The organism is Streptomyces sp. NPDC001904 (assembly GCF_040297005.1).
Taxonomy (GTDB): domain Bacteria; phylum Actinomycetota; class Actinomycetes; order Streptomycetales; family Streptomycetaceae; genus Streptomyces.
The window spans coordinates 1-55577 of record NZ_JBEOYI010000009.1 but is presented as its reverse complement, the minus strand read 5'-3'; the positions used below and the strand labels follow the sequence as shown (position 1 = coordinate 55577).

At 69.3% G+C, this 55577-nt stretch carries 53 protein-coding genes and 1 pseudogene; 31 read left to right on the top strand and 23 right to left on the bottom strand.

The window, feature by feature from the left end; translation table 11 throughout:
• Positions 1-1541, top strand: a 1541-nt coding sequence (locus ABT127_RS16975; protein WP_351450060.1) for a MinD/ParA family ATP-binding protein, incomplete at its 5' end; no start/stop codon positions are given.
• 91 nt (positions 1542-1632) lie between these two features.
• Here ABT127_RS16975 and ABT127_RS16970 read toward each other — a convergent pair.
• The 3 genes from ABT127_RS16970 to ABT127_RS16960 all read right to left on the bottom strand — a co-directional run bounded on the left by ABT127_RS16970 (position 1633) and on the right by ABT127_RS16960 (position 4117).
• A complete protein-coding gene (locus tag ABT127_RS16970) occupies positions 1633-2376 on the bottom strand; it encodes a sporulation protein (protein WP_351450057.1) in 744 nt (247 codons plus the stop codon).
• Positions 2377-2529: 153 nt separating this feature from the next.
• Complete coding sequence (locus ABT127_RS16965) at positions 2530-3237, bottom strand: hypothetical protein (RefSeq protein WP_351450054.1); 708 nt, start codon at positions 3235-3237, stop codon at positions 2530-2532.
• 148 nt (positions 3238-3385) lie between these two features.
• Complete coding sequence (locus ABT127_RS16960; RefSeq protein ID WP_351450052.1) at positions 3386-4117, bottom strand: hypothetical protein; 732 nt, start codon at positions 4115-4117, stop codon at positions 3386-3388.
• Positions 4118-4314: 197 nt separating this feature from the next.
• Here ABT127_RS16960 and ABT127_RS16955 point away from each other — a divergent pair, with 197 nt between their 5' ends.
• Genes ABT127_RS16955 through ABT127_RS16940 form a run of 4 tightly spaced genes read left to right on the top strand, consistent with a single transcriptional unit; the run spans position 4315 to position 6768 of the window.
• Positions 4315-4653: a hypothetical protein gene (locus ABT127_RS16955; protein ID WP_351450049.1), complete on the top strand. Its 339-nt coding sequence runs from the start codon at positions 4315-4317 to the stop codon at positions 4651-4653.
• 28 nt (positions 4654-4681) lie between these two features.
• Positions 4682-5722: a WXG100-like domain-containing protein gene (locus ABT127_RS16950; protein WP_351450046.1), complete on the top strand. Its 1041-nt coding sequence runs from the start codon at positions 4682-4684 to the stop codon at positions 5720-5722.
• 46 nt (positions 5723-5768) lie between these two features.
• Positions 5769-6134, top strand: coding sequence for a hypothetical protein (locus ABT127_RS16945; protein ID WP_351450043.1), 366 nt, complete (start codon positions 5769-5771; stop codon positions 6132-6134).
• A gap of 7 nt (positions 6135-6141) precedes the next feature.
• The gene (locus tag ABT127_RS16940) at positions 6142-6768 is read left to right on the top strand and encodes a hypothetical protein (protein ID WP_351450040.1); all 627 of its coding nucleotides are present in this window, start codon (positions 6142-6144) and stop codon (positions 6766-6768) included.
• Positions 6769-6796: 28 nt separating this feature from the next.
• Here the strand turns inward: ABT127_RS16940 and ABT127_RS16935 are convergent, their stop codons facing one another.
• Positions 6797-7507 (bottom strand): hypothetical protein, encoded by a 711-nt coding sequence (locus ABT127_RS16935; protein WP_351450038.1) that lies wholly within the window; start codon positions 7505-7507, stop codon positions 6797-6799.
• Between the two features lie 168 nt (positions 7508-7675).
• Between ABT127_RS16935 and ABT127_RS16930 the strand changes: the two genes are divergently transcribed.
• From ABT127_RS16930 to ABT127_RS16915, 4 genes are all read left to right on the top strand, one after another.
• Entirely contained in the window at positions 7676-8014 is a 339-nt protein-coding gene (locus ABT127_RS16930; RefSeq protein WP_351450036.1) for a WXG100 family type VII secretion target, read from the top strand.
• A gap of 133 nt (positions 8015-8147) precedes the next feature.
• Entirely contained in the window at positions 8148-9212 is a 1065-nt protein-coding gene (locus ABT127_RS16925) for a WXG100-like domain-containing protein (RefSeq protein WP_351450033.1), read from the top strand.
• Between the two features lie 192 nt (positions 9213-9404).
• Positions 9405-9731, top strand: a complete 327-nt coding sequence (locus ABT127_RS16920; RefSeq protein WP_351450030.1) for a WXG100 family type VII secretion target — start codon at positions 9405-9407, stop codon at positions 9729-9731.
• A gap of 79 nt (positions 9732-9810) precedes the next feature.
• Positions 9811-10101 (top strand): WXG100 family type VII secretion target, encoded by a 291-nt coding sequence (locus tag ABT127_RS16915; protein ID WP_351450027.1) that lies wholly within the window; start codon positions 9811-9813, stop codon positions 10099-10101.
• Between the two features lie 108 nt (positions 10102-10209).
• On the opposite strand, the gene ABT127_RS16910 is transcribed toward ABT127_RS16915, so the two are convergent.
• The 3 genes from ABT127_RS16910 to ABT127_RS16900 are packed head-to-tail and all read right to left on the bottom strand — an operon-like array spanning position 10210 to position 12082.
• Positions 10210-10503: a hypothetical protein gene (locus ABT127_RS16910; RefSeq protein ID WP_351450024.1), complete on the bottom strand. Its 294-nt coding sequence runs from the start codon at positions 10501-10503 to the stop codon at positions 10210-10212.
• 3 nt (positions 10504-10506) lie between these two features.
• Complete coding sequence (locus tag ABT127_RS16905) at positions 10507-11640, bottom strand: hypothetical protein (protein ID WP_351450021.1); 1134 nt, start codon at positions 11638-11640, stop codon at positions 10507-10509.
• A gap of 46 nt (positions 11641-11686) precedes the next feature.
• Positions 11687-12082, bottom strand: coding sequence for a hypothetical protein (locus ABT127_RS16900; RefSeq protein WP_351450018.1), 396 nt, complete (start codon positions 12080-12082; stop codon positions 11687-11689).
• A gap of 584 nt (positions 12083-12666) precedes the next feature.
• Between ABT127_RS16900 and ABT127_RS16895 the strand changes: the two genes are divergently transcribed.
• The 3 genes from ABT127_RS16895 to ABT127_RS16885 all read left to right on the top strand — a co-directional run bounded on the left by ABT127_RS16895 (position 12667) and on the right by ABT127_RS16885 (position 15389).
• Entirely contained in the window at positions 12667-14301 is a 1635-nt protein-coding gene (locus ABT127_RS16895; protein ID WP_351450016.1) for an alpha/beta hydrolase, read from the top strand.
• A gap of 61 nt (positions 14302-14362) precedes the next feature.
• On the top strand, positions 14363-14836 hold the full coding sequence (locus ABT127_RS16890) for a hypothetical protein (protein WP_351450013.1): 474 nt from the start codon (positions 14363-14365) through the stop codon (positions 14834-14836).
• Between the two features lie 55 nt (positions 14837-14891).
• The gene (locus ABT127_RS16885) at positions 14892-15389 is read left to right on the top strand and encodes a type VII secretion target (protein WP_351450011.1); all 498 of its coding nucleotides are present in this window, start codon (positions 14892-14894) and stop codon (positions 15387-15389) included.
• A gap of 105 nt (positions 15390-15494) precedes the next feature.
• Here ABT127_RS16885 and ABT127_RS16880 read toward each other — a convergent pair whose 3' ends face one another.
• From ABT127_RS16880 to ABT127_RS16870, 3 genes are all read right to left on the bottom strand, one after another.
• Positions 15495-15737: a hypothetical protein gene (locus tag ABT127_RS16880; RefSeq protein ID WP_351450010.1), complete on the bottom strand. Its 243-nt coding sequence runs from the start codon at positions 15735-15737 to the stop codon at positions 15495-15497.
• Positions 15738-15890: 153 nt separating this feature from the next.
• Entirely contained in the window at positions 15891-16322 is a 432-nt protein-coding gene (locus tag ABT127_RS16875) for a hypothetical protein (RefSeq protein WP_351450008.1), read from the bottom strand.
• A 51-nt stretch (positions 16323-16373) separates the two neighbouring features.
• Positions 16374-17114: a hypothetical protein gene (locus tag ABT127_RS16870; RefSeq protein ID WP_351450006.1), complete on the bottom strand. Its 741-nt coding sequence runs from the start codon at positions 17112-17114 to the stop codon at positions 16374-16376.
• A gap of 894 nt (positions 17115-18008) precedes the next feature.
• On the opposite strand from ABT127_RS16870, the gene ABT127_RS16865 reads away from it, so the two are divergent.
• The 3 genes from ABT127_RS16865 to ABT127_RS16855 all read left to right on the top strand — a co-directional run bounded on the left by ABT127_RS16865 (position 18009) and on the right by ABT127_RS16855 (position 21295).
• Complete coding sequence (locus ABT127_RS16865) at positions 18009-18389, top strand: hypothetical protein (RefSeq protein ID WP_351450004.1); 381 nt, start codon at positions 18009-18011, stop codon at positions 18387-18389.
• A gap of 43 nt (positions 18390-18432) precedes the next feature.
• On the top strand, positions 18433-19851 hold the full coding sequence (locus tag ABT127_RS16860; RefSeq protein ID WP_351450001.1) for a WXG100 family type VII secretion target: 1419 nt from the start codon (positions 18433-18435) through the stop codon (positions 19849-19851).
• A gap of 94 nt (positions 19852-19945) precedes the next feature.
• Entirely contained in the window at positions 19946-21295 is a 1350-nt protein-coding gene (locus ABT127_RS16855) for a S8 family serine peptidase (protein WP_351449998.1), read from the top strand.
• A gap of 123 nt (positions 21296-21418) precedes the next feature.
• On the opposite strand, the gene ABT127_RS16850 is transcribed toward ABT127_RS16855, so the two are convergent.
• The 4 genes from ABT127_RS16850 to ABT127_RS16835 all read right to left on the bottom strand — a co-directional run bounded on the left by ABT127_RS16850 (position 21419) and on the right by ABT127_RS16835 (position 24922).
• Positions 21419-22456, bottom strand: coding sequence for a hypothetical protein (locus ABT127_RS16850; RefSeq protein ID WP_351449996.1), 1038 nt, complete (start codon positions 22454-22456; stop codon positions 21419-21421).
• Positions 22457-22859: 403 nt separating this feature from the next.
• Positions 22860-23975 (bottom strand): WXG100 family type VII secretion target, encoded by a 1116-nt coding sequence (locus ABT127_RS16845; RefSeq protein WP_351449993.1) that lies wholly within the window; start codon positions 23973-23975, stop codon positions 22860-22862.
• Complete coding sequence (locus ABT127_RS16840; protein WP_351449990.1) at positions 23975-24304, bottom strand: hypothetical protein; 330 nt, start codon at positions 24302-24304, stop codon at positions 23975-23977. Before ABT127_RS16840 ends, ABT127_RS16845 begins: the two co-directional genes overlap by 1 nt.
• Positions 24305-24508: 204 nt before the next feature.
• Entirely contained in the window at positions 24509-24922 is a 414-nt protein-coding gene (locus ABT127_RS16835; RefSeq protein WP_351449987.1) for a hypothetical protein, read from the bottom strand.
• Positions 24923-24929: 7 nt separating this feature from the next.
• On the opposite strand from ABT127_RS16835, the gene ABT127_RS16830 reads away from it, so the two are divergent.
• The gene (locus ABT127_RS16830) at positions 24930-25352 is read left to right on the top strand and encodes a hypothetical protein (protein ID WP_351449984.1); all 423 of its coding nucleotides are present in this window, start codon (positions 24930-24932) and stop codon (positions 25350-25352) included.
• 108 nt (positions 25353-25460) lie between these two features.
• Positions 25461-25817, top strand: a pseudogene (locus tag ABT127_RS39325) (WXG100-like domain-containing protein); the annotation flags it as partial.
• Here the strand turns inward: ABT127_RS39325 and ABT127_RS16820 are convergent.
• On the bottom strand, positions 25790-26092 hold the full coding sequence (locus ABT127_RS16820) for a hypothetical protein (RefSeq protein WP_351449978.1): 303 nt from the start codon (positions 26090-26092) through the stop codon (positions 25790-25792). The pseudogene ABT127_RS39325 and the gene ABT127_RS16820 sit on opposite strands and share 28 nt — an antisense overlap.
• A gap of 465 nt (positions 26093-26557) precedes the next feature.
• The gene (locus ABT127_RS16815) at positions 26558-27424 is read right to left on the bottom strand and encodes a hypothetical protein (protein ID WP_351449976.1); all 867 of its coding nucleotides are present in this window, start codon (positions 27422-27424) and stop codon (positions 26558-26560) included.
• 448 nt (positions 27425-27872) lie between these two features.
• Between ABT127_RS16815 and ABT127_RS16810 the strand changes: the two genes are divergently transcribed.
• From ABT127_RS16810 to ABT127_RS16790, 5 genes are all read left to right on the top strand, one after another.
• Positions 27873-30491, top strand: coding sequence for a toxin glutamine deamidase domain-containing protein (locus ABT127_RS16810; RefSeq protein ID WP_351449973.1), 2619 nt, complete (start codon positions 27873-27875; stop codon positions 30489-30491).
• Between the two features lie 136 nt (positions 30492-30627).
• Positions 30628-32931 carry an SUKH-4 family immunity protein gene (locus tag ABT127_RS16805; RefSeq protein ID WP_351449970.1) on the top strand — a complete coding sequence of 768 codons (2304 nt, stop codon included), beginning with the start codon at positions 30628-30630 and terminating at the stop codon, positions 32929-32931.
• A gap of 47 nt (positions 32932-32978) precedes the next feature.
• Positions 32979-34184, top strand: coding sequence for a hypothetical protein (locus ABT127_RS16800; RefSeq protein WP_351449968.1), 1206 nt, complete (start codon positions 32979-32981; stop codon positions 34182-34184).
• Complete coding sequence (locus tag ABT127_RS16795; protein WP_351449966.1) at positions 34181-34819, top strand: hypothetical protein; 639 nt, start codon at positions 34181-34183, stop codon at positions 34817-34819. Before ABT127_RS16800 ends, ABT127_RS16795 begins: the two co-directional genes overlap by 4 nt.
• A gap of 66 nt (positions 34820-34885) precedes the next feature.
• Positions 34886-35257 carry a hypothetical protein gene (locus ABT127_RS16790; protein ID WP_351449963.1) on the top strand — a complete coding sequence of 124 codons (372 nt, stop codon included), beginning with the start codon at positions 34886-34888 and terminating at the stop codon, positions 35255-35257.
• A 19-nt stretch (positions 35258-35276) separates the two neighbouring features.
• Here the strand turns inward: ABT127_RS16790 and ABT127_RS16785 are convergent, their stop codons facing one another.
• From ABT127_RS16785 to eccCa, 5 genes are all read right to left on the bottom strand, one after another.
• Positions 35277-35753, bottom strand: coding sequence for a hypothetical protein (locus ABT127_RS16785; RefSeq protein ID WP_351449961.1), 477 nt, complete (start codon positions 35751-35753; stop codon positions 35277-35279).
• A gap of 104 nt (positions 35754-35857) precedes the next feature.
• Positions 35858-36889 (bottom strand): SUKH-4 family immunity protein, encoded by a 1032-nt coding sequence (locus ABT127_RS16780; RefSeq protein WP_351449959.1) that lies wholly within the window; start codon positions 36887-36889, stop codon positions 35858-35860.
• On the bottom strand, positions 36886-38541 hold the full coding sequence (locus ABT127_RS16775) for an ATP-binding protein (protein ID WP_351449957.1): 1656 nt from the start codon (positions 38539-38541) through the stop codon (positions 36886-36888). The genes ABT127_RS16780 and ABT127_RS16775 overlap by 4 nt, the downstream gene beginning before the upstream one ends.
• Positions 38542-38678: 137 nt before the next feature.
• Positions 38679-38951, bottom strand: a complete 273-nt coding sequence (locus ABT127_RS16770) for an SUKH-4 family immunity protein (protein ID WP_351449954.1) — start codon at positions 38949-38951, stop codon at positions 38679-38681.
• A gap of 94 nt (positions 38952-39045) precedes the next feature.
• Positions 39046-42984, bottom strand: a complete 3939-nt coding sequence (eccCa, locus tag ABT127_RS16765) for a type VII secretion protein EccCa (protein WP_351449951.1) — start codon at positions 42982-42984, stop codon at positions 39046-39048.
• A 351-nt stretch (positions 42985-43335) separates the two neighbouring features.
• On the opposite strand from eccCa, the gene eccD reads away from it, so the two are divergent.
• The 6 genes from eccD (at position 43336) to ABT127_RS16735 (ending at position 50437) form a co-directional block, all read left to right on the top strand.
• Positions 43336-44805 carry a type VII secretion integral membrane protein EccD gene (gene eccD, locus ABT127_RS16760; RefSeq protein WP_351449948.1) on the top strand — a complete coding sequence of 490 codons (1470 nt, stop codon included), beginning with the start codon at positions 43336-43338 and terminating at the stop codon, positions 44803-44805.
• Between the two features lie 205 nt (positions 44806-45010).
• Positions 45011-45298 (top strand): 30S ribosomal protein S15, encoded by a 288-nt coding sequence (rpsO, locus tag ABT127_RS16755; RefSeq protein WP_351449945.1) that lies wholly within the window; start codon positions 45011-45013, stop codon positions 45296-45298.
• Positions 45299-45589: 291 nt separating this feature from the next.
• Entirely contained in the window at positions 45590-47806 is a 2217-nt protein-coding gene (locus ABT127_RS16750) for a polyribonucleotide nucleotidyltransferase (protein ID WP_351449943.1), read from the top strand.
• Entirely contained in the window at positions 47803-49179 is a 1377-nt protein-coding gene (locus tag ABT127_RS16745) for a M16 family metallopeptidase (protein ID WP_351449941.1), read from the top strand. Before ABT127_RS16750 ends, ABT127_RS16745 begins: the two co-directional genes overlap by 4 nt.
• A gap of 40 nt (positions 49180-49219) precedes the next feature.
• Complete coding sequence (dapB, locus tag ABT127_RS16740) at positions 49220-49975, top strand: 4-hydroxy-tetrahydrodipicolinate reductase (protein WP_351449938.1); 756 nt, start codon at positions 49220-49222, stop codon at positions 49973-49975.
• 9 nt (positions 49976-49984) lie between these two features.
• On the top strand, positions 49985-50437 hold the full coding sequence (locus ABT127_RS16735; RefSeq protein WP_351449936.1) for a hypothetical protein: 453 nt from the start codon (positions 49985-49987) through the stop codon (positions 50435-50437).
• A gap of 86 nt (positions 50438-50523) precedes the next feature.
• Here the strand turns inward: ABT127_RS16735 and ABT127_RS16730 are convergent, their stop codons facing one another.
• Both ABT127_RS16730 and ABT127_RS16725 read right to left on the bottom strand, forming a co-directional pair.
• The gene (locus ABT127_RS16730) at positions 50524-51078 is read right to left on the bottom strand and encodes an SCO5741 family PH domain-containing membrane protein (RefSeq protein WP_351449933.1); all 555 of its coding nucleotides are present in this window, start codon (positions 51076-51078) and stop codon (positions 50524-50526) included.
• A gap of 118 nt (positions 51079-51196) precedes the next feature.
• Positions 51197-51436, bottom strand: coding sequence for a hypothetical protein (locus tag ABT127_RS16725; protein WP_351449930.1), 240 nt, complete (start codon positions 51434-51436; stop codon positions 51197-51199).
• Between the two features lie 212 nt (positions 51437-51648).
• Between ABT127_RS16725 and thyX the strand changes: the two genes are divergently transcribed.
• From thyX to ABT127_RS16710, 3 genes are all read left to right on the top strand, one after another.
• Positions 51649-52389, top strand: a complete 741-nt coding sequence (gene thyX, locus ABT127_RS16720; RefSeq protein ID WP_351449928.1) for an FAD-dependent thymidylate synthase — start codon at positions 51649-51651, stop codon at positions 52387-52389.
• A gap of 220 nt (positions 52390-52609) precedes the next feature.
• Positions 52610-53509, top strand: coding sequence for a 4-hydroxy-tetrahydrodipicolinate synthase (dapA, locus tag ABT127_RS16715; protein ID WP_351449926.1), 900 nt, complete (start codon positions 52610-52612; stop codon positions 53507-53509).
• Positions 53510-53657: 148 nt separating this feature from the next.
• Complete coding sequence (locus tag ABT127_RS16710) at positions 53658-55343, top strand: ribonuclease J (RefSeq protein WP_351449923.1); 1686 nt, start codon at positions 53658-53660, stop codon at positions 55341-55343.
• Positions 55344-55577 lie beyond the last annotated feature (234 nt).

Sequence of the window (55577 nt, the reverse complement as noted above, 5' to 3'; positions counted from 1 at the left end):
CCCAGCAGCAGGTTCCCGGCCAGCCGACCCAGGGTCAGCAGCCTCCGGCCTACCCGCAGCCCCAGCCCGCCCCCGGCCAGCCGATGCCCCAGCAGGCGCCGGGCCCGTACGGACAGCAGCCCGTGCCGCAGCCGCCGCCCGCCGGTTACGGCTACCCGCAGCAGCCCGGTCAGCCGCAGCAGCCTGGCCAGCAGCAGCCCCCGCAGCACCCCCAACCGCAGCCGGGCCAGGCCCCGTTCGCCCCGTACGGACAGCCGCAGCAGCCGCAGCCTCCGCAGCAGCCGTACCAGCAGGCCGCGCCGCAGGCCGCCGCTCCGGCGCCCGCCCCGACCCCGTACCCCCAGCCCTCCACAGATCCGCGCGCGGGCTGGGATCCGGGCGCGGGCCAGCAGCGTTCGGCGCCGGGTGCGCCGCTCGGGTACAACGCGCAGGTCGAGCTGAGCTCCGACCGCCTCCTGCGCCAGCAGCCGAAGCGCAAGAACAACAACAAGGGCCCCAGTAAGTTCAAGCTGGGCGCCAAGGCGGCCGAGGCGGAGCGGCAGCGCAAGCTGGAACTGATCCGGACGCCGGTCATGTCCTGCTACCGCATCGCCGTGATCAGCCTCAAGGGCGGCGTCGGCAAGACGACCACGACGATGTCGATCGGCGCCTCGCTGGCCTCCGAGCGGCAGGACAAGATCCTCGCGATCGACGCCAACCCGGACGCCGGCACGCTCGGCCGCCGCGTGCGCCGCGAGACCGGCGCGACCATCCGCGACCTGGTGCAGAACATCCCGCACCTGCACTCGTACATGGACATCCGCCGCTTCACCTCGCAGGCGCCCTCCGGCCTGGAGATCATCGCCAACGACGTGGACCCGGCCGTCTCGACGTCCTTCAACGACGCGGACTACCGCGCCGCGCTCGACGTGCTCGGCAAGCAGTACCCGATCATCCTGACCGACTCCGGTACGGGTCTCCTGTACTCCGCGATGCGTGGAGTCCTGGACCTCGCCGACCAGTTGGTCATCATCTCGACCCCGTCGGTCGACGGCGCGTCCAGCGCCAGCACCACCCTCGACTGGCTGTCGGCGCACGGCTACGCGGACCTCGTCCAGCGTTCCCTCACCGTCATCTCCGGGGTCCGCGAGACCGGCAAGATGATCAAGGTGGACGACATCGTCAGCCACTTCGAGACGCGTTGCCGCGGCGTGGTCGTCGTCCCGTTCGACGAGCACCTGGCGGCCGGCGCCGAGGTCGACCTCGACATGATGCGCCCGAAGACCCGGGAGGCGTACTTCGAGATCGCGGCGCTGATCGCCGAGGACTTCGCCCAGCGCAGCCAGCAGCAGATGCAGGCGGGCGGCATGTACGGCGCCCAGCCCGGCATGCCCCCGGCGGGCTACCCGCAGCAGCAGGGCTACGCGCCGCAGCCTCCGGCCCCGCAGCAGCAGGGCTACGGCTACCCGCAGCAGCAGCCCCAGGCCCCCCAGCCGCAGCAGCCTCCGCAGCAGGGCGGCGGGCTCCCCTCGGGCTGGACGCAGCAGCAGCCGCCGCAGTAGACGCGAGCAAGACAGTACGAGAGTGGGGCCCCGTCCGTTGCAACGGACGGGGCCCCACTCTCGTCTCCAACTGCGCCTGGCAGCCTGCTCGTTACCGCTGGAAGGACGACCGCAGATGCTGGTCGAGCCAGGCGGTCCACCCGGCCACGTCGATGTTGTCGTAGGGAAAGGTGAACGGCCCGAGCGACCCGGTCACCAGGTCGAGCGAATCGTGGCGCGCGAAGAAGACCGACTCCACCTGCCCGCCGGGCCGCCGGTACTCCGGCGGGAACCACATCTCGATCTCCTGCCAGAAGTCGACCTGCGAGTTCTGACCACCCTTGGGCGTCCCCTTCTTCACCTCGGCCTCGTCGAACCGGAACCCGAGGTTCGCGTACGCCTGCAGCAGCGCGTCCTGCGCCGGCAGGGCATGCACCTGGATCTCGTCGAAGTCACCGGGGTCGACGGAGTTCTCGATGGACAGCTCCGTACGCACGGCCACCCGCGCCCCCTTGAGCGGACGCCCGCCGAGCACATGGGTCAGCGGTGTCTCCCACGGCACGTCGATGGTGACCTGCCCGTTGACCGAGTCCCCGGCACGCAGCGCGACGTGCTCACCGAGCACCAGCGACTTGAGAACACCGGGGTTGCCCCACAGCGACTCGGTCTCCTCCCGGTCCTCGAACCGGGCGACGAGCTGGATCCGGATCTGCTGGAGCTCGATGTCCACGGACCCGCCCCGCAACTCCACATTGCAGTGCAACTGGTCGCCCGGCCGCACGGCACTGGTATTGAGCGTGGTCTCGACATCGGGCGCACCGACCCCGAGCGAACTGAGGAACTTGCGGAATGCCATGAAATCTCCCCCGAGCCGCTGGCCCCACCCCCGCCTGGACCGTCCAGACCGGCCGTGACTCACTGCGCGAAAACACTAACCGACCCGTCTGCGGGGTGCGGTTGAGCCCCAACGGCGCCCTGCTTCGCACCCCGCCGCGTCACGGCAGGGGTGTCATTGGAAGGGCAATGTGGCCAGCCCGAAGATGCCGATGCCGATGCGGAACAGGATGGCGAGGACGAGTCCGATACCGCCGATGACCCACAGCCATTCGTCCGTGGCCTTCAGCGCCTTGGGCAGCATCTTGTCCGCCTGCGACGCGGAAGGGCCGATGCCCTTTTTCGGGAAGGACCCGGTGAGTGCGCACTTGGACCCGTATGCGAACACGAGCATGAAGAAGAATCCGCCGCACAGGTAATTGCCCACGGATTCCACACTGGTGATCGCCAGCGCGCCGTTGCTGGAGCGGTTCACCGCGAGCTTGTCGGCCTTCTCCTCGGTGACCTTGTCGGCGGCGTCGCTCTCGGCACTGGAGCCCCCGAAGCCCAAAGTGATCGCGGCCGACTCGTCCACGACGGACCCGTCGGACGAGCGAAACACTCCATGGCAGGTGACCCTGTGCTGCACCCGGTGGGTACCCATCTTCGATGAGCGCGTCGTGTACTCCACTGCGCACTTGCCGATGGAGAGGTCTCCGTGCGAGCCGACATATCCGCTGGACAGGACGGCGGTGGAGAAGGTCCAGTACATTCCGCCGAGCGTCAGTACCACCAGCACGATGCCGAAGATCCGCCCGATCAGGGCAGGTGGCGGAACGGGTGCGGTCTCGTCGGCCGGCGGCGGTTCGACGGGCGGCTGAGGTGAGGCGGCAGGAGTCTGCACCAGTTCTCCAGACGGCATCGGTGGGCTGGGACGTTCTGATGTGCTGGCCGGTCAGCCGAGGATCAGCGATACCGATATGTCCGGGCGGAGGGAACTTCCACGAGGCGGGCGACGAACTGGATCCGGTTCCGCTGGAATCGAGCGGCACTCACATCAGCAGGCTCGCGAAGCCCGCGAACATCAGCAGGATCCGGAAGATGATGGCCAGGACCAGTCCGACGCCGCCGATGAACCACAGCCAGCTCTCCGTGTCCCTGGCCCACTTGGGCAGCATCGCGGTTCCCTCGCTGTGCGTCGGGCCGACGCCCTTCATGGGGAAGTGGCCGGCGCCGACGCAGGTGATGCTGTAGCCGAGGAAGATCACCGCGAAGAAGCCGAGGCACAGGCAGTTGGCGATCGACAGCCAGCTCGTGACGTAGAGACCGCCGTCGGACGAGCGGTTGACGTCGATCTTGTAGCCCGGCGTGTAGCCCCGGTCGTCGGCCTGGTCGCGGATCTCGTCGATGGCGTCGCCGTCGCCGCCGCCCTGGGTCCCGTCCAGGACGAGCCGGGCGGACTTGTCCACGACCTCGCCGTCGGAGGAGCGGAACGTCCCCTCGCAGGAGAGTTCCCCCACCCGCTTGCTCGGGTGCGAGCCGCCGGAGCGGGAACCGCCGCTGGTGTACTGCGTGTCGCACGTACTGATGGTCAGCTCGCCCCGCGTCCCCACGAGGCCCGAGGACATCGCGGCGGTGGAGAAGCCGTACCAGATGACCGCGAGAGCGGCTAGGGCCACCGCGACCCCGAACCAGCGTCCGATCGGCGCGGGCGGCTCGGGCGTGGCCGCGGAATCCGGGGCGGAGGGAGGAACGGGGGAGGCGGACGGGGCGGAAGAGGTCATGTCGAAGATTCCGTGAGAGGCCCGGTGGTGGGGGGAATGCCAGGTCGTCGGCACTTTAATGGGCACCCGTGGCGGTCCTACGTCCAGGGCGTGAAGAGAGAGTGCCTGCTGCGCCGCCTGAGGATGTGGTCGACTACAGTACGACATTCGGCTCCGCGGGGCCGGTACTGGCAGGAGATCGGCAGGGGGAACGGGCCATGGCGGGCTCTGGATACGACATCGACGCGGACGTTCTGAAGACCCAGGGACGGGTGTTCACTCGTCTCGGTGAGGATTTCGGTTCCGCGGCGAAGAAGTCGGGCGACGCGATCGAGGAACACGAAGAGGGATTCGGCGACGACGACGCCGGAATCGCCACCACGATCCTCGACTTCTACAAGCCGATCAGCGCCGGGATCCGCGACTCGCTCGAGCACCTCACCGAGGCCCTCAAAGGGGTCGGCGAGAAGCTGGACTCCATGGCCGAGCAGTACGACACGACGGAGCAGGACCACTACCGGGCGCTGATGCAGGCGTCCCAGAACCGCGGGGCCTGACCCCTCCCGATCGCTGAGGAGCAGGCACGTGGCCTGGGACGAGATCACCGTACTGCCGCCGGAACTCGACTGGATCCTCGATCTTCTCGGGTTCGACTGGCCGAATCTCAATGAAGTCAAGATGATCGAGGCCGCCAACGAGTGGCTTCAGCTCGGCCAGGCCGCGGCCGACGCGCAGACGCAGGGCAACTCCGCGGCCCAGCCGATCACCGGCTTCTCCGGCGAGGCCGTCGAGAAGTTCACCGAGGAGTGGGGCAAGTTCGCGGGCGCCGCCCTGGGCGTCGGCTACCTCGACGTGATCGCCGTGGCGTCGGGCGCGCTGGCCGGTGCGCTCACGGCGTGCGCGGCCGTCGTGGCCGAGATGAAGCTGGCCATCATCATCCAGCTCATCGACCTGGCCATCGAGTTCGCGGCGGCGCAGGCCAGCGCCGTCGTCACGCTCGGCGCGTCCGAGGCCGCCTTCGCCGCCCGGGTCGTGATGGTCAGGCAGCTCGTGGGGCGCCTGCTCAAGGAGGCCGCGCAGAAGGTCTGGCAGGCCGTCCAGGAGGCTCTCAAGGAGCGGGTCGTCAAGGAGGCGAAGACCATCCTCGAGGACCTGGCCAAGGACACCCTGAAGGGCGTCGCCAGCGAGGCCGCGACGCAGAGCATCAAGGTGAGCCTCGGCGCCGGGGGCAGTGTCCAGGAGTCCCTGCTGGGATTCGGCGCCGCCGTCGTCAACCCCGCGATGGGGAAGGTGGCCGGCGAGATCTCGGTGAACGACGACGGCAACGGCTACGACTTCGAGGCCAAGGCCGGCGGAAAGGTCGTACAGGGCCTCGCGGCCGCCGACGCGGGCGACCCGGGCGGCCTGCGGACGGCTGTGCAGGGTGCGGGCGAGCTCTTCAACAACGCGACGGAGAAGCCGCACGCGGAGTCGGGGTCGGGAACGTCGACGCCCTCCACGCCGACCGAGCCGGCGTCCAGCCCGTCCACCCCGGCACCAGCCGCCGCACCTGCCCCGGCCACCGCCACTGCCACCGCATCCGCAGGGGCATCGGAGTCCGATCAGGTCCGCGCCACCTTCGGCTGACGCACCGACGAACCACGTACGCATCCACAAGGGGGAGTCCCACACCATGAGCAACGGACCCGGAAACCGCGATCGCCTCGACGCGCTCGGCGAGCGCGACTATCCCATCGAGGACAAGAACCTCACCGACGAGCAGAACGAGCACCTCACGGCCTCCCTGCGCAAGGTCCGCGACATGCCGAACGCCCCGGCGCCGCTCCAGGACCTGGCCCGCCAACTTCTCTCCGGACGCATGGACTTGAAGGACGTGCTCGACAGCCCGGCCGGTCACCGCGCGCTCGGCGAGGGACTCGCACCGTTGCGCGAGCAGTGGAAGAACATGTCGCCGCAGGAGCGCCAGAAGGTGCGCGAGTACGACCCGGACGAGGACCCGAGGGACGGCGGCGCGACGCGCGACAGCCGGATCCGGTAGCGACACCGTGGGGAACGCGACGGACTCCGCGGCCTGGGAGCGGCATCGAGTCCGCCGCAATCATGTGAACCGGCGGTTGCGGGGCTGGCTCGTCGGCGCGGCCGTCGTCGCCGTGGGCTGCAAGCTGGCGCTCTCCGGCATCGGCTGCTTCGACGGCCACCTCACCGTCACGGCCCGCACCGGCTACGTCGCCGTGGAGTCCTGCCGGAGTACGGGCGACAGCTACACCTGCACGGGAACCTTCAAGGACGACAAGACCGGCGAGAAGACCGAAGGCGCCGTCCTGAAGCGCGACACCGGCGCGGTGCGGGGAGCCTGGCTCCCCGCCTTCCGGACGGACGACGACAGGTACACGGACTCGTCCGCCGGAGAACTCACCGTCGGAAAGCTCGCCCGCGCCCTGGCCTGGCTCGGCGGCGCGGCCCTGCTCTTCGCCGTGGGCGGCTTCTTCCTGCTGACCGGCTACATGCCGCGCGGGCGCCGGTACGAGCCGAGGTACCGCTTCGGCCGCATCACCTTCGGCGAGGCCTGGCAGCTGCTGCGCGCGCGCCGCCCCGCCCTGCCGGTGCTCGGCGTGCTCCTCGCGCTGTGCCCGGTGCTGATCGGCGCGGGATTCGTGGTGGCGGCCTCCTAGCCGCACGCGCCGGGGCCCAGTCCCGGCGCTAGAGCACGTACCCCAGAAGCAGCGACACCAGCGCGCCCACGGCACCGATCGCCCCGACCGCGATGACGACCGGCCGCGTCGCTCCGCGTGCGGACGCGCGCCAGGCCTCGTTGTACGACACCCGGCAGCGCCTGCCCGGGAAGTAGCCGGTGGCCGCGCAGAAGATGCCGAGCGCGACGGCGATGAGCAGGGCGAAGGAACCGGCGAAGTTGAACCCGGCGTGCTTGGCGTCGGAGACGACGTAGTCGAAGTCGCGCGAGGTCGACACGGCCTCACCGGCCTGCGTCACCGAGACCGACTCGTCCGCGTCGTAGCGCAGCTTGGTGTCCAGGACCGCGTTGATGTCCTTCGTCCTGCCGTCGTCCGAAGTGAAGACTCCGTAGCAGTCATAGCTGCGCCGGGTCCGATAGTGCCCGTGCGAGCGGTACCGCTCGTACTTCACCGAGCACTTTTCGACCTTCAGCTCCCCGTGGACGCCGCGCACCCCGGCGGCGTACAGCCCCTCCCAGGCGAAGAAGCCACTGAAGAGCAGCGCGACGACGATGATCCCCGCGCCGATCAGCCGCCCCAGGACCGGGACCTTGGGGCCGGCAGGAACCTGAGGAGGCGGCGGCTGCTGCGGGAACTGCTGCTGCGCCGGCGGCCCTTGGGGTGGTGAACCCCAGGGCTGCGGCGGCTGCTGGTAGGGGTTCGGCTGATAGTTGGTCATATCGGGCCTCGGGCATTTCGGGACGCGGACGGCGGGCCGCAGCACGTTAGCTCAGGGACATGGCGTGTGTGTGAGCACGTGGTGAGGATTGCGCGGGCTGTGAATCACTGGTACGCGACCGCACTAAAGTGACTGGTTCCAACGCGGCACAGTATTCAGGGGGAATACATGGCAGGCACTGGTTTCGAGGTCGATCCGGCCGTGCTCAAGGGTCAGGGCGGCGTCTTCACCGATCTCGGCGCCGATTTCAAGTCCGCGACCGAGCAGCTCAAAACGGCACTCGAAGCGGCCGAGTCCGACTGGGGCGAGGACGTCATCGGCACCTTCGCCGACATCTACGAGCCGGTGCGGGACGGCATGCTCGACTCGATGGAGCATCTTGCCTCCGAGCTCGACAAGATCGGCAAGAACCTCGCGGTCATGGGCGCGCAGTACGAGCTGACCGAGGACGACCAGGCACAGAGCATCGTCGCCTACGGAGCCCAGCGGCCCGGCATCACGTACTGACCGGCGTACCGACCGGCGCGCACACGCACACACACCTGTTCATTCACGGGGCGACGGCCGGCCGCCGTCGCCGTCACCTACACACGGGCGTACGCGTTCACAGGGGCGTACGCACACGGGGGAGCAACACACCATGGCCTTGATGCTGCCGTCCGAGATCGAGTGGGTCCTGGACCTGCTCGGTTACAGCTGGCCGGACGCCAACGAGGACAAGATCCACGAAGCGGCCCAGGCGTGGCGGGAGTTCGCGCAGGCGGTCCGCCAGGCGCAGGGCACCGGGACCGGCGCCGCGCAGACGGTGTTCGGCGCCAACTCCGGTGAAGCGGTGGAGAGTTTCGGCGAGGCCTGGCAGAAGTTCTCGGGCGCGGGCGGCGGCTATCTGGAGGACGCCGCCCAGGCCGCCGAGATTCTGGCCTTCGCCCTCGACGCGGTCGCCCTGGTGGTCGTCGGCAGCAAGATCGCGGTGATCGCGCAGCTCATCGCCCTCGCCATCGAGATCGCCGCCGCGCAGGCCGCCGCCCCGTTCACACTCGGTCTGTCGGAGATCGGCGCGGCGGGGGCCACCCAGGCGACCCGGCTCATCGTGCGTCGGCTGCTCGACGAGCTGAAGCAGCTGGTGATCAAGACGATCAGGGACGCCGTCGAGCAGGCCTCGGTGAAGGCGATCAAGGAGATGATCGTCGAGGTCCTGAAGGAGGCCGCCGTCGAGGCGGGCAAGTCGGCGGGCCAGAGCATCGTCGAGCAGGGCGTCAAGACGCACTTCGGCGCCCAGCAGAGCATCGACTTCGGTGCGGCGGCAGGGGCCGGTTACGACGCCTTCAAGGAGACGGCCGTCAGCGGCATCAAGGACGGCCTCCAGGAGAAGGCCGACGGGATCACGGGCCTCGTCGACCCGCAGACGTACATCGACGCGGGGACCGACCGGGCGACGGAGGTGGCCGGGAACCACGCCCAGTCCGGCCTGGACAGGCTGCGCGGGGGGACGGGCGCCGAGGCGCCCGCGGAAGCTGCGGAGACGACGTCGACGGAAACTTCGGCAGGGGCTTCGGCGGGAACGTCGGAATCGTCCGGATCCACGTCGTCGACGTCCGCCTCCACCGCATCGGCCTCTGCTGCGGCAACCGCGAATCCCGCACCCACGGGGCCGGGTTCGGGCTCGACGGCGGAGAACGAACGCGCCCGGGCCACGTTCGGCTGACGCCTGTTGTGCTCGTGACAATGTGAGGGTCGTGTCACAGTGCAACCACTCAGCGGGAACGGTCTTGGTGCCCGTGTCAACTGTGACTAAAGTACAGTTGCGGCACTCCCGAGAAGTGCCACCCGCGCCGGGTTCCCTGAGGAATCCGTGGGCCGCGGGGACCGATGTCGAATCTCATGGGGGCAAGTGGCCATGGCTGGTCAGTTTAATGTCACGCACGAGGAGATGGTCGCGTTCAGCGGCCGCATCTCCCAGGTGAACGAGTCCATCCAGGGTGAGATCCAGCGCCTGCAGACGGTGGTCGACTCGATCACCGGCGGCTGGAAGGGCGCCGCGGCCACCGCGTACAACAACCTGCAGAACCAGGTGAACGAGGACGCGACCGCGCTGAACCGGGTCCTCAACGAGATCAAGGAAGCGATCGACGCGACGGCCGGCAACTACCAGTCGTCCGAAGACGAGCAGGCCGCGTCCATCGGCCACATCTCCTCGGGCGCCGAGGCCTCGCCGTTCGGCTAGGCCGAACGGCCCCGCTCGTCCTTCAGTGAGCTCGTAGAGCTTTCTCACCGTCCGTCCACAATCCCCCGGGGGAGAGATCATGTCCGGTCAGGTTCTGGTCAATTTCCAGACCATTTCCCAGGCGTCCCAGGACGTCAAGTCCACCGCCAGCAACGTGCGTCAGCAGCTCGACGACCTCGAGGCCGGCGTCAAGCGCATCGCTTCGACCTGGGAAGGTGCCGCCCAGGAGGGCTACCAGGCCAAGCAGAACGAGTGGGACCAGCGCGCCGCGTCCCTCCACTCGACGCTCGAGTCCATCGCCCGCGCCCTGGACACGGCCGCGCAGAACTACCAGCAGACCGAGCAGCGGAACACCAACGTCTGGTCGTGACGCGTCCCGCGTACGTACGTAGGTGCCGCTCAGGCAGCTGCGTATCTACGCGGCAGGGGCGGCAGGTGCGTGTGCACCTGCCGCCCCTGCGGCATTTCCGGAGCAGGCTCAGTGGCCCTCGAGCCACGCGAAGACCAGAGCCAGGGGCACCGTGGCGAGGACGAGGGCGCACGCCAGCGCCGTCATGCCGGGACGGACCTCCCGATGGCCGACGAGTCCCAGATACGCGGCGACCGGAGGGAGGAGGAACCCGGCCAGGAAACCGAATCGCCAGCCCTCTTCCGCGATGAAGAAGACGCAGAGCACCCAGCAGACCGGCACTGCCGCCAGGCACAGCATCCGACCCTTGGACAGGAAACGGTCGAGGGCCTCACCGTCACCACCGGCACCGAAGAAAGTCATGCCCTACACCGCCTGGTTGTCGTAGGCGCTGTTGCCCACCTCGGGGAAACCGTCCGCAGCCGAGAAGCCGTTGACAGCAGTCGAAAGAACGAGGGCGATCCCGCTCAGGCCCGTCGCGAAGGTGTCGAAGGCCTTGGACGCCTCCGCCCACAGCCCCAGGATCCGAACGGCCTGCGCCGCAGCCAGCGCGAACATCGCGACCGAGGCCGCCTGGCCGCCGACGGGAATGGCGTTGACGGCCGCCGCAGCTGCCATGTTGACCATCCAGATGACCAGCAGATCGCAGAACATCACCAGGAACGACTTCAGGAACTCCGCGAACTGAAAGGCCATTTGGGCGGCCTGCGCATAACAGTCCTGGAGTGACTCGAAGGTCGCCTTGATCTCGTCGAGCTTCTTGGTGAATTCGTCGAAGTACACAGTGGCGGTGTCCGCGGCATTGCCGTCCCAGGAGAGACCGACATTCCGGTTTCCCTTGCGTACGTTGGTGGCCAGGGCGTCGCAGCAGGAGGCGAGACTGCCCCAGGCGTCGGAGCAGTCGTTGTAACCGTTCCAGTCGCCGAAGACCCAGTTGGTCACGATGCCGAAGGGGTCGAAGCCGAACAGCAGCTTGGACGCCTCCGCGGCCATCGCGGAGGGGCTGCCGAAGTCGAGGGCGGTACCGAGCGTCTTCTGGACCGGGCTCATCTTGTACTCGTCGACGTGCCCCGACCCGTACTCGACGAGCGGATTGCTGTCGTCGCCGCCCGGCTTCTTCAGCGCACCGGCCGCGTCCCCGGCGTCGGAGAAGTCCTGCGGATCACCGTCCGAGCCGAGGGACGGCGCCTTGGAACCAGGGGCACCGGCGTCGAAGCCCGCCGCCGCCTCCTGGTCCGTCTCCCTGTAATACACAGCGGAGCGCGCCAGTTCACCGGCCGAGGACTCCAGAACGCTCTTGACCTTCTCCAAGGCCTTCTTGGCCTCGCTCACATAGCGATCGTGGTCGCCCGCGACGAGGTCCCAGGCATGGCCGCCCAGGGTTTCGTCGATCGTCGCGTACTTCCCCGCGTACGACACCGCTTCCGCGCCGCCCTCCGCGGCACGTCCCACCAGCTTGCCGAAGCCGTCGATGGCGCCCGCGTCCACACGAAAGCCCATGGGTCCCCCTGCCTGATATGTCTGAAGTACCTGAGGTGAGGTGCGGTCAGTACAGGGACCAGCCGCTGCCGTCGTGGCGCGACTTCCCGGTCGCCGGACGCTCCGCCTGCCGCGCACGCCGTTCGTCGTCCGGCTGCCGCTGCTCGTCGGCGATGCGGCGCTCGCTTTCTGCCGCGAGCTCTTCGCGCTCGGCGTCGGACATGGCGGCCCACTTCTCGGCGACCGGCGCTGACTGCTCGACGGCCTGGTCGGCGTAGGCGGACACGTCTGCCGCCTCCCGCAGCCCCATGCGGCCGGAGAGAACCTCCTGCGCCATTTCCTTGAGCGTGCTGCCACCCAGCCCCGAGGCGAGATGCTCGAGCGACTGCCGCAGGATCCTGGCCTGGGCGGGGTCCTGCCCGGTCATCTCCAGAAACTCGGAGTCGTCCACCGGCTTGTCCATGGGATGCGGCACTGGGTACCTCGGTCAGTCGGTCGGCGGACAGGAAAGAATCGCAACTTAGCAATACTTAGGTAAATTCCTCAACAGGCGTCTCTGGCGTGACAGGTGAGAGCTTCGCCGAGGCCGACTCGAGCGGAGTTTCCCGACGAAGCCGGCCCCGCTCTCGGGCAACTGACCGCGAACGCCCGCGGCGCGCGCTCCGTCCGAGCCGATGGCGCGCCTCAGCCGCAGCCGCCCCCGAGGAGGTGGAGCGCCGTCCAAGCCCCGGGAACGTCAATCTGGCTGGGCCGGATGCCGCTGAGTATGACGGCGACGAGCGCGACCATTGCGGAGAACGTTGCCTGATCGGGGAGGAGGTGGCGAGCCCCAACGGGTCGGCTGGCCCTGCCTGCTTGAGTGAAGCCCGAAGTCCCTGGAATCTGCACGGAATTCAGTCATGTGTCCTACACTCGGCGATCGCAGTGCTGACGGTGATCGTCCGAAGCGGGGGCTTGGCACTATGTCCAATGGGACACGTAGGTCTTTCAGTCGCGCGAATTCGGGGATATCGGGCGGAGCTCGTGGTGTCCTCTGACTTTGCGAGATTGCTGAAACAGGACTTCTCGGACACGGAGGCGGCAGCCGAGGCGTGGCGCAAGCTCTCCACCACGTCGGACTCGCTGACGAGTCGTCACAGGTCGCGCGTCACCGGCCCGCTGCACCACTCCTGGAAGGGCGACGACGCCGACAGCGCGCTCTTCTTCCTGGAGGACGTCGAGTCGCGGCTCGGAGTGGTCGAGACCGAGGCGATGGCCGTCGCGCGGGTCGTCGACACCACGCGGGTCTGGATGGAGAACGCCCAGACCGCGCTGCGCAACGCCGTACGCCGTGCCGAGCAGGACCACTTCGAGGTCGACGACGACGGCTGGGTGACCGACCCCACCACCGCCGACCTTCCGCACCAGGACCCCGACACCCAGCAGATCATCGCCGACCGCAACGGTCTCCTCGGCGAGTACCGCGCCCGCATCGACGAAGCCCTGGCCGACGCACGCAAGGCCAGCGACGACGGCGCGAAGGCGCTCGGCCGGCTGAACGGCGACATCCTCACCGACCCGCTCAGCCACGACGCGGCGGCCGAGTCCGCCGACGACACCCGGCGCGCGATGAAGGACATCGGCGTTCAGGACCCGCAGATCCCCACGGACGATCCCAAGGCGGCCGCGGCCTGGTGGAAGGCGCTCAGCCCCGAGGAGCGCCAGGAGTACACCACCCTCTACCCGAAACAGATCGGAGCGACGGACGGCCTGCCGACCGACGTACGCGACGACGCGAACCGCACCGCCCTCGCCCAGGAACTCAACGCCCTCCAGGAGGGCAACTACGACGAGACGTTCCCCGGCGAGAGCGACGAGACCGTCAACCAGCGCCTGCTCAACGCCGAGCTGCTGAATGACCGGCTCGACGCGGGCGACAGCGCGCCCAAGGGCAAGGAGCTGTACCTCATCGGGTACGACTCCAAGGACGACGGGCGGGCCATCATCGCGATGGGCAACCCGGACACCGCCGACCACACGGGGATCCTCGTGCCCGGGACGAACACCGACATGGAGGGCGTGCCGGGGCAGCTCAGTCGTATCGACAAGCTGCAGAACTCCGCCGAACGACAGTCCCACGGCGAGAGCGTCGCCATGATCACCTGGCTCGGCTACGACGCGCCCGAGGCGTCCGCGACCGACTTCGACAGCGTCGGCGGCACCGGCCGGGCGGAGGACGCCGCCCCCGACCTGCGACAGTTCGTCGCGGGGACCCACGCCTCCCACGACGGCTCTCCCAGCCACACCACCGTTCTCGGCCACAGCTACGGCTCGACGGTCGTCGGCGCGGCGGCCGCGGGCAGCAACGGCCTCGGCGCCGACGACGTGGTGGTCGTCGGCAGCCCCGGCATGACGGTGGATGAGGCGTCCGACCTGCAGATGGATCCGGAGCACGTCTGGGTCGGCGGGGCCGAGGACGACCCGATCATCGACAACTTCTCCGGATACACCCTGGGGGACAACCCCATGAACGCGCCGTTCGGCGGCAACAACTTCGAGGTCGACACCCATGGGCACAGCGGCTACTGGGACGAGGGCAGTGACTCACTCCGTAACCAGGGTTCCATCATCGGCGGCAGAAGGCCCGCGGAAGTCCCCAAGGAAGGAGCCGAAAATCCGGACCCCCCTCTCGTCGCCGGCTAGAAAACACGCCGCGCGCACACTGTCCGCTGTCTGCGTCATCCTGCTGACGACTGGAGGTTGCATGTCCCAGGGCAACGACGACCGCAACGCCCCGCTGCCCCGCATGTCGAAGGACGACGCGGTGAAGTGGGCCGAGAACTACACCGCGCACATGGCCGAGATCGCCGGCGTCGAACTCACCGAGTCGTCCGCCAAGACGAACTTCGAAGACTGCGTCGGCGCGAACGACGAGGTGGCCGAGGACGGCCGCTACAGCCTGTATTACTACGTCGACTCGCCCGCCCCCACCTCCGAGCACACCCGCATCGTGCGCGCCCTCCGCAGCGAGCTCTCCAAGAAGGGCTACGACGTCACGAGCTACCGGGAGTTCAAGGACTCCGAGGAGTCCGCCGCCTTCAGCGCCCGGAACAAGAAGAACGGCTACTCCGTGGAGGCGGACACCGTCGGCTCCGGCAAGACCAAGCCCCAGGCCTTCAACTTCGCGGTGCGCACCTCCTGCATGCTCCCGCCGGGCGTCGAGCAGCAGCAGTTCTGAGCACTGGAATCTGACCACTGACATCTGACTCAAAAGCCTGGCGGAGGAGCCGCGAATGTCCGACGAAACACAGGTGGACCCCGCCGAACTCCGCGCCTCCGCCAAGGCCGCCGACGCGATCGCCGACGACCTGAAGGGCCCGGCGTCCAAAGCGGTCAAGGAGGCCGACACGGCAGGGGGCTCGTTCTCCGGCTGGTCGTTCGGCTCCGCGCTGCAGGAAATCTCCACGAGCTGGAAACCGGCCCTGGACGGCCTCGAGGCCCGCGCCCGGGCCGGAGCGGCCAACCTCCGCTCGTCGGCCGACGGCCACGAGTGGAACGACGAACGCACCGGCAAGGACTTCGAGAACCTGGGCGCGCAGGGCGCCACCACGCAGGCCACTCCGGGGGAGATGCCCGCTGCCCTGCGCAGACCAGGCGAAGGGAACGACACCCCCGCGTCGCAGGGCCGGTCGCCCCTTGATCCGCGTACGCCCAGCGGCACCAACATGCCGACGTACGAGGGCAGTCCGGTGAGCACGCGGCCCACGGCGGGGGAGAACCCCTTCGGGTGAGGCGGGGTGTTGGAGCATCGAGCCGGCCGGGAACACAAGACTCTCGTGGTGGCGCAGTCACCGCCGTCACTCGCCTGTCCCGCCGTCAGAGCGAAGCAATTCGGATCAAGGAGAGAGATATGAACCGGTACTGACCGCCAGTACGAAAACGGCCGCGGTGGTGGCTCCTCCGCGATACACCTGCCGCCGATCGTCTCGCCGCCAGCCTTTGAACATGACGTAGAGGCCGACGTACATGCCGACGAAGTTGGCGATTGCCAGCCAGATTCTCTGTCCGCTCACGAAGGACATGACCAACCACACCCAAGGGAAGAGCGCGGCTCCCCCCACCAGGATCGTCGTGGCCATGCTTCGGTTATGCCGGTGAAGCCGACTGATATCGGAGGGTGGGTCGAGGTCGGGAAGTTCATCATTCATCATGAGGCTCCGCGATGGTGTACTTAACGGCAAAGGGGGCGTCGAAGGTGAAAAGGTGAGGTCTGCCAGAGCGACGTCAGCTTTTCAGTACAAGCTCCAGCCCTTGGAGCTGTGACGACTCTCTCTGGCGTTGCCGCCCGGCCTCATCTCGGAGGCATTCCGCGACAGTGATTCCTGTTCGATCTCTTCCTGCTGGAGACGCAGAACTCTCGCTCCTTCCTTCTCCGCCTCTGAGCGCTCGAGCTCCGTCATGCTGTCCCAGCCTTCCTGGAATTTTCCAGCAGCGCTGGTCAATGCCTCATCGTAGGCGGTTACGCGCACGGCCTCACGCAGACCAATTCGGCCTGCCAGCACCTCGGATGCCATCTCAGCAAGGATTTCTCCAGAATTGCCCTTCGCGAGGGTCTCCAGCTGCTTGCGCAGCAAGCGTGCGAGCGCGGGATCTCGGGCAATGTCCAGGAACTCGGAGTCATCGGTGCGCTGTTCAACGTCAGGATTTTTCGAGGGCTCGGTCATGACTCCATCATCCCGTAGTCCACTTCGACTTTCGCGCTTGAGATCCAGTCATCAAACTGCTGGATTGTCATAGCCTTTCTCTGGTAGCGGGTACTTCGTGAAGCTGGATTGCCCGAGTCTGCTGATCTGCTCCACTGCAGCGACGGCGGCGCTGGTCATGGTCTGGACTTCAGTGATCACGGTCGTGATCCGGGCGTACATGGTCATCATCGCGGCAACCTCGCCGGCGATGGCCCCGCCTGCGATCACTGGACCGACGAGGGTGAAGCTCGTCGAAGCCCCGGCCGCTGCAGTGATCCCGACAAGCAGGGCGGTGTCCAGAATTCCGTTGAGGAGATCGCCGCATGCCTCAGCCGCATGCCAGACCCCGTCGGTCACGACTTCGTAGTTGTCCTTGAGTTCGTCGAAGGTCGCTCCAAGCGCCTCGACATCCTTGGCAAGGGATTCCAGATAAACGTATGCGGAATCTGCTGTGTTGCCTGACCAGGCGGAGTCGAGTCCCTTGTTGCCTGCCCGAATGTTGCTCGCCAAGTCTGTGCAGAATTCATTGAGCCCGGCCCAAGCCTTGGCGCACTCCGCGTACTCTTCCCAGTTTCCGGCGATCGCTTGCTTTGCTTCATCGACTGGGTTGAAATCGAAGGCGAACTCAAGTCCCTTGCTCACAATGGCACTTGGGCTCAAGATGTCGCCGTACGATGTGAGTTCCCTGTATTGTGACGTGGGCTCGTCGCTGTCTCCCACCTTGATTTTGGTGAGATTCTTGGTCGGTTCGGCAACGTCTTCAAAGCTCATGCGTCCCCCTGGAGCCAAGTGGCGATGGCCATCTCGCCATTCACCGCTTGCTCTCCGGATATGTGGCGTCCATCGCTGCGGCTTGAGACTGATCTGTCTCCTCGTAGTAACGTGCGCTACGGGCGATTTCTCGCTTTGACGAACCCAAGATCTGATGGAGATGCTCCAGAGCCGAGCGAACGTTCGCTACGACGCTGTCGTGCCCCCCGCCCCAGATGTCGGCGATCTCCGAGATGGGCCCCTTGCTGAACGTTCCGATGGAACACTCGCGTTGCGCAAAGTCCAGCGCACGTCCCGTGCTGTCCTCGGCTCGGCCAAGTTGCTTTGCGAAGTTTCGCAGATTGTCCGGTTCCACGTGAAATGACATGCGTGTACCCCCGTTCGGTCGAAGCATCTTACCGGTCTCACAAGAGAGGGCAGGGCGGAAGATGGATGTTCGACTGGATAGACATCTGATGCGATGCCGCCGATCCGTCGGTGCGTTCCGAAGGTTGTTGATGGCATGTTCATGGGCGCCGTCAAGCAGGCGTGAGGAAATGCAAGGTGAAAGTGGGGGGCAGGCGAGTTCGGCGACGATGCTTCATGGCGACGGAACGAGTGGTTCGCTGCAGATACCGAACTGCGCCCGAGCGGTGGCGCCTGAGGCTGGTCGGTGTTGCCCTCACGGGTCTACGCGGACGAGACTGATGGTGCGTGAACCTAGGGTGATCGGGATCGGTGCGTACCGTAAGTCCACGTATCTGCAGTGTGTGTCGCGGAGTTGTGACAGGGAGCACCAGGCGGGTTGTGGGTGCTGTTCGATAGTCTAGAGACAGACTTGTGACAGGGGACCGGACTTACTTCCCCGCATGGGGATGAACGGGACTAGCGGGACGAACGGGGAGGGCCAAGGGCATGGCCGGTGACGGGTACAAGGTCGATCTGAGTGCGCTCGACCAGGTCATCAAGAAGCTCAACGGGGTCATCGGTGACCTCGGGAAGACCAGCGCGGACACCAAGCACAACACGTACCTTCCGAAGGGTGCTCTGGGGACCGGATTCGACGAGGCCCAGAAGCTGAGCTCCGCGCACGACGAGATGAAGACGTACCTCGAAGCCGTGGTCGATCACCTGGAGTCGGTGATGGACGACTTCGGTACGAAGACCAAGAAGGCCCACGGTGCCTATCAGGACGCGGAAGCGGACACCGCGAGTTCAGTCCACGGGGCTTCGACTGCGTCGACCAGCGGATCGTCGGGCGGGAACTACAGCACCACATCCGGGTCGATGGCATGACGTACTGGGCCGGTAGCGGACGCGAAGGGAAAACGGGGCAGAGATGAGCGACAAGGGCGCGGACTACAACTATCAGGCGCCGACCCAGTGCTATGTCGGCGAGCACACCAGCGACTTCAAGAACCACGACATGGACCAGATGAAGGCCATGGTCCAGAACGCCAACCCGTCGGACGTGCACCACGCTGCCAACGGCTGGAAGGGTGTCCACGACCAGCTGGTCGACGTCAAGGCTGTCTACGAGGCGGCTGTGTCCGAGGTTCTCAAGGACTGGGAAGGCGCGTCTGCGGATCAGTTCCAGGCCCGGTCGAAGATCATCGCGAAGAAGATCGAGGACACGTCGACGTATGCCACGTACGTCTCCACCGCGATGACGAGCGCCGCCGTCAAGCTTGATGAAATCAAGCCCGAGGTCATGGCGATGCAGAAGCCGAGCAAGGCCAGCAGCATCGGCGACCGACTCACCGACGGCGGCCGTGACACCGACGGTCTCGATCGGGACATCGCCAACTCGAGCGTCTCGGCTCAGGACATCGTCGACAATCGCGAAGGCGATATGTCTGCGGGGCGTGAGGCGCAGATGAAGATGGCCGTGAAGATGGAGGACTTGGGAGGCGCTTACAACGCGCAGACCAAGTCGATGGGGTCGTGGAAGCGGACGCAGGAGTCCGACACGGAGGACTATCCGGGTTCACCCGGCGGCGTGGCGCCCGTGCCGATTTTCGCCGGTTCTGTCGGTGCGCCTTCCGCAGGTGCCGCGTCCGGCAGGCTGAGCCGTTCGTCTTCCGGTTCGGGCTCGTCGATCGCAGCTGTTCAGTCACCGAACGCGAGTTCAGACGGCATCAGCGGTGGTATCGGCTCGCAGAAGCCCGCAGGTGGGTCGCAGATCGGCGCCGGCAATCTCAGCTTCGGAGGCTCGGGTGCCGGAGCCGGAGCTGTCGGTGCCGGCACCGGGATCGGAGCGGGCGGTGGCATCAGCGGCGGCGTCGCTGGACCCGGTGCAGGCGCCGGTGCTGGTGCTATCGGCGGCGCGGGTATCGGCGGCGCAATTGGTGCAGGAGCTGGCCTCGGGGGCAGGGGCGGTGCTGGCGCCGGCGGTCGTACCGGGGCTGTGGGCCGTGGTGGCCTCGGCGCTGGCGGCACAGGATCCGGAGCCGCAGGTAAGACGGGTGCGAAGGGGCTCAAGGGCAGCTCGCTAGCCCGCACGAAGGGTGGGGCGATCGGTAAGTCCGTCGTCAAGCCTGGCTCGGCGCAGCAGGGTGGCTCTGCCCTGCGTCAGAAGCCGAAGACTGCTACCGGCGGTACCGGTGCGGGGGCGGGACGCAATGGTCTCGCAGGGCGTGGCGCCCAGACGAACAGCAAGGACAAGAAGCGGCGGGACAAGTCGCGTCCGGATTATCTGGTCGAGGACGAGCAGACTTGGGCGAACGACCGCACGGTCAACCCCAAGGTCGTGGAGTAGTCAGGTCTGCTGGTTAAGTATGCGGTGACGACAAGACGGGGCCCGCAGCCTTCGGGCTGTGGGCCCCGACCTGCGAGGGATGAGGTGTAACGGCATGAGCTTCACGCAAGCGCTGCGCGCGGTCGGCGCCGCGGCAGCGGCGGGAGCACTGCTCTTCGCGGCCGCGCCGACGGCATCGGCCGATCAGGTCAGAGATGGGCAGTGGCCTTTGTCGGCCTTCTCGGCCGACAAGATCTGGAAGGTCGCGACCGGCAAAGGTGTGACGGTCGCCGTGATCGATGTCGGCGTGGACGCGAGCCATCCCGATCTCAAGGGCAACGTCCTGGCGGGCAAGGACTTCGAGTCCGGGGACGACGATCCTTCGCCGGAGGGCGGTGCCAGCCATGGGACAGCCATGGCTGGTGACATCGCGGCACACGGCCACGGGGCGAATGGGGCGGAGGGGGCAAAGGGGCTGGCTCCGGAGGCCAAGATCCTCCCCATTCGGGACACGGGTCAGGATGGTTGCTTCGCACAGTCGATTCGCTACGCAGTGGATAACGGCGCCCAGATCATCAATATCTCCCAGGGCGTGAGCAGCTGTGTGGACGAGCCGGCGGAGCTCCAGGCGATTTCTTACGCCAACGACAAGGGTGTAGCGATTGTTGTCTCCTCCGGAAACGAAGGAGAGAACGCGGACAACATGCTGCCTGTCAGCTACCCAGGCGTCGTCGGCGTCGGAGCCGTGGACACTGGCGGAGTGATCTGGGGCGACTCGAATTACGGGAAGCCGCTCCTTCTCGCAGCCCCCGGTGTCGATATCGTTACGACGAGTACTGGATCTACCGGGTACTCCAAGGGAAACGGCACCTCCGACTCCGCTGCGTACGTTTCCGCCGCTCTCGCTCTGCTCAAGCAGAAGTTTCCGGACCTGGCTCCGGGCCAGCTGGTCAACCGCCTCGTCAAGACAGCCGGCCTCCCCGCCTCCGCCAAGGGCACGTCGCTCCCCGACGAGCACTACGGCTACGGCTTCATCAAGCCCTACTCCGCCCTCACCGAGAACATCCCGGCCGGGTCGAAGAACGGCCCGTTGAGGATCGACGAGCTGAACTCCGCCATCGCGAAGGACAAGGGCGGCACCGCTTCGGCTCCCTCATCGTCCTCGTCTTCCGAGGCGGCCTCGGGGTCGTCTGACTCCTCCGACTCCAGCGGCATGAGCCCCGGCGTGATCATCGGGATCGTCGCCGGTGCCCTCGTCGTCCTCGTGATCATCGTCGTGGTCGTCCGGAGCAAGAAGAACAACGGCAGCGGTCCGCCCCCGCCTCCCGGTGGTGGCTGGGGTGGCGGCGGGCAGCCGCAGTACCCGGCGCAGCAGCAGTACCCGGGTGCCTACCCGCAGCAGGCGCCTCCCGCGCCGGGATCGTATCCCCAGGCTCCGCAGCAACCGCCCTACGGCCAGGGCTAGTTCGAGGCGAGTCGGAGTGCTCGCCCACTACGCAACGTGCCCCGCGTCCGGGAGGACGCGGGGCACGTTGCGTAGTGGTGAGGGGGAGCGCGGCCCATCGACTCAGAGGAGGCACGGGGAGGCTCAGGCCGGATTCCTCTCTCCCTCGGACACCGCCGCGCGGATGCGCGAGCTGTGCGGTCCGGCCGTCACGAGAACACAGACCGTCAGTCCGGCGGCGACGCCCGCGATCCCGATCGTCCAGCGCCAGACACCTGTGGCGTCGAAAGTCAGCAGCGCGGCGCAGCCGATGAACGCAGCAGCGAGGTGCAGAACGGTCCGTGAAACGTAGAGCGGCCACGAGGAGCGTGGATCCCAGAGCCGCAGAGCGCGAGGAGAGCTCTTCCCTGCGCCTGTCTTTTCGACCGGGTTGCCCTCGGCGGCCATCATCCGCGCGTCGTCTGGGTGGAGCATCCCGTGCATTGCCCAGCCGTCGTCGGACACCAGCGCTGCCGGTGCGAGGCTCTCGGAGGATCGGTCGTCGCCGACGTCGCGCCGGACGTCAAAGCACAGCCACAGTTCCTGCCCCATCAGGGATTCAGGAAGGTGGTCCTCCGCGACAGAGACCAGGAGATGCGCGGTGCGCGACGACGCCGTGACCACTTTCAAGCACACCTGCCTCTTGTTCCCCCGCTGGAACATCCCGGGCCCCTGGCATGTCCCGCGTACGGCCATAGCGGCACTTCTTCGTCGGGAAGAGGAATGGAGCCCGTAGTTCAAGGAGATGCCGATCAGGGAGAGGGCGACGCCGGCTGCCCAGGCGATGCCGGCGATCCAGCGCCCGGCGGTCGGCATGGTGAAGCCACGCAATGCCCAACCGAGGCTGCTCTCGTCTCCCGCGACGGCGCCCAGCTCTGGACGTGACGGGGCATGGAGCACCGACACCCTGGTTCCGTGGCGTGGCCGGTCCTCCGTACGCGGATGGACCGTTGCCGTCACCGGCTCCTTGCCCGTCAATGGGGCGAGCCGGACGACTGCCGTCGAGTCGTAGTAGGAGTGACCGTGGCTCGGATCGTGGAACTTGACTTCGCTTACCTTCTCCACCTGGACGTGCGTGAAGTGCGCTCCGGCGTCGACGATTCGCTGCACGGGTTCCGGACGCTGCGGCGTCCCCAGCGCCATCGCGGGCAGAGTCACCGACGCCGTGCAGATCCCTACGTACCACGCGAGGGAGCGCGCCTTCATGCTCCGGCGCGAGGGCAACTTCCGGGGCGGACCCTCGGCTGCCGTGACGCCCCGCCCGCCCGCTTCCGCCGAATACGAGAACTCGGCGAGGGCAATCGTTGCGTACGACTGTCTTCCGCCTGCCGCGCGTTGGTAGACAGCGACGCCTCCGACGCAGGCCAAGGCGCACCCCAGCGCGAGGAGAATCGCCGTTCGACGCAGCGCCGGATCCGTGCAGAAGAGCCACAGCGGCAGGACGGGGGCGAGAGTTGCGAGTCCCAGTACGCCGAACCACGGTCCGGCTCTGCGGGGCGCTCGGTCCGCCCGGCGAAGAGCAGGTCCGGCAGTGGCCGAGAGCTGGTCAGCCGAAGACATGTCGCACCTCGTCGGTAGCCGAGGCATCGCGCCCCCTGGTGCCCTGCCCGGCACCCGACTGGACACTTTTGTTGTGGGCGTCGACGTCTTCCAAGCCGTCCTTGCCGTCGTTCGCCGAGACTCCGCCGGCGATCGGAACGACGGTGCCCCATGCGGTGTCTCTGGCCGCATCGTGGCTCTCGGGGGTGTGCGTGCCCCTGAGGTCGTCCGCGATATTTCGCAAGCCTCTGTCGACGCTTCGCGTCGTGCCGCCCGCGCCACCGGCCGCGCCGCCGGTGACCGCGTCGATCCCGGCCTGCCGCGCGTCGAATTTATCGCCCCCGATCAAGGAGTTCAAAGCGTCGCCGCCGACGCCGCCTGCAGCCCCGCCCGCGACACCACTGATCACCTCACCGGCGCCCAGGCGGGCTGCGGCTGAGGTGGCGCCAGTTCCGAAGGTCGCTCCCGCGATGCCGCCCCTGAGGTTGTTCTCGAACTCGAAGCCATTACCGCTGAGGAGGCTTGTGGCCATGCCGCCGGCCGTGCCGGTAGTGGCGTTCAGCGCGAAGGAGGAGAGCAGGTTCGCGACGACCTCGGTGAACTTGCTGGTGTTCTTGAAGGCTTTGTACGCATGGGCGATCGCCCGCAGCATCCGCCCCAACATGCTGGCGGCGTTCAGAGCCCTCTCGGCCAGCATCGCCACACGGGCGGTGCCGACCGCGGCGGACACACCGAAGGTCACGAACGACATGCCGATCGAGACTCCGACGGAGATGCCGATCTCGAGGTAGATGTCCTCGATTTCCTCGTTGACCTCTTCGATGGCTTTCGCCGCCTTTTCAAGCCCTGCGGCAGCTTCATCGAAATGCTCGGTCACCAGGTCTGCTGCCTTCACGCACTGATTCCAGTGCTCGTGAAAGGCCTCGGCCGCCGGGCCTCGCCAGGTGTGCCCGACAGTTGAGTCGACCTGCTTGTCCAAGGTGCCGAAAATGTGGTCGACCTCGGCTTTCAGCTGACGCCACTGCGTGGCGGCCTCTCTGAGTTCGCCCGGTCGGCCGCCTGGATGGACGATCTCGATTCCGAGCTCGACGATCTCCTCGACAACGGACTCGTTTCCGCTCATCAGTTGCCGCCGTGGTTGCCGAACAGTGCGCCAACACCCTCGTCGTTGGTTTCCGTGTCCGCCGCGACCTGCTTCAGACCGGCGCCGATGGCATCGAGATGGCTGTAGACGGCCTTCATGGCATCGGCGACGTCCGCGGAGTACGTGATGTACGCCGAGGTGGCTTCCTCGGATTCCGACAGGACACCGAAACCATCTCTGATGGCCTCCTCCCCGGTCTCCGCGGCGAATTTCCGAAGATTCGACTCCAGGTCGTAGGCGTGCTGTTCGAAACTTCTGGCCAACTTCGCTAATTCTGAGTGATCGACGTACGATTCTTGACCGGCCACTGTGCTGTCCTCCGCGCTCGACCCATGCCTTCAGCGCATGCGTCATCGGAGCGCCAAACCCTAGGTGGCAAGCCGTGCCCTCAGCCGCCGGCTTCCGGGCGATCCGGCAGGGGATCAGCCTGAACACCTGGCCGTCAGTCACCCAGAATGACTACCCCCTGCGCGAGGAGCCGGGACACCTGAGCAGCCCGCACCGGCCCCGCCTCACCCACCCATCTTCAACAACGCCGACTCATGCTGATCGTCGCTCTTCACGCCCTTGAACGCCTTGTCCGTGTTGCCGACCGATGCCAGGAACAGGGTGCCGTCGTGCCAGTAGGGCATCGCCCAGGAACTGTGGCCGAGTGCGTCGTCGAGGTGTCCGTACGACGCGATCTCCGACTCGGCGCCCGTCGCGGGGTCGAGGCTGACGAGGTAGGCGGGGAGGCCGTCGCCGCCGAAGTTCTCCTCTCGCCAGCCTGTGTCGTCGTGCTTCAGGGCGAGCAGTTCCTTTCCGGCGCCCTGGACCAGGGAGCCGTCCGGGGAGCCGTACGCCCAGCGCGTCGTGCAGATCTGAACCCGCACCAGCTGCGCGCCGCCGATGTAACCCTGGCCGTCACAGGCCATTCCGCCGTACACGCCCGTCTTGGAGTCCTCCCAGAGGACCGCGAGCGAGTCTGGCTTCGAGTCCGAGGACCAGCGCAACTGGTGCTACGGGCTCTACCACTTTCAGTACCGGCTCGTCGGTACGAAGGACGGCGGCGAGATCTCGTACCACGTGGAGGTCCGGAAGCGTTACGACTGGGGCACTCCGAGCGAGCACCGCGGCGACCTGGAGAAGAGTCTCGCCGGGTGCGAGGTGGTGGACATCGAGCAGGCGGACGTGGCCGAGCTCAATCGGGTCGGTCTGGCGCAGGATTTCGTCGTGTGCGGGTCCACGGGCGAGGGGACCGGCAGGTACTGGCGCCGGCGAGCGGACCGGCAGATTCCGGCAGTCACGACCCAGTCGGGCGGCGTCGGGGTGAGGCGAGTTGTGTGGGGTTCCGGGCGGTGTGCGTTCGACGGTTGACCCGTTGTTCGGGTGGCTGGGTAAACTCGTGGCAAATCCGCGTCAGTTGAGTTGCAAGAGGGCGCGGGGACACGGGGCTACGGGGATACGGGGGACGCCGTCGTGGCGATGATGCTGCCGGACGAGCTGGCCTGGCTGTTGGAGATGCTCGGCTTCGACTGGCCGACTGCCAATGAGGACCATCTGACGCAGTGTGCTGCGACGTGGCGGGAGTTCGGGGCGCAGGTCGGGGACATTCAGGCGTCGGCGGTGCAGTCGGCGGGCAATGTCACGGCCGACAACTACGGCGATTCGATCGACGCGTTCGTGGAGAAGTGGCAGGACTTCTCGGGCGGGTCGGGGTATCTGGACGATGCCCGGCAGGCTGCCGAGATGATCGCTTTTGTCTTTGACACGGCGGCCGTGCTGGTGATCGCGATGAAGATCGCGGTGATCATTCAGTTGACGGTGCTGGCGATCCAGATCGCGATCGCGGCGGCGACTGCGGTGGTGACGTTCGGGTTGTCGGGTGCGGCGTCGGCGGCGTTGTCACAGGTGACCCGGGTCGCGGTACGGAAGATCCTCAAGGAGACGGCACAGGCCATCCTGGAAGCCGTGCTTGAGGCGGTGAAGGAGCCGTTCATCTCCGCGTTGGAGGAGATGAGCAAGGACCTCATCGCCCAGACGGTGAACCAGAACTTCGGCGCGCAGGACGGGTACAACCTGGGCCGGACCGCGAACGCGGGGACGGCGGCGGTCAAGGACGGTTTCTCCAACTTCGGTTCGACGTTGGGGGAGTCGCTGCGGGACGGGGCCGGTGGCCGGGCGGGGCATCATGCGCGCGGCGGGCTGGACCATGCTGCGGGCAATGGCGGGCACGGCGGGTCCGATTCCGGGTCGAGTGGTGACGGCGGTTCGGGGTCGGGCTCCGGTTCGGGCTCCGGTTCGGGGGCGAGTTCCGGGGCTGACGGAGGTTCGGGGTCGGGCTCGGGTTCCGGGGCCGGTTCGGGATCGGATTCCGGTTCCGGTTCCGGTTCCGGTTCTGGATCTGGGGCCGGGTCGGGTTCCGGTAGCGGCTCGGGCAGCGTTAGTGGCTCAGGCGGGTCCGGCCACACCGGTGGGGGCAGTGGCTCCGGTGGTACGTCGGCCGGCTCGGGAACGGGTTCCGGTTCCGGTTCTCATGCGGATTCCGGTTCGGGGGCTGGTGACGGTGGCGGCGGGTCCGGTCACACCGGTTCCTCGACGGCGTCCGCAGGGTCCTCCGCGGCCGGGAGCGACGGCAGCCATGTGCGGACCACGGCGGCGGCCTCCGGCGATACGGGTGGTGGGTCTTCGAGCAGTACGTCGTCCGCAGGCGCGAGCGCGAGTGCGGACACCGGGGGCGGGAACTCCTCGACGGACAGCGGCAGGCCGTTGACGCCGTTCGACGAGGGTTTCCGCGAGCAGCAGGCCCCCGCGAACACTTCCGTGCAGACCGATACCGGCGGGGCCGACGGATCTTCGGGCTCCTCGGGTCCGCAGCGCGATTCCGGTGGTACCGGTACCGCGTCGCCGGAGCCGCATTCCGGGCCGGAGACACGCGCCGCGGCCGACACGTCGACGGCCTCGCCGACACCGTCCGGCGCGAGCGCGCAGAGCATCAACACGTCCTCGGAGAGCGCCCCTGCCGCCCAGGACACCAACGGGGCGGCGCAGGCCCCGGGTTCCGCGCACGCGCCCTCGCAGGGAAGCACGCACGATCCGTCGGCCGGGCAGGATCCACGTACACAGGTCCAGCAGCCCGCGGCGGCCCAGACGGGCACACCCGCATCCACCGACACGTCGTCGTCCAACACGCAGCCGTCCAACACGTCCGCGCCGTCGAACACGACACAGGGCACCACACCAGGCACCACTCCGGGCAGCACGCCGGGTTCCACGCCGTCCTCGACGCCGGGCACCACTCCTGGGTCCACGCCGAGCGGGAGCCCGAGCGCGAGTACGGGTTCCAGCCCGGGGTCGCCCTCGCGTTCGTCGGCGCCGACGTTCCACGCGCAGAGCGTGACGACGGCCGAGGCGCCCACGGCCGCGACCTCGAATCGACCGGGACCCACGCCGGCCTCCACCACGCACGGTGATCCCGGCCCGGCGACGAACATCCCCAACCAGGCACCCCAGACGGGCCCGGCTCCGGCCACGGCCGCACAGCCGACCACCCCGCAACAGCAACCGGCGCGCCCGACGGCGTCGACCACCCCACCCCGCACCGACGCTCCCCAACGCACCAATCCGGCGCAGACGCCCACCCAGACCCCTGCCCAGCCCACCAGGCAGGCGCCCACCCAGACTCCGACGCGGCAGCCTGCCCAGACGCCTGCCCAAACCCCCACCCAGACCCCCACGCCGAACAACCCGGCCCCGAACCCGACGCCGAACCCGACGCCAGGGCAGACGCCGAACCCGACGCCTGGACAGACGCCGAACGCGACTCCCGGGCAGACCCCGGCCGGAGTACCGAACCAGGCCACACCGGCGAACCCCGCCAACACGGTTCCGCCCGGCGTGTACGCCGACCCCACCCCGCACCCGAACGGCAAGCCCAGCAACCAGCAGCCCGGTCCCGCACCCGACGACGGAGCGCCGGCCACTCCGGCACCGGATCCGACGCCGCCCCCGCCCCCGCCGCTGTCGCAGGGCCAGAGTCTTCAGCAGATACGTGACAGCCTGAACCACGCCCCGTACGGCCTGCTGACCCCTGACCCGGCGCATCAGCAGGCGTTGGTGGACGCGGTTCCGCGGAACCCTGACGGCACGCCGCAGCGCCACCCCGATCCCAACGGGACCTGGGCCCAGCTCCAGAACGACGGCGGCCTGCAGCAGCCCGGCCGTTCCAACAACTGCCTGGACAACGCCCGCGCGGGCCTGTCGACGTGGTTCGGCGACCCGCAGGTGTCGGCTCCGCGTACCCCCGACACGAACCCGGACGGCAGCCCGGACCGGATCTCGCCCGAGCGGGACTCGTACAACAACCTGGACGCCTGGGCGGGCCGCCCGCAGATCTGGGCCGGCGCGGACCACCCCAACCCCTACGGCCGCATCGCGCAGCACCTCCAGGAGGCCGGCCCGGGATCGGCCGCCGTGGTCGGTGTGCAGTGGCCCGGCGGTGGCGGACACGCGTTCAACGTCTACAACCACAACGGCAACATCATCTGGGTCGACCACCAGACCGGCCAGGTCTCGCCCAACCCGATCCACACCGGCGCGGCCGGCGTCCGCTACGTCCCCTTCGACTCCAACGGGCAGACCATGGACGCCCCGTGGGAGAAGAAGAATGACCAGGACCAGCAGAACCAGCAGAACCAGCAGAACCAGCAGAACCAGAACCAGCAGGCTCAACAGCAGCCCAACCAGCCCAACCAGCCCAACCAGCCCAACCAGCAGACCCAGCAGACCCAGCAGGACCCGAACCAGCAGCACCCGCAGCAGACCCAACAGCAACCCACCCCTCAGCCCCAATCTCCCCAGTCCCCCGAATCCCCCCAATCCCCCCACACCCCGGAAATGGCCGGCTACGGCGCCGTCCCGGACCACGACGGGGACATGGACATGGATCACGACGGGGACACGGACGACGACTCCGACGACGACCTGTACACCGAATCCGACGCCGAACACGACGCGGAGACCGACTCCGACTCCGACGCGGAGACCGACTCGGACGACATGGACGTCGACTCCGACGAGGACGCGCTGACCGACCACGGCGAGGACGGGCAGGCGGACCACGACGGCGACATGGAGGTCGACAAGGACTCCGACGACGAGCCGAGTCGCCGGGATCTCGACCCCACCCGCGACGAGCGCAACGCCGGCCTCGTCCGCGAGGAGGCCGACGACGTTCAGCAGGGGGTCACCCCGGACCCGGTCCAGGCCAAACTCCGGGAGTCGCACGACGTCTACCGGATCGACCTGGACAACGTGCATCAGAACCTGCGCGACTGGGCCGATCCGGAGACGCACCCCGACGCCCCGCTGGCCCGGTTGCTCCAGCAGGCGTCCGAGCGGCGGCAGGCGTACGAGAAGGCCATGAAGCCGCTCGAGACGCCGCGGCGGGCCTTGCAGAACGCGATGAGCGAGGAACGGAAGCTCGAGAAGAAGTTCGACGACCTCATGAAGAAGGGCGCGACGGCCGATGCCACCACGCTGAAGAACGGCGCCCTCGCCGCTGCCAGGCAGCACAGGGAGGCGGCGCAGACCGCCTACGACGCCGCGGTCGAGCAGCACCGTTCGGTCGACGTCCCGCCGACGGCCTTCACCGACGCCGAGCTCCAGGAGGCGCTGGGCGACAACTTCACGAACATGAACGACGGCGAGAAGTACGCCGTCCTCGCCGCACTCGCCCGTATGAGCAACGCCTTCCACGGTGACAACGCGGTCGGCAACAGCCCCGAGCGCGACCCCGACGGCGACAGCCCCTATCAGGGCACCACCAAGGGCAGCGGCGCCAACGCCACGGTCAATCCCGCCGTCAACGACTACGAGTCCACAGCGGTCCGGCGGCGCAACGAGGCGGCGGCCGACCTCCCCGCGAAACTGCGCGGAGACACGGACGCGAAGAAGGCGTTCGCCAACCTGCGGACCGTCTTCGACGAATCCGTGGCCGACGACCCCGACCTGACCCCCGTCAAGCGCCGGAAGATCAAGGAGCTGATGGAGGCGGCCCTGGCGGCCGGTACGGGCCCCGACATGACCGGCAAGAACTACGCGGTCGTCGAACTCGTCGACGCCGACGGCAACCGTACGTACGTCGTCGACTCCTCCGTCCCCGCGGGCAGCGACGCCGTACGCCCCCTGCACTCCGAGGCGCACCTGCTGAACTGGGTCGACCACATCAACGCCGCCACGTCGGACGGAACCTCACCACCCCGGTACGAGATCGCCGGCCTCTACACGGAGCGGGAGCCCTGCGGTTCGAGAGAGCTCAATCCCGGGTACGCCGAGTGCTCCAAGACCATCGCCGCGCACGAGTCCATGAACGGCGTACCGGTGTATTACGGTACGACCTACCGCCACTCGGACGCCGCGCAGAAGCAGGCGATGGACGCGGAGCTGAGCGACCACCTGGCCGTGGTCGCGGAGACCTGGATCCGAGTGAGGGCACAGATGTACGGACTCGCCTGAGGACATCCGCAGAACGTCTGGACGTCTGGACGTCTGAAGGACACCTGAGTACGTCCGCGGACCACCGACGCCTGAACACGCCCGAAGAACACCTGAACTGGGCCTGCGGGCGTCCGAGGTCTCGAAAGGGAGCAGCATGACCAGCGAGAACCAGGAGCCCGCCCCCGTCGAAGCGCTGAGCTCCCGGGAGGCGGCCGACCGGATCGTCGACGACTGGCCCTCGCTCAAGGGCTGGGGCGTGCACCGCGTCGTGGACCCGTCCGGCGCGCAGGGCGCGGAGGTCCTGCGGGCCGTGCGCGAGCGCGTGCCCGACAGCGTCCTCGTCGACGCCGCCGGGCGCACCGCGGACGACGTGTTCACCGAGGTCGTGACCGCCCTCGGGGCACGGTTCAAGACGCCCGCCGCCTGGTCACGGCGGCTGCCGAAGAAGCCGGCGCGGCTGGTCCTGCTCGTGGGGGCCGACCTCGTGGGCAGTACGCGGACGAGCGGTGATCCGCGACGACTGCTGCAGGCCCTGAACAGGCTGGGCGGGCTGGGCCACACCGTCTTCGCGGCGGTACGCGATCCAGAGTTCGGCGACGACTCGTCCCGCTCTCTGCGCCTCGCGGCCGAGCCGCCGGTCCTGGACGAGGTTCCTGCCGAGGTGCTGGCGCTGGCGCTGGCCGAGGCGCGGCACGTGCCGTACGCCGTCTGGCGGGAACTGGTCGCGGGCCTGACGGGACAGCGCCCCGACGCCGGCCGAACGGCGGACCTGGCCACGGAGGAGAGGGCGCGGAGCCTGCTCCTCGTGGACCCGGACGCGGAGACGGTGTCGTTCCGGGACGAGACCGTCGCCCGCACGCTCCGCGGGCAGCTCCCGGCGGAGGACCGGGCCCGCACCCACCACCACCTCGCGGAACATCTCGCGGACCGGCTCGCCGACCACCTCGCCGACGTGTCCGAACAGCCCGCGGCGACGGGGTCCCCGAGCGCGGAGGGACCGGCGGAGGCCGGCTCCGTGGTCCGCTACGCGACGACGGCGCTCGCCGCCCACTGCGCGGCGGCCGACCTCGCCGCGGGCGACACGACGTACACCCGGTTCACCCAACTGCTGCGCCGTACCCGGCTCGTGGCCCACCTCGCGCCCGAGTCGCTGCTGGAGGCGGCCGAGGGCGCGGGCCTCGACGAGGCTCCCGGCGGATCGGTGCTCGCCGACGCCGTGCACGCGCGCGACTACGCGCTCCTGCCGTGCGACCAGGGAACCTGGGTGGCCTGGCTGCATCTCCAGGCGACGGTGCGCGGTGACACCGAACTGGCCGACGGCCTGGCCGCCGCCGGAGTCCGGACGCCCTGGCGGGTGACGTGGACGCGCTGGCGCCCGCCCGCCGCGCTGCACCTGTCCTACCTGGCCTTCTCCCCGGTCACCGACCTGATGGAACTGCGCCTCGACGACCGGCCCGTGGCCGCCGCGGTCGCCTACCGCGACCGGCGGCGCCACGTCACCCTGTACGACCCGCGGAGCGGGGAGGAACTGGCGGCGGCGCCCTGGGAACTGGGCCAGGATCCCGAGGAGGCGCTGCCGGGGCTGCGCTGGCCGACCGCCGGAGGAGAGGACGACCGGCCCGAGCCCGAGCCGGTGAACGGCACGTTGCTGGACGCCGGACCCGTCTCCATCGGCGACAGCGTGGTGATCGCGGGCCACGGCGGCCTGTTCGGTATCGAATCCGCGCCCGGCACGCCCTTCACCGGGATCACCCGCCGCCCGGGAGGCCGCGTCGAGGCCGCCTGCCCGGCTCTCCTGAAGGCGCCCGCCACCGTCCCGCGCCACGGCCCGGCCCCCCGGCCCGCCGACCTGGACACCCTCTTCGCGGCCGAGGACGGCACGCTCGTCGCCGTGCCGGAGCCGCTGCTCCCCGCGGGCCTGACGCATGCGGCCACCCGTGACTTCCTGGTCGATCAGGGGATCCCGGCGTTCCGGGACGTGCACGGCCTCGGGTTCTTCGGCCTCGAACGCGACCCCGACTGGTGGAGCGTGGCGCACGGCACCCACACCGGCCCGCCGCCGCCCCGGCCCGAGCGGCTGCTGCGCGAGATCGCGGGGCCCGCGGACACCGCCCCCGACGACGGCGCCGGGAGCGCCCACGCCGCGCCCACCGGCCCGTACTTCAGGATCGGTCTCTGGATGGGCGACGACGTCGTCGTCGACGGCCCGACCGGCGCCGTCCTCCATCTGCCCGATCAGGACGACGAGGCCCCCGGACGCGCCGAGATCGTGGGCCGGAGCCTGCACGACTTCCTCGCGATGGTCTCCGTATGGCTGCTCGGCGTTCACGTCTTCACGGACAGCGGCGACAGCGTCGAGACCCGCGAGGTCGCCTCCCGGGTCAAGGGCCTCCAGTCCACCCTGGACCCGGTCGGCGCCGCGGCCGGCATCTGGGGCATCGCACTGATGGACCACTGACGGCCCGCTGAGCACCGCCGGATCAGCGCGACAGGAACCACGTATCCATGTACGAGAACGTCACTACGGACACCGCAGCCGAACGGATCGTGGAGTGGTGCCGGGCGGGGGACCGGGGCGTGGTCGAGCTGATGGGCTCGACGGGTTCGGGCCGCACCGCGACGCTGCTCCGGGTGCGCCGCCTGGTGCCGGACGCGGTGTGGGTGGACGCGGCCGGGCTCGGGGCGGACGAGGTCGCCGACCTGGCGCGGGACGCGCTGCGCGGGCGGCGCGAGGACGCCGCGCCCGCCGTGGTCCTGGTCGCCCAGGCACAGCGGCTCGCGGGCACGCACGGCGCCGGCTACCCCGGGGCGGCGCTGACCACCCTGAGCAGCCGCATCGCCGAGGCCCTGGACGCGCTGCTCGTCGTGGAGGTCGACTGGCACGACGAATGGTCCGCCGCGCGCCGCCGCCTGGAGGTGGCGGTACCCGCGCGCACTCCGGCCGACTCGCGGTCGGCTTCCATGTCGCGCGAATGGGCTCTCCAGGCGCTGGCCCTCGCCCGCCGCGGCCTGGTCCCGCTGGAGGTGTGGCGGCGGCTCTCGCGCTCCCTGAACGGGGGAGACCTCGACCTCCCCGTGGACGCCCCGGACGTCTCCGCCGTCGGCGACGCGTACCGCCTCGACGACCTCACCCGCCAGACCGAACTGGCCGGGGCGGTCGACCGCGGTGCGGCCCGCCGGGTGCACGGCGAGGTGGCGCGCTGGCTGCGCGGCCAGGTGGGCGAACCCACCGGGACGGGACGCTACGCGGAAGGGGCGCTCGCCCTGCACGCCGCCGCGGGCGGTCGCTACGGCGAGTACTTCCAGGAACTGAAAGAGGACCCCGCCCTGCTGGCACGCCTGTCCCCGCACAGCCTGATCGAGGCCGAGCGGACGGTCGCCGCCCACCTGAACCGCGTACGGCGCGATCCCGGACACCGGGACCGGTACGCGCGCTGGTCGGCGCCGTCGCTGCCCGGCTGCGGGACCGGCTGCGGGCGGGTGACCTCGTGGTCGTGGCGTCGGCGGGCGGGATCTTCGCCGTCGAGGCGACCGCGCCCGAGCGGTTCCCCGACGGTTTCCCCGGACCACGCACCGCGGACGACGAAGACGAAGAGGAGGGCTGGGAGGACGACGGAGAGGACTGGGACGAGGAGGATGACCTCGACCTCGACCTCGACCTCGATCTTGACCTCGGCGCGGTCGACGGCGCCGTGCCCGGGCGGCCCGTGACGTCATCCACCGCGGCCCGGACCGCGACCGTCCCGCCCTGCCATGTCGCGCCCGGACAGGCGGACTTCGCAGCGTCGCCGCCGACGCTGTTCCACACGGAGTCCTGCACCCGCCTGCCCGCGTCACTGCTGCCGGCGGAGCTGAGCGATCCGCATGCCCGCCGCATCCTTGCCGGGACCGGGCTGCCGTCCCTCTCGGCGGCCGAGCTCACCCTGCACGTCGACCCGCGGGCACCTCTGCCCCGAGTCGGCGACCTGCCCCTGTTCGTCCTGGGCGACTGGAACGGAGGCCCGATCGCGGTGCACGCCTCCACAGGCAGGATCTACCGGCTGCCGTCGCACGACAGCTGGAGTGGAGCCGGGCTGCCCGACGACACGCCGCCCGACCCCGACCGGTACGGCTGGACCGCGCAGGAGTGGAACGTCGACCGTGCGGCGCCTCACCTGATGGCCGAGAACCTGGACGTCTTCGTCCGGCTCGTCACCGCATGGGCCGCCCTCGGGGGACACCTCCCGATGGCGTACACGCGCGGCGAACTCCTCGCCCTGCGCGACGAACTGGAGAGCCACCTGCTCGCCATCAGCCCGCACGCCGCGTACAGCTGGTGGACCGAGGGCCTGTACGAGGTGCTGTGACGATGGCCCCGGACCTGACCGCGGCCGTGTTCGTCGCCGGAGCCCGGGTCCGTTAGGGTCGCGGGCATGACACGTACGGGTGGGGACGGCACCGGCCTCCAGTGGGAGGGCGACTTCTCGCGTCAGTGGGAGAACGAGCTGCCGCCCGAGGAGCGGGCGCTCGCCGAGGAGCGGGCGCGCGTCGCCGAGGTGCTGCGGCGCGAGCGGCTGCGCACCGTCGTGTGCGCCTCCGTGTTCGTCGCGGCGGCGCTCGCCGCGCTCGTCGGACAGGCCGTCGGGGACGCCGGTGCGGTGGCCCTGACCGCCAACGCCCTCGGTGTGCTGGGCGGCTGCGGCGCGCTGTGGCTCGCCGTGCGCGGCGTGGCCGGGGCGGGCCGGACCGGACTGTGGCTGATGGTCGGATCCGCTCTGGTCATCGCGGTGGGCCAGGCCGTCTGACCCACCCCGCGAAGAGTCCCTACACCGACTTGGTCAGGTGGGACGTGGTGCCGCCGCTGCCCGCGGCGAAGTCGATGTCGTTCCGCTGCTCACGGATGAGTCCCTCGTTGAAGGACTCGTTCGCGTCGTGGTTCTTCGCCATCGAGCCGAGCGCGCCGCCGATGTTCGTCAGCTCCTGCGCCAGGTGGTTCATCGACTCGAACATGCCGGTCTGCAGGCCCTCGTAGGCGATGCCGAACTTCTCACCGATCTCGTCGTCGCCCCACGGCGGCATGTTCGCCTTGTCGGCGAAGCTCGTCAGGCCCTGCACGAAACCCTCGACCTGGCCCTGCTGCGGAGCGGCCGGCCCGCCGCTGGTGGGCGAGCAGGCGCCGACGGACGCCAGGCCGTTCTGCAGCGCCGCCGCCGCGGCGGAGAAACGGCTGCCCAGGTCCTGGAAGTTCTGGCCCTCGCGGGCCAGGGACTGCGTATCGGTACGTATTCCTTCGCGAGGCATGGTGTTCCTCTCGGGTGGAAGGGCGGGGGAAGAGCCGTGCGCGGGCGGTGCACGGACTGCTCAGGACGGTGTCCTCGGCGGTGCCGGTGCCGGGACGGGCCCGCTCAGAACAGGCCGTGCCACATCTGCTCCACGATCACCGACCACCAAGTGCCGGAACTCTCGAAGCAGGTGGCGTCGAGGCCGAAGAGGCGGTCCTGGAGCTCGGCGACCGCCGCACCCGCCTCGTAGGGGTTCATACCCAGCATCAGGTCGCGGGTCGCGACGAGTGCGGCGAGGGAGTGTGCGAAGGCGGCGACCGAGCCGTTCACATAACGGCCGCTGCCCGTAGCGGGGTTGGCGGCCCACACGGAACCCGCCCCCTGCTGCACCGTGATCACGTACCGTCCGTCGGTGCCGATCCGGGTGTGCGCAGAGAGCACCTCGGCGGCGGTGGGCGACAACTCGGCGCCCGTCGCGCGCAGATGCGTGGCCGCGTCAGCGAACAGGCCGCCCGCCGGGGGGTTGTCGGGCCGGTCCGCGGTGAAGAAGAAACGGATGTCCGCCGGGACGCCGGTGCCGGTGAGCGTGGACCGCGCCGCGTCGGGCAGCGACGCCCCGGCGACCAGCGCGCTGTCGTAGCGCAGGACCCCGAGCCGCTCCGGCAGGTCCCCGGAGAGGCTCTCCGCATGGGGTGCCACAGCTGTCGCCCGGTCGGGCGCCGGCACCCGGTGCGGGTGCGGCGGCGGTGCCTGACCCGTGAGCCGCGCCATCGACTCCACCTGCGCGGTGAGCGCGGCGACCCCAGCCGCCCGCTCGGCCGCGTCCCGGCCGTAGCCGTGGCTGGACGAGAGGGACGCGGTCGGGAAACCGGCGGTGAGGGCTTCGAGGGTGTAGCCGCCGGGGAGCGAGGAAGGGCTGAGGTCGGTGTGGACCGCCAGCACGTTCCCCGCGGGGACGCCCAGGCGGTTCAGGTCCGTCCATCCCTGGTACTCGACGTGCGGCAGGCCGGGGGCGGAGACGCGGGTCAGGTACGTCTCCTCGCCGGTGCGCGGGTCGATGTACGTGAACACGGCCGTGTTCCCCGGGCCGGTCACGGCGCGGGCGTCCGGCGCCGGGCCCTGGTGCCGGGTCTGGTCCTGGTCGGGGGTGGTCACGCCTGGGTCTCCATCGGCTGAGGGCGGGGCAGGGGCGGAGGTGGTGTCACGGCCGGCGGGGCGTCCGGGACGGCAAGCTCCGGTCGGTCGCGCAGAGCCTGGGCGTACGCGGGCAGTCCGTCCTCGTCGAACGCGGCGGCGAGCACCCGCGCCCGCAGCGGAGGGTCGGCCAGGGTACGGGTGAGCAGCGGCGCAGCCCACAGATAGGTGCGGGCCGCATCCTGGAGCTGCCCGGCCGCCGCCTCGTCCGCGGCGACCTCCTCGACGGCCGCGCGCAGCACGACCGGGTCGGCGTACGCCATCAGCGACGGGTCGGTGAGCAGCCGCGGCAACTGGCCCGCCCCCAGCGCGTGCCCCACGATGGCGTCCCGCACATAGGGGTCCGCCAGCGACCAGTCCTGTCCGGGGACCCGGCCGAGCAGCTCCGTGGCGACGCCCAGGTGCGCGGCGGTCGCGTCCGGCAGCTCGGCGCGGATCGCCGCGCCGAGGGCGGGGTGGGCCAGGGCGATCAGGGCCCCGGACTCCGTCCCGGCACCGGTCTCCGCGTCGGCGGTCCGTATGAAGGGTCCGGCGAGCAGCATCCCCTCGGCGATCTCCGCCGTCATGTCCCGCCCGGCCAGCGCGGAGGCGAGCGGCACCCACAGGTGCAGGGGCAGCCCGTCGCCCTCGGCGAGGGCCAGCGGCGCCAGCATCGCCCGCAGCACGGCGGGGTCGGCGCCGAGCCGGTGCGCGTGCAGGTCGAGGACGTCGGTGAGCGTGGCGGGCGCGTGCGCCTGCGGCGACGGCGCGGGCTCGGGGGCCAACAGCCAGCCGGCGACGGCCAGCTGGACGATCAGACGGCTGCCGCCCGCACCACCGGCGGCGGCCCGCGCCGCAAGGGCTCCGGCCAGCTCCCGCCGCGCTCCGGCATCCACCGTGAACGGCTGCGCGGAGGCGCCGGACGCGGGGTCGAGGGCCGCCTCGGCCTGGAGCAGGAGCCCCGCCGGATCGGCGTACTCGGGCGCGTCCAGATCGATGACCCGGACCGTGCCGGGCGGCAGCGCCGAGCTGATCAGCGCCGCGGCCGCCCGGGGAACGTCGGCCAGCAGCCGTACGGAACCGAGCGCACCCAGCGCTACCAGCAGCTCGCGCGCCATGCGCTCCGGGCCGTGCCCCGCCCGCACCGGACCGGCCTGGTCCACATCGACCACGACGACGGCGCGCTCGCCGTCGCCCGCGTCCAGGGCCTCGTACACCTGCGTGTCGCGGGCCGCGCCGAGGCCGAAGTGGTCCGCGAGCAGCCACAGCACCTGTGCGGGCGTGCGGCCCGCGGCGCTGGGCACGGCGGGTGCCGGAAGCGGGGGCGGGACGATCGCCGGATCGAGGCGCGCGAGGTCGACGCGCTCCCGGTACCCGGGGTCGCAGAGCATCAGGAAGCCGGTCAGCAGCCGCGTGCGGCCGGACCCCGGAGAGCCGGTGACGAGCGTGACCCGGGGCGCGCCCGGCGCACCGGCCCGCCACGCGGCCAGGTCGCGCAGCGCGGCGGCCCGCCCGCCGATGAACGGATGCGGCTCATGGCCTCGCCCCGCGCCGCCGCCTCCCGCGTCCCCGCTCCCCGCGCCACCGCTCCGGCCGCCGCCGGACGGCGGCGTCGGGCTGCTCGGCTCGCTCATGTGCCCTGTCTCCCCCGGTTGTCGCCGTGTCACCCTCGCACCACACGTCCGCGTCCGCGCGTCCGTCGAGGGTGCGTCGATCACTGCCTGTCGAGTCTAGTGCCGGGCGCGGACAACCGGCCCGGATCAGGCCCGGACTAACCCCGCGCCACCTCGCGCCGGTACAGCTCGATGGCCGAGTCCGGCGGGAAGTTCGGCACGTACATCGTCGAGCCGTCCGCCTTCGAGATCACCAGATGGCTGCCGCCGTAGCTCGGCGGCTCGGTCGGCGGGAACGTCGCGTAGATCAGGAAGCCCAGGTCGAACTCCTGGACGTTGAGCGTGGCCGGGGTGCCGTCCGCGCACAGGGGCTGGAACGACGTCCGCGCGATCGCGAGCGCCTCGTCGGTGGTGCGGGGTGCGGTGGTCAACTTCCGTCTCCTTCAGGCTGGTTGTGCGGACGGCGCCGGAGACGAATGCCTCCGGCGCCGTACCGTACCCGGCGAACCCGGGGCATCGCGGGCGTCAGTTGTGCATCGGCAGCCAGGCGGTCTGCACCAGCTGCGCGCCGCCCTTGCGGGTGATGAACATGCCACGGCCCTGCGGCAGCCGCTGCGGCTTGAGCGGGCCGAAGATCTGGCCCTCCGCCGGGTCGCCGGACAGCACCAGACCGGTCGCGCCGAGCTCCTTCATGCGCTGCATGACCGGCTCGAAGGACTGCCGCGCCGCACCCGACGACGACCGCGCCACGATGATGCGCAGGCCGAGGTCACGGGCGAACGGCAGGTACTCCAGCAGGGACTGGAGCGGATTGCCCGAGCTGGTGGCCACCAGGTCGTAGTCGTCGACGATGATGAACGCGTCGGGCAGGTCGTACCACGACCGGTTGCGCAGCTGCTCCGGCGTGACGTCGGGACCCGGCATGCGCCGGCCCATGGAGCCCGCCAGGCTGGTGACGACCTCCTGGAGCTGCGGACCCGACGCGCAGTACTTGTACAGGTGCGACTCGGGCATCTCGCCCAGGTGCGCGCGCCGGTAGTCACCGACGACGAGCAGCGCCTTGTCGGTCGCGTACCGCTCCGAGATCTGCTTGGCGATCATGCGCAGGAACGCCGACTTGCCGGACTCGGACTCGCCGTAGACCACCATCAGCGGGTCGTTCTCGAAGTCGATGAACGCCGGCGACAGCGTCGTCTCGTCGACACCGATCGCGACACCCCGCTCGGGGAAGTCGCTGCCCTTGGGGACCTCGCTGATGTGCAGCTTCGTCGGCAGCATCCGCACCGGCGGGGCGGCCGGACCCTGCCAGTGCTCGGCGATCGCCGTCACCATCTGCTCGATGCCCTGGCCGAGCGTCGTCACGTCCGACGAGGCGTCGATGCGGGGGAGGCCGGCGAGCGAGCTGAGCTTGTCCGGGGTCAGACCGCGGCCGGGCATGCCCAGCGGCACGGCCTCCATCTTCTTGCGGTCGAACTCCGACTCCATCGGGTCACCGAGCTTCAGCTCCACGCGGTTCAGGAGCTGGTCGCGCAGCGCGGGCCGCACCTCGCTGTACCGGGCGGCACCGATGAACAGGTGGATGCCGAAGCCGAGACCGCGCGCGGCCAGATCCAGGATCACCGGGTCCAGCTGCTCGTAGTCGGTCTTGAAGGCGGCCCAGCCGTCGATGACCAGGAAGACGTCGCCCCACCGCTGGTCCGGGTACTGCCCCGCGGCGCGGCGCGCCCGGTAGGTACCCATCGAGTCGATGTTGTTCGCGCGGAAGAACTCCTCGCGCTCGTTGAGGATCCCGCGGACCTCGGCGACCGTACGGCGGATCTTCTCCGCGTCGAGCCGGGAGGCGGCGCCGCCGACGTGCGGCAGGCCCTCCATCGAGAGCATGCCGCCACCGCCGAAGTCCAGGCAGTAGAACTGCACCTCGGCCGCGGTGTGGGTGAGCGCGAACGCCGACATCACGGTACGGATCAGCGTCGACTTGCCGGACTGCGGCCCGCCGACCACGAGGGCGTGACCGGACGATCCGGAGAAGTCCAGGTACTGGATGTCGCGCCGCTGCTCGAACGGCTTGTCCACCAGTGCCATCGGCACGATCAGCTTGCTCTGCGCCGAGTACTCGGCGGCGTGCAGACCGCGCTCCGCCGTCGCCGACAGCGGCGGCAGCAGGGCGTCCATCGACGGGGACTCCTCCAGCGGAGGCAGCCACACCTGGTGCGGCGGCGGGCCCTGGCCGACGAGCCGGGCCACGATGACGTCGAGGACGGTGTCCGCGAGCGCGTCGTCCACCTGGTCCGGCACCTCTTCGGGCTCCGGCTCGTGGATGATCTGCTGCGCGACGGGCGCCGCGGTGAAGAGCACCGGCTGCCGGTGGGTGCGCGATCCGCCCGGACCCGTACCGCCGGGCCGGTAGACGCCACCGACGTACGCGGCCTTGAACTGGATCATCGTCTCGGTGTCGTACTTGAGGATGCCCGAACCCGGGACGTTCGGCAGGTGGTACGCGTCCGGGACACCGATCGCCGTACGTGACTCGGCGGCCGAGAAGGTGCGCAGACCGATGCGGTACGACAGGAACGTGTCCAGGCCGCGCAGCTTGCCCTCCTCCAGGCGCTGCGACGCGAGCAGCATGTGCACACCCATGGAACGGCCGATGCGGCCGATCTGGATGAACATCTCGATGAAGTCGGGCCGCGCGGTGAGGAGTTCGGAGAACTCGTCGAGCACCATCACCAGGGACGGCAGCGGGTCCAGCGGGGCGCCGGCCGCGCGCGCCTTCTCGTAGTCGGTGATGTTGGCGTAGTTGCCCGCCGAGCGGAGCAGCTCCTGGCGGCGCTGGAGCTCACCGGTGATCGAGTCGCGCATGCGGTCGATGAGGGTGAGGTCGTCGGCCAGGTTGGTGATGACGGCGGCGACGTGCGGCAGTTCGGACATGCCGGCGAAGGTCGCGCCGCCCTTGAAGTCGGCGAGGATGAAGTTCAGCGTCTCCGAGGAGTGCGTCACCGTCAGCGCGAGCACCAGGGTGCGCAGCACCTCGGACTTGCCGGAACCGGTCGCGCCGACACACAGGCCGTGCGGGCCCATGCCCTCCTGGGAGGCCTCCTTGATGTCGAGCATGACCGGCTGGCCGTCGCGGTCCACGCCCAGCGGCACGCGCAGCCGCTCGTGCAGGGTGCGCGGGCGCCAGGTGCGCGAGACGTCCACCGAACCGGCGTCGCCGATGCCCATCAGCTCGGTGAAGTCCAGGTTGGCGAGGAGCGGTTCGTCGCCGTCCGCCGAGCCGGCGCGCAGCGGCGCGAGCTGCCGCGCGAGGGCCTCGGCCTCGGTGGCCGACAGGGTGTCGCAGATGCCCGTGTACTGGGTGCCGCCCTGCGACTCGAGCAGCAGGCTGCCCGGGTGGACCTGCACGGACAGCGAGCCGCGCAGCTCCTCGACGATGCCGGGGACCACCTCGATGATGGTCACGCCCTGCAGGCCCTCGGCGCCCGCGATCAGCGACTCGTCCGGGATGTCGCCGCCGTCCATGACGACGACGAGGTGCGGGGCGTCGGCGACCGGCGGCCCGTTCGGGTTGAAGCGGCCGCGCCCCTCGAGGTCGTCGGCGAGCATGTCCTCGACCTCGCCGAGGTCGTGCACGATCATGCGTCGCGAACCGGCGCCGTCCACCGTGGAGTCCTGGACGTGCGGCAGCCACTTCGCCCACTCCCACTCGGCCATGGCGCCCGGCGAGGCCACCACCGCGAGCCGCAGGTCCTCGGGGGAGTGCAGGGTGCACAGCTGGGCGATGAGCGCGCGGGCCGCACCGTAGGTGGTGTCCGGGTCACCGGAGATGCTGACGTGGTAGAAGGACCGCAGCGACACGGCCAGCGGCAGCGCGTCGAGCGTGCCGTGCGTGTCGAGGAACGACTTCATCGCGTGCGCGGTGAGCGGCTCCAGCTCGTCGAGCGGCGCGGTCTCCGGCGCCATCAGCGGCGTGGACAGCTGCTGGGGGCCGAGCCCGAGCCGTACCTGGGTGAAGTCGCCGTCGCTCGCGCGGCGTTCCCACACCCGCCGCCCCTCGGCGACCAGGGCCCACAGCTGCTCCGGGTTCGGGTGCAGGAAGAACTGTCCGTCACGCTGCTTGCGCGCGGTGGTCCGCACCTCGCGCCGCACCTGGGCCAGGTACTTGAGGTAGTCCTGGCGCTCCTGGGCCATCTCGGCGCCACCGCCCTGACGCGCCTTGATCAGCTGGGCCAGCGCCATGGCGAGGGTGGAGACGATCATGACGCCACCCATGATCTTCATGATCGACTGCCCCGACGTGAAGAAGAACGCCGAGGACGTGCCCATGCCCAGCATGGGCAGCAGGCTCATCATCAGGTTCTGGTCTTCGGGCCGGGCCAGCTCGGGCGGCGGCTCCAACTGCACCTCGCCCGTCGGTACGTCGGGCGGCAATACCCGAGGCGGGCGCTTGACGATGACCACGCTCACCGAGGCACCAGTCCTTATTCATCGGCATTCGTCGGCAATTTCGGTTCCGTGCGCACAGATGTCGTGCGCATCGGTATATGTCGGACCGCCCCCGTTACCGGCGGTACCCCCAGACCGGAGAGCGAGAGCCCCGGCGTGCCGAATGATCCTACTGACTCCGGTCAACTGACGGGGCCCATGGGGTGAGATGAGACCCGGGCGGTACGCTGTCGCCCCGCGCGTACCGTCTTCCGAACGCCGCACGGGCGCCATATGAACGTCGTCTGCACCAAATAACCGCGACGCCACACCATTTCTCCACTTCTCTACAGCGACGCCACGCCACATTTCTTTACAAGGGGGAACCGCGAGGTGAGCACCACCGCTCTTGCCGGGGGCGGGACCGGCTTCTGCCGCGTCACCGTCGCCGCACCGGACGCACGTATCGACGTCGCCCTGCCCGAGGACACGGCCCTGGCCGACATCTATCCCGAGATCCTCCAGCTCTCCGGACAGACCCAGGCCGAGGGCGACCCCACCGGCTACCACCTGGTCCGCCGGGACGGCACCGTCCTCGACGCCGGCCGCTCGCTCGCCGACCAGCGGGTGCTCGACGGCGACGTGCTGCTGCTGCGCCCGTTCGGGGAGTCGCTGCCCTCCGCCGTGTTCGACGACGTCTCCGACGCCGTCGCCTCCGCGGTCCGCCGGGACCGGCGCCGCTGGCGCGACGAGCTGATGAGCGTCGTCGGCCTCGCCGCCGGTGTGCTGCTGCTGACGATGATGGCGTTCGCCCTGTGGTTCTCGAACCCGATGGACCGCGACATGCACGGTCTGCCCGGGATCATCGCCGGCGTCGTCGGCATCCTGCTCGTCGCCCTGTCCGTGGTCCGCGCCCGCGTCTACGACGACCGCGCCGCGTCCACCGCGCTGGGCCTCGCCGCCCTGCCGCACCTGCTCCTCGCCGGTTCGGGCCTCTTCCCCGCCGACGGCGGCGAGGGGCCCGGTCGGCTCCAGCTGCTGTCCGGCTGCGTCGTGGTGCTCGCCGCCTCCGCTCTCCTCGTGGTGCTGCTCCCGCACGGCGACGCCGTGTTCGTCGCCGCCGCCCTGTGCTCGGCCGTCGGCGCCCTCGCCACCTTCGGCGCCCTGGTCACCGAGGCCCAGCCGCGCGAGGTGGCCGCCGTCACCGCGGTCGTCGCGATCATCGCGGTGGCCTGGCTGCCCGGCCTGTCCGCCCGCTCCGCCCGGCTCCCCATCGGCTACCGCTCGCCCGACCAGATCGCCCAGGGCCGCGACTACGGCCGCGACGAGGAGGAGCACGTCGACTTCGGCCGCATCGGCGCCCAGGTCCGCCGCGGCCACGAACTGCTGCTCGGCCTCGTCATCGGCTGCGCCACCGTCGCCGTCGCCACGGCCGGCGTCGTGCTCGGCTTCTCCGACCAGGTCTGGTCCCAGCTGCTCGCCCTCGCCTGCGGCATCGCCGTGATGCTGCGCGCCCGCCTGTTCGACTACACCGCACAGGTCGCCTCCCTGATCGTGGGCGGCCTGCTGATCCTCGGCCTGCTGATCCTCGGCATGTCCCTGCACGTCCCGCAGTCCCTGCTGATCAGCCTGGTGCAGGGGGACAGCGGCCCGCTCAACGTCCACACCCTCTGGTTCACCGCCGCGATCGGCGGCGGCGCGGCGCTGCTCGTGGCCGTCGGCCTGACCGTGCCGCGCAAGGGCGTCTCCCCGTTCTGGGGCCGCCTGCTCGACCTCTTCGACGGCTTCGTCCTGCTGACCCTCGTCCCGCTGTGCCTGGCGGTGCTCGGGCTGTACACGCAGGTGCGCAGCATGGTCAGCTGACCCGCGCACCGACCCGTACCCCGGCGGCCGTGGTCAGGGCAGCAGTCGAGTGACTGCTATCCTGACTCACGGCCGTTTGTGTACGCGCCCCCGGCAGCAGGCTGGGGACAGCGCCCAGCGAGCCTCGCCTCCCGAGTTACGGAAGCCCCCCTGAGATGCAGACCAGGGGCGCTCGGTGGCGCTCAAGAATCTACGAGGAGTAAGCGTGGCACTCGACACCGCTACGAAGAAGCAGATCATCGACGAGTTCGGCCAGAAGGAGGGCGACACCGGCTCCCCCGAGGTCCAGGTCGCCATGCTCTCCCGCCGCATCTCGGACCTGACCGAGCACCTCAAGACCCACAAGCACGACCACCACTCCCGTCGTGGTCTGCTGATCCTGGTCGGCCAGCGTCGCCGCCTGCTGCAGTACCTGGCCAAGAAGGACATCCAGCGCTTCCGTGCCCTGGTCGAGCGCCTCGGCATCCGCCGCGGTGCGGCCGGCGCCCGCTAAGACGCTGTGAAGGGAGCGGTTCCCGAATAGGGGGCCGCTCCCTTTGCCGTACGTGCGCACAGCCACGCAGGCTTTGTAGTCTGGTGGCGTACCACCACGAAGATGAGGAGGGGAAGCGCACCTCGCCGCCGCCGGTCCTCGGTAGTGGCCCCCGGAGACGCAAGAGGATCCCCGGGTGCTTCGATCGAAGACCGGCCCGCACAAACGGCGCGCTTCTCCGCACCGTCCCCCTGCCACACGGGCAGAGAGGGACAAAAGACGTAACAGACGAAAGTAACGGAGAAAACGCTAGTGGAGAACGAGACCCACTACGCCGAGGCCGTCATTGACAACGGCTCCTTCGGCACCCGCACCATCCGCTTCGAGACGGGCCGCCTGGCCCGTCAGGCCGCCGGTTCCGCCGTCGCCTACCTCGACGACGACACCATGGTGCTCTCGGCCACCTCGGCCTCGAAGAACCCCAAGGACAACCTCGACTTCTTCCCCCTCACGGTGGACGTCGAGGAGCGGCAGTACGCCGCCGGCAAGATCCCCGGCAGCTTCTTCCGCCGCGAGGGCCGTCCCTCCGAGGACGCCATCCTCACCTGCCGCCTGATCGACCGCCCGCTGCGCCCGTCCTTCAAGAAGGGCCTGCGCAACGAGATCCAGGTCGTCGCCACGATCATGGCGCTCAACCCCGACCACCTGTACGACGTCGTGGCGATCAACGCCGCGTCCGCGTCGACGCAGCTGGCCGGTCTGCCCTTCTCCGGCCCGGTCGGCGGCGTCCGCGTCGCGCTGATCAACGGCCAGTGGGTCGCGTTCCCGACGCACACCGAGCTCGAGGACGCCGTCTTCGACATGGTCGTCGCCGGTCGCGTCCTGGAGGACGGCGACGTCGCGATCATGATGGTCGAGGCCGAGGCCACCGACAAGACCATCAAGCTGGTCGAGGGCGGCGCCGAGGCGCCCACCGAGGAGGTCGTCGCCGCCGGTCTCGACGCCGCGAAGCCCTTCATCAAGGTCCTCTGCAAGGCCCAGTCGGACCTCGCCGCGAAGGCCGCCAAGCCGACCGCCGAGTTCCCGATCTTCCTGGACTACCAGGACGACGTGCTCGAGGCCCTGACCGGCGCGGTCAAGACCGAGCTGTCCGCCGCCCTCACCATCCCGGGCAAGCAGGACCGCGAGGCCGAGCTGGACCGCGTCAAGGGTCTGGCCGCCGAGAAGCTCCTCCCGGAGTTCGAGGGCCGCGAGAAGGAGATCTCCGCCGCGTACCGCTCGCTGACCAAGTCGCTGGTCCGTGAGCGCGTCATCAAGGAGAAGAAGCGCATCGACGGTCGCGGTGTCACCGACATCCGCACCCTGGCCGCCGAGGTCGAGGCCATTCCGCGCGTGCACGGCTCCGCCCTGTTCGAGCGTGGCGAGACCCAGATCCTGGGCGTCACCACGCTGAACATGCTGCGCATGGAGCAGCAGCTGGACACCCTCTCCCCGGTGACCCGCAAGCGCTACATGCACAACTACAACTTCCCGCCGTACTCCGTCGGTGAGACGGGCCGCGTCGGCTCCCCGAAGCGCCGCGAGATCGGCCACGGCGCGCTCGCCGAGCGCGCGATCGTGCCGGTCCTGCCGACGCGCGAGGAGTTCCCCTACGCGATCCGTCAGGTCTCCGAGGCGCTGGGCTCCAACGGCTCGACGTCCATGGGCTCGGTCTGCGCCTCGACCATGTCGCTGCTGAACGCCGGTGTGCCGCTCAAGGCCCCCGTCGCCGGTATCGCCATGGGCCTGATCTCGCAGGAGATCAAGGGCGAGACGCACTACGTCGCCCTCACCGACATCCTCGGTGCCGAGGACGCGTTCGGTGACATGGACTTCAAGGTCGCCGGTACCAAGGACTTCGTCACGGCCCTCCAGCTGGACACGAAGCTCGACGGCATCCCGGCCTCCGTCCTGGCCGCCGCCCTCAAGCAGGCCCGCGACGCCCGCCTCCACATCCTCGACGTGATGATGGAAGCGATCGACGTCCCGGACGAGATGTCCCCGAACGCCCCGCGGATCATCACGGTCAAGATCCCCGTGGACAAGATCGGTGAGGTCATCGGCCCGAAGGGCAAGATGATCAACCAGATCCAGGAGGACACCGGCGCCGACATCACGATCGAGGACGACGGCACCATCTACATCGGTGCCGCCGACGGACCGGCCGCCGAGGCCGCCCGCGCCACGATCAACGGCATCGCCAACCCGACCATGCCGGAGGTCGGCGAGCGCTACCTGGGCACCGTCGTGAAGACGACGACCTTCGGTGCGTTCGTGTCCCTGCTCCCGGGCAAGGACGGTCTGCTGCACATCTCGCAGATCCGCAAGCTCGCCGGCGGCAAGCGCGTGGAGAACGTCGAGGACGTCCTCGGTGTGGGCCAGAAGGTCCAGGTCGAGATCGCCGAGATCGACTCCCGCGGCAAGCTCTCCCTGATCCCCGTGGTCGAGGGCGAGGACGACGCAGACAAGAAGGACGACGCCGACAAGTGACGTCCCGTAGCACCACGACGACGGCCCGCACCTCCTCGGAGGGGCGGGCCGTCGCCCGTACCCAAACCCTGATCAAGGGCGAGAACGGCATCGGAACCGTCCGCAGGACCACCCTCCCGGGCGGCCTGCGCATCGTCACCGAGACCCTGCCCTCCGTCCGCTCGGCGACCTTCGGCATCTGGGCCCACGTCGGTTCCCGCGACGAGACCCCGACGCTGAACGGCGCGACGCACTACCTGGAGCACCTCCTCTTCAAGGGCACGAAGAAGCGCAGCGCCCTGGACATCTCCGCCGCGATCGACGCGGTCGGCGGCGAGATGAACGCCTTCACGGCGAAGGAGTACACGTGCTACTACGCGCGTGTGCTCGACACCGACCTGCCGCTCGCCATCGACGTCGTCTGCGACATGCTGACCGGCTCCCTCATCGAGGAGGAGGACGTCGACGCGGAGCGCGGCGTGATCCTCGAAGAGATCGCCATGACCGAGGACGACGCGGGAGACGTCGTGCACGACCTGTTCGCGCACACCATGCTCGGCGACACACCGCTCGGCCGCCCGGTCCTCGGCACCCCCGACACGATCAACGCGCTGAGCCGCGGCCAGATCGCCCGCTTCTACCGCAGGCACTACGACCCGACCCACCTGGTCGTGGCTGCGGCGGGCAACGTCGACCACAACAAGGTCGTACGCCAGGTCCGCGCCGCTTTCGAGAAGGCGGGCGCGCTCACCGGCACGGCCGCGCCGATCGGCCCGCGCGCCGGGCACAAGACCCTGCGCACGGCCGGCCGGATGGAACTGCTCGGCCGCAAGACGGAGCAGGCCCACGTCATCCTCGGCATGCCGGGCCTGGCCCGCACCGACGACCGGCGCTGGGCCATGGGCGTCCTCAACACGGCGCTCGGCGGCGGCATGTCCTCGCGCCTCTTCCAGGAGGTCCGTGAGAAGCGGGGCCTGGCCTACAGCGTGTACTCGTACACCTCGTCGTTCGCCGACTGCGGTCTGTTCGGCGTGTACGCGGGCTGCCGTCCGAACCAGGTGCACGACGTCCTGAAGATCTGCCGCGACGAGCTGGACCAGGTCGCGCAAGCCGGCCTCACCGACGACGAGCTCACCCGCGCCGTCGGCCAGCTCAAGGGCTCCACGGTCCTCGGCCTGGAGGACACCGGCGCGCTGATGAACCGTATCGGCAAGAGCGAGCTGTGCTGGGGCGAGCACATGTCGGTCGACGACATGCTGGCCCGCATCTCGGAGGTGACCCCGGACGAGGTCCGCGAGGTGGCCCGCGAGATCCTGGGACAACGGCCGTCCCTGTCGGTGATAGGCCCGCTCAAGGACAAGCAGGCGGCACGCCTCCACGACGCCGTCGCGTAAGCCCCACCTCTCGTACCCGTAGCGAAGGAACTGGAAGATCATGAGCAAGCTGCGCGTGGCGGTCCTCGGAGCCAAGGGCCGCATCGGCTCCGAGGCGGTGCGTGCCGTCGAGGCGGCCGAGGACATGGAGCTGGTCGCGGCCCTCGGCCGCGGCGACGGGCTGGACACGCTCGTCGAGTCCGGCGCCCAGGTCGTGGTCGAGCTGACCACGCCCGACTCGGTGATGGCGAATCTGGAGTTCGCGGTCGGCCACGGCATGCACGCCGTCGTCGGCACGACGGGCTGGACCGAGGACCGCCTCACGCAGCTGAACTCCTGGCTCGCCGCCTCCCCGGGGACCGGCGTCCTGATCGCCCCGAACTTCTCCATCGGCGCGGTCCTGACGATGAAGTTCGCCGAGGTGGCGGCCCCGTACTTCGAGTCGGTCGAGGTCATCGAGCTGCACCACCCGAAGAAGGTCGACGCGCCCTCGGGCACCGCCTCCCGCACGGCCCAGCTGATCGCCGCCGCCCGTGCGAAGGCGGGCAGCGCGCCCGCGCCCGACGCGACGCGGACGGCGCTCGACGGCGCCCGCGGTGCGGACGTCGACGGCGTCCCCGTCCACTCGGTCCGCCTGCGCGGCCTCCTGGCCCACCAGGAGGTCCTCCTGGGCGCCGAGGGCGAGACCCTCACGGTCCGCCACGACTCGCTGCACCACAGCAGCTTCATGCCGGGCATCCTCCTGGGCGCCCGCAAGGTCGTCACCACCCCCGGCCTCACCTTCGGCCTGGAACACTTCCTCGACCTGAACGGCTGACCTGCGGCAATGCGCGCGAAAATCACGTACGTCATCACGGCGGCGGTCCTGGTCGTCTACTTCGTACTGGCCGGTGACCGCGGCATCATGCTGATCCAGCAGGGCACCGCCCTGACGATCACTTTCGGTGTCGCGGTGCTGATCCTGCCGGTGATCGGCGTCTGGTTCCTGTGGGCGAACACCCAGTTCGTCCGCAAGGCCAACCGGCTCGCCGAACTCCTGGAGGCGGAGGGCGGCCTGCCCGTCGACGAACTCCGCCGGGACGGCTACGGCCGCATCGACCGCGACTCGGCCGACGAGGTCTTCGCCCGGCGCAAGGCCGAGACGGAGGACACGCCGGGGGACTGGCGCTGCTGGTTCCGCCTCGCGGTCGCCTACCGCGACGCCCGCGACACCCCTCGCGCCCGCAAAGCGATGCAGCGCGCGATCGCCCTCCAGGAGGGCCGCACGCTCAGCGCCTGAGGCACGACGAAGACACGAAGGGGCCCGCCGAGATCATCACGATCTCGACGGGCCCCTTCGTCGTACGTACGTGCGCCGTACGACCGTCAGCGCTGCGGCCGGTACTCCTCGGTCCACACCTCGATGCTGTCGGCGGCCCGGTCGAACGCCGTGGACCGCCCCAGGAAATCGGCGCCGTGACTGGTCAGCAGCATCGTCTGCTCACCCTGCCGATCGCGGCGTACGAGCACCAGGGCCTGTCCCTGGACCGTGCGGGGCAGACCGAGCCAGCGCACCGGCTGCTGCACCGTGCGGGCGGTCACGACCTGCTCCCACGGCGCCGTGCGCGTCTGGAAGAACCCGACGTGGCGCAGACCGCGCGCGCTCACCCAGGTGCCCATCCGCAGCAGGCGCAGCGCGGCAGCGATGATCAGCACCGCCAGCACCCCGCACACGGTCGCGGCGGTGACATCACCGGCCACGGCGATGATCACGGCTGCGAAGAGCACGTACGAGGCGAGCAGCAGAAGAAGCGCCGCCGCGCCGACCCGGTACGGACCCGGGCGGTACGGGCGGCGCCACTGGTCCCGGTCGTCGAAGGGCAGCGCGACGTCCGCGGCCTCGTCGAAAGCACGGTCGGCCGTCAGGAAGGGCAGGGGCACGACGGGTCCTCACTCGATCCACGCTGGTCTGGGGCTGTGCCCGGTGAGGTTATCCAGGCCGGGCGGACCCTTCCACTTCAGGGGGTCCGGACGAGTCATCGGCGACCCGGCGCCCGGCTCACTTCCCGTCGGAGGCCTCGGACTGCTGGACGTGCTGTGTGGACTGGCCGGCGGACAGGGCCGGCATCCCGAACAACAGGGATCCGGTCAGACCGGCGACGACGGTCAGCCCGACCAGCCATCGGCCGGCGATCTGACCGACGGAGGGACGCTCGCGCGCGGGCGGCGTGACGTTACTGCGGAACTTGTCGGCTTCGGCGATGAAGGCGAAAGGAACGGGTTCGCGCCGACGGAACATGGGTGCTGCTTCTCCTCAAGAGGTTCGAACTAAGTGTGTTCATCTACACAGACGCACGAACGACCCAATGGGTGCCGTGTTTCGCCAAATTCCCTGAAGTTTTTTCCTGTTCGGTGCGGAACGTGGCGAGACCGGGCGAATGCCGCGTTGTCAGTGGCGGCCCGTAGAGTGGGCGCCGCCCGACCGTAGTGATGGGAAGGACCCCCCGAGCCGTGACCGAAACCCCTGCTGAAGACCTCAAGCCGACGTTCCGTGGCGATGTCACCGTGGAGCTGGTGAAGCACACCGCCAGCGACTCGGACGTGCTGTTCGCGGCCCGCGTCTCCACCGTAGGCGAGCAGTCTCTGGATGAACTGTCCAAGGACCCTGCCCGCTCCAAGGGGCTCATTAACTACCTGATGCGCGACCGGCACGGCAGCCCGTTCGAGCACAACTCGATGACGTTCCTCATCAGCGCGCCGATCTTCGTCTTCCGCGAGTTCATGCGGCACCGCGTGGGCTGGTCGTACAACGAGGAATCGGGCCGGTACAGGGAGCTGCAGCCGGTCTTCTACGTCCCGGACGCCGACCGCAAGCTGGTCCAGGAGGGCCGCCCGGGCAAGTACGAGTTCGTCGAGGGCACCCGGGCGCAGCAGGAGCTGACCGCCCGCTGCATGGAGGACTCCTACCGCCAGGCGTACGAGGCGTACCAGGAGATGCTGGCGGCGGGTGTGGCCCGTGAGGTGGCCCGCGCGGTGCTCCCGGTCGGCCTGTTCTCGTCCATGTACGCCACGTGCAACGCACGCTCGCTGATGCATTTCCTCGGCCTGCGCACCCAGCACGAGCTGGCCAAGGTCCCGTCCTTCCCGCAGCGGGAGATCGAGATGGTCGGCGAGAAGATGGAGGCGGAGTGGGCGGAGCTCATGCCGCTCACCTACGCGGCGTTCAATGCCAACGGCCGGGTGGCGCCGTAGCCCTGTGCGGGTCTCCGGCCTCGCGGCCGGAGCACACATGTACGGATGAGTCGACCGAAGTGTCCGTATTGCGGCATTTCGTAAAGTTCATCTAGCCTGATCAAACGGACCCGGCACTGCCTGAACCCCCGAGCAGGCAGTGCCGGGCTCCTCCTTTGTTGTGACTTGTCGCATCCCCCGAGGGGGGACCCGGTGCTGAGCAGCGAGTAGCGTGTTACCCATGGCTCCGACCTCGACTCCGCAGACCCCCTTCGGGAGGGTCCTCACCGCCATGGTCACGCCCTTCACGGCGGACGGCGCACTCGACCTCGACGGCGCGCAGCGGCTCGCCGCCCATCTGGTGGACGCAGGCAACGACGGCCTGATCGTCAACGGCACCACCGGCGAGTCCCCGACCACCAGCGACGCGGAGAAATCGAATCTCGTCCGAGCCATCGTCGAAGCGGTCGGCGACCGCGCCCACGTCGTCGCCGGAGTCGGCACGAACGACACCCGCCACAGCATCGAGCTCGCCCGCCAGGCCCAGCAGGCCGGCGCGCACGGCCTCCTCACGGTCACGCCGTACTACAACAAGCCCCCGCAGGAGGGCCTGCTCCGCCACTTCACGGCGATCGCGGACGCGACCGAGCTGCCCGTGATGCTGTACGACATCCCGGGCCGCAGCGGTGTGCCGATCAACACGGAGACGATCGTCCGTCTGGCCGAGCACCCGCGCATCGTCGCGAACAAGGACGCCAAGGGCGACCTCGGCCGCGCCTCGTGGACCATCGCCCGCTCGGGCCTGCCCTGGTACTCCGGCGACGACATGCTCAACCTCCCGCTGCTGTCGGTGGGAGCCGTCGGCTTCGTCTCCGTCGTAGGCCATGTGGTGGCCCCGGAACTGCGGGCCATGCTCGACGCCTACGTATCGGGCGACGTGCACAAGGCGACGGAGATCCACCAGAAGCTGCTCCCGGTCTTCACCGGCATGTTCCGCACGCAGGGCGTCATCACGACCAAGGCCGCGCTGGCCCTCCAGGGACTGCCCGCCGGACCCCTGCGGCTGCCCCTCGTCGAACTCACCCCTGATGAAACGGCGCAGCTCAAGATCGATCTTGCTGCCGGTGGGGTACAGCTTTAATCACAGACTTGGCAAAGCTCCACAACTGAATCAACAGAACAAGCACGACAAACAGCTACATATCAGGCACCACCACAACAGCTACTGCACGAACGTCACGCGCGCCACGTGCCCCTAGGCACGTGGCGCGCGTGGTGAGGAGAGTCTTTTGAGTCATCCGCATCCTGAACTCGGCGCCCCGCCGAAGCTCCCGAAGGGCGGCCTGCGTGTCACCCCGCTCGGCGGCCTCGGTGAGATCGGGCGCAACATGACCGTCTTCGAATTCGACGGCCGTCTGCTGATCGTCGACTGCGGAGTGCTCTTCCCCGAGGAGGAGCAGCCCGGAATCGACCTGATCCTGCCGGACTTCTCGTCCATCAGGGACCGCCTCGACGACATCGAGGGCATCGTCCTCACGCATGGTCACGAGGACCACATCGGTGGTGTCCCGTACCTCCTGCGCGAGAAGCCGGACATCCCGCTGATCGGCTCGAAGCTGACCCTCGCGCTGATCGAGGCGAAGCTCCAGGAGCACCGCATCCGCCCGTACACGCTCGAAGTCGCCGAGGGCGACCGCGAGCGCCTGGGCCCCTTCGACTGCGAGTTCGTCGCGGTCAACCACTCCATCCCGGACGCGCTGGCGGTCGCCATCCGCACCCCGGCCGGCATGGTGGTCCACACCGGCGACTTCAAGATGGACCAGCTCCCGCTGGACCGCCGCCTCACGGACCTGCCGACGTTCGCGCGACTCGGCGAAGAGGGCATGGACCTTCTTCTCTCCGACTCGACGAACGCCGAGGTACCGGGCTTCGTCCCGCCCGAGCGCGACATCTCGAACGTGATCCGCGGCGTCTTCGCCGGCGCCCAGAAGCGGATCATCGTCGCCTCGTTCGCCAGCCACGTGCACCGCATCCAGCAGATCCTGGACGCGGCCCACGAGTACGGCCGCAGGGTCGCCTTCGTCGGCCGCTCGATGGTCCGCAACATGGGCATCGCGCGTGACCTCGGCTATCTGAAGGTCCCCGCCGGTCTGGTCGTCGACGTCAAGACGCTCGACGACCTCCCGGACAGCGAGGTCGTCCTGGTCTGCACGGGCTCCCAGGGCGAGCCGATGGCCGCCCTCTCCCGGATGGCCAACCGCGACCACCAGATCCGCATCGTCTCCGGCGACACGGTGATCCTGGCGTCGTCACTGATCCCCGGCAACGAGAACGCGGTCTACCGCGTGATCAACGGCCTGACCCGCTGGGGCGCGAACGTCGTCCACAAGGGCAACGCCAAGGTCCACGTCTCGGGCCACGCCTCGGCGGGCGAGCTCCTGTACTTCTACAACATCTGCAAGCCCAAGAACCTGATGCCGGTCCACGGCGAATGGCGCCACCTGCGCGCCAACGCCGAACTGGGCGCCCTCACGGGTGTCCCGCACGACCGCATCGTGATCGCCGAGGACGGCGTCGTCGTCGACCTGGTCGACGGCAAGGCCAAGATCGTGGGCAAGGTCCAGGCGGGCTACGTCTACGTGGACGGCCTGTCCGTCGGCGACGTGGGCGAGCCGGCCCTGAAGGACCGCAAGATCCTCGGGGACGAGGGCATCATCTCGGTCTTCGTGGTGGTGGACTCCAGCACCGGCAAGATCACCAGCGGCCCGAACATCCAGGCCCGCGGCTCCGGCATCGAGGACTCGGCGTTCAACGCCGTCGTTCCGAAGATCCAGGACGTCCTGGAGAAGTCGGCCCAGGACGGCGTCGTCGAGCCCCACCAGCTGCAGCAGCTCATCCGCCGCACGCTGGGCAAGTGGGTCTCGGACACCTACCGCAGGCGCCCGATGATCCTCCCGGTCGTCGTCGAGGTCTGAGGCACGTAAGGAGCGGGGCCCCTCGATTTGCATCGAGGCGCCCCGCTCCAGTACGTTTACGGCTCCGCCTGAGGGGAACCCGACGCGATTACGCGATCGGATCCAGTCCCCAAGGGGCCGGAAATTCCGACTCAGAATCTCTGATAAAGTCGGATCAGCCGAAAGGCAAAGGCCCTCCAACGGCCACCGGAAACAAAATTCGGACCGGAAACGGAACGGAAAAAGGATCTGGTA

Bases quoted from the DNA above. Each gene is read 5' to 3' on its own strand.
- ABT127_RS16790 (WP_351449963.1), top strand. From the start codon at position 34,886: ATGACACGTACGGGTGGGGACGGCACCGGCCTCCAGTGGGAGGGCGAC.
- ABT127_RS16880 (WP_351450010.1), bottom strand. From the start codon at position 15,737: ATGGCCACGACGATCCTGGTGGGGGGAGCCGCGCTCTTCCCTTGGGTG.
- ABT127_RS16935 (WP_351450038.1), bottom strand. From the start codon at position 7,507: ATGACCAACTATCAGCCGAACCCCTACCAGCAGCCGCCGCAGCCCTGG.
- ABT127_RS16960 (WP_351450052.1), bottom strand. From the start codon at position 4,117: ATGACCTCTTCCGCCCCGTCCGCCTCCCCCGTTCCTCCCTCCGCCCCG.
- ABT127_RS16970 (WP_351450057.1), bottom strand. From the start codon at position 2,376: ATGGCATTCCGCAAGTTCCTCAGTTCGCTCGGGGTCGGTGCGCCCGAT.
- ABT127_RS16930 (WP_351450036.1), top strand. From the start codon at position 7,676: ATGGCAGGCACTGGTTTCGAGGTCGATCCGGCCGTGCTCAAGGGTCAG.
- ABT127_RS16860 (WP_351450001.1), top strand. From the start codon at position 18,433: ATGAGCGACAAGGGCGCGGACTACAACTATCAGGCGCCGACCCAGTGC.
- ABT127_RS16850 (WP_351449996.1), bottom strand. From the start codon at position 22,456: ATGGCGCTGGGGACGCCGCAGCGTCCGGAACCCGTGCAGCGAATCGTC.
- ABT127_RS16735 (WP_351449936.1), top strand. From the start codon at position 49,985: ATGCGCGCGAAAATCACGTACGTCATCACGGCGGCGGTCCTGGTCGTC.
- ABT127_RS16900 (WP_351450018.1), bottom strand. From the start codon at position 12,082: ATGGACAAGCCGGTGGACGACTCCGAGTTTCTGGAGATGACCGGGCAG.
- ABT127_RS16910 (WP_351450024.1), bottom strand. From the start codon at position 10,503: ATGACTTTCTTCGGTGCCGGTGGTGACGGTGAGGCCCTCGACCGTTTC.
- ABT127_RS16925 (WP_351450033.1), top strand. From the start codon at position 8,148: ATGGCCTTGATGCTGCCGTCCGAGATCGAGTGGGTCCTGGACCTGCTC.
- ABT127_RS16920 (WP_351450030.1), top strand. From the start codon at position 9,405: ATGGCTGGTCAGTTTAATGTCACGCACGAGGAGATGGTCGCGTTCAGC.
- ABT127_RS16855 (WP_351449998.1), top strand. From the start codon at position 19,946: ATGAGCTTCACGCAAGCGCTGCGCGCGGTCGGCGCCGCGGCAGCGGCG.
- dapB (WP_351449938.1), top strand. From the start codon at position 49,220: ATGAGCAAGCTGCGCGTGGCGGTCCTCGGAGCCAAGGGCCGCATCGGC.
- ABT127_RS16865 (WP_351450004.1), top strand. From the start codon at position 18,009: ATGGCCGGTGACGGGTACAAGGTCGATCTGAGTGCGCTCGACCAGGTC.
- ABT127_RS16945 (WP_351450043.1), top strand. From the start codon at position 5,769: ATGAGCAACGGACCCGGAAACCGCGATCGCCTCGACGCGCTCGGCGAG.
- ABT127_RS16775 (WP_351449957.1), bottom strand. From the start codon at position 38,541: ATGAGCGAGCCGAGCAGCCCGACGCCGCCGTCCGGCGGCGGCCGGAGC.
- ABT127_RS16955 (WP_351450049.1), top strand. From the start codon at position 4,315: ATGGCGGGCTCTGGATACGACATCGACGCGGACGTTCTGAAGACCCAG.
- ABT127_RS16725 (WP_351449930.1), bottom strand. From the start codon at position 51,436: ATGTTCCGTCGGCGCGAACCCGTTCCTTTCGCCTTCATCGCCGAAGCC.
- ABT127_RS16875 (WP_351450008.1), bottom strand. From the start codon at position 16,322: ATGACCGAGCCCTCGAAAAATCCTGACGTTGAACAGCGCACCGATGAC.
- ABT127_RS16785 (WP_351449961.1), bottom strand. From the start codon at position 35,753: ATGCCTCGCGAAGGAATACGTACCGATACGCAGTCCCTGGCCCGCGAG.
- ABT127_RS16890 (WP_351450013.1), top strand. From the start codon at position 14,363: ATGTCCCAGGGCAACGACGACCGCAACGCCCCGCTGCCCCGCATGTCG.
- dapA (WP_351449926.1), top strand. From the start codon at position 52,610: ATGGCTCCGACCTCGACTCCGCAGACCCCCTTCGGGAGGGTCCTCACC.
- ABT127_RS16885 (WP_351450011.1), top strand. From the start codon at position 14,892: ATGTCCGACGAAACACAGGTGGACCCCGCCGAACTCCGCGCCTCCGCC.
- ABT127_RS16905 (WP_351450021.1), bottom strand. From the start codon at position 11,640: ATGGGCTTTCGTGTGGACGCGGGCGCCATCGACGGCTTCGGCAAGCTG.
- ABT127_RS16915 (WP_351450027.1), top strand. From the start codon at position 9,811: ATGTCCGGTCAGGTTCTGGTCAATTTCCAGACCATTTCCCAGGCGTCC.
- ABT127_RS16870 (WP_351450006.1), bottom strand. From the start codon at position 17,114: ATGAGCTTTGAAGACGTTGCCGAACCGACCAAGAATCTCACCAAAATC.
- ABT127_RS16805 (WP_351449970.1), top strand. From the start codon at position 30,628: ATGACCAGCGAGAACCAGGAGCCCGCCCCCGTCGAAGCGCTGAGCTCC.
- ABT127_RS16800 (WP_351449968.1), top strand. From the start codon at position 32,979: ATGTACGAGAACGTCACTACGGACACCGCAGCCGAACGGATCGTGGAG.
- ABT127_RS16845 (WP_351449993.1), bottom strand. From the start codon at position 23,975: ATGAGCGGAAACGAGTCCGTTGTCGAGGAGATCGTCGAGCTCGGAATC.